We start from the raw sequence: 46,426 nt of genomic DNA, 5'->3' as shown, positions 1-46,426 counted from the left end.
TCAGCGCGGTCTGAATCGTTCAAATCTATGGGCTCACTCGGGCGTCCTGGTCGTGCCATGAACGTAGAATGATGCATCGTATGGTTTTGCCAAGAACTAAGCTAACGGAACACTAGTTAGTGTTTTCAAATCCATGCCGCCATCAACAGCTTTAATTTGAAAACACTCCATAGAGCACGTCATCGATAAAAAGATAGAAGACTTGCTCAGGGCATATCTAGCGTACTAAGCACAATGCATTCAATGGCTGCCTAAATACTCTTCAGAATTCGAACTGATTGAAGTTAGAGAGCATCTTTGATGCGGCAGGTCTGCGGCCTAGCAATGCTGGGCGCGTTTGCGCCACACGTAGACTGCACTCAAGCTGAGCAGCGCCAGCACCAACCCATAGTGGCCTGGCTCTGGGACGACTGATGTGCTCTTACTATACTCAACTTCGTATAAGATGACACTCCCTTTGAAGACTCCATCGAGGTACTTCTCCGTATAAAACCTCAGACCGCCTTCGAAGTGGGTGAAAATATTGTAGGTCTCGCCACTGGAACCCCCGAACTCTACCGTATCGACGTCATTATTGAAGAAGTCGACGATCAAGCTCGCACCCAAATTCGTATCGAAGGTAAACTCGATGTCATCTAGGCTGCGTGACGCCCCACCGATGGACTCTGCGACACCATTGCTGATTGCGTCATCCGTATAGATAAGGCTGTCGCCGTTATAGAGGTAGAAACTCAGGTCAATGAGGTCGCTCGAAGAACCGGAGCCACTGGTATCGGTGGACCACAGGATTTGCGCGCTGTCGAAGAGGGTGCCGTCCAGGTCCTGCTGGTCAAAAGTCACCTCTGTCATATAGAAAGTGATTGCGCTCAAGGGCAGGCAGGCGAACAGGATACCGATGGATGATGTAAGGAGTCGTATTTTCATTTACGTAGTATTGGCGAAGTTAAGCAATGTATTTCATCCAAGCCTTTGGCTTAGCGTGTTGGCTAATGATGAGATAGGTGTTTGAGTAAGTCAAGGCCAGGGCGGAGGGAGTCCATCGGACGACCATAGCTCCGGTCTTGACGGATGGAAGCGAAACATGATCGATAATTGGCCGTCAAAACGTTGAAGACCCGGAGACCTGCTCAAAGGGAATATTATCGGTCAATATAGGATAATGTTACGGATGTTGATTCGTATTTCTGAAATAGCTTAAGTCGCTACCGCAGCATACCATCAATGCCTCGGTTGGGATCTGGCAATGCCTCGCCGAGGATCTGCCAGTTCCTCGGTTAGGAGTTATCAGTTCCTCGGCGAGGAATCGTTAGATCCTCGGGCAGGAATTGACAGTTTCCTGAACGGACGCCAGATAGTTGCGAACGAGCAGCGACTGATTCATTCAGTTTGCCAAGACCCGACTAAACATTAAAATAACTATTTATTGATTCCTATCAATATTTACAATCTACGTTCGCCCCAGCTTTTCCCGCTCCAACTCTCTCCCCCCTAGCCGACTATCATGTCAAGAATCTTGCTGATTTACGCAACTTGGAACAAACCAACAGATAGTTTGTAATCGATGCTCCAGCTCTTCTATAATAAAATGTCCCTACAGACTAAACATAACAAGGAGAACAGCCTTCCATTTGAATATTAATAGTGCGTGCGATTCCGAAGGGTTGGTGAAAGCCTGCCACCCACCATAACCAGAACATTAAACTAGTAGATCACTATACGAAAGAATATTGGATCAATGCTGGTGAGCGATTGTTCATGAACCGCAACGCTAGATAAGTCATGTTGACCAATCCAAACTCCAGGCGCCTGGAGCCATTCCTCAAGGTTGTTGCTATATTGAAGACCACACATCCAGCCTGGATTCGCTGTCATGGAAAAATGGACCTCTTGGTCAATCGCCTCAATGCTAGCGCCACCCCAAGTAGAGGCTTCTGCGCCGAACTCATAAGCGCCCGCATCCGGACTCTCCCCTGCTGTGCGCCCAAGGCCATCTAAATCCCGCACGCCTGCGGCTTCACTCGTTGAGCCGAGGTCGATAGCAGGAGACTCCGTAGTCAGTCGAAAATCATCCGCAGCAGCATCGATAAAACCGGGCGCAGCAAACACCTCCTCCGCTCCACTTAGGGCAAGGTTATCATACGCGGCCCAACCCTCGATCCAATCGCCCCCCAAGACCCAAACCGGCGTCTCCGGCCCGTAATAAAGGTTACGATTAATCACAAGCCCCGAGGCATCGTTATTCCATTGAACGATGAAGGTATTGTATGCCCCCGACTTAGTAATGTCGTGGTAAAAGATGTTGGCGGTAATTTCGGTATCGATCACCTGGTATTGAATGTGCAGTTGACCAAATTCATCGCCGTTGGCCTGTGTGTCATTGTTATAAAACGTATTGTGCGTAATGACGCAATTTGCCGCGCTCCCCGTGGAGCCAGACTCATAGCCGCCGATGAACAGTCCGGCCATCAAGCATTCGGTCAGCAAGTTGGACCGCACGATGACATTCGAAGTCGACTTGCCGAGATGCTCGGACGCCACCTCAACGCCGATATCACACATGCTCACTTGATTGCGCTCGATGACGATATCCCGTCCGCCATCGACGTATATCCCTGCTGAGGATGGTCCGCTGTAGGACGGATTACCGACCGTCGAAATGCCACTGACTTGGTTGCCGCTGATCCATCCGTTCCGCGCTTGGTCCAATGCATCGGTCGGACCAACGCCTTCATAGCCGATGCAATCAATCCCGATGTTATCGCAGTCGAAAACTGAATTCTCTATGATTCGAAAACCATCTACGTTGCCATTAATCACCAGCGCTTCACTGGAACCAAGCGTCAGGTCTCGTACGGTATTGCCCAAGACCAAGAGGTCGCTGATCGATATGGTTTCCGTACCGAATACACCGATGCCATGTGCGTCACGCCCGGATCCATTAGCCCGAGGATTTGCGAGCGTAGCGATTTGCTCAACCGTGTTGTTAACCAGTTCAACACCTGTGCCCGATCCCTCATAAAGTATGCCAACGGGTACCTGATCGCGGTTGCTAGTCGATAAGTTTCGAAGCGTCAGTCCCTCAACGCGCACGTAGGAACAGTCCTGCAGCTCGACCAAGCCCATACGGCCCGAAACGTTCATCGCGGAGCCATCAATCACCACCGCTTCGCCGTCATAAGCACGAATGGTAATGTACGCGCCTTCGCTGCCTGATTGATTGATCAACAGACGCTCTGCGTAAGATCCCGCGCGCACGTTGACGCCATCTCCCGGCGCCACCTGGGTGAGCGCGTGTGCAAAGGTTGCCCATGGCGCATCGATGTCTCCCGCTGCTGAATCACTGCCATTGCCAGCCAGATAATATTCGGCAGCCGATGCTCCGACTGGAACCATCGCCAAGGCTACATAGCCAAGTAACGTTTCAAAGTTTATCATGCTCATGTAGGTCATCGGCATTCATCCCATCAACGACGGTGCCGTCATCATCCACGTCCAGTTGCACTTCATTGAGATCAGCAAACATGCGGCGCACATCCCCCACCCCGCCGTAGATAAACCAGCCGGTGGTAAAGATGCCAAGGATTACGGATATCCAGAGATTCACTTGCCAGAAAGTAATCCAAGTTTCCTCGCTGACGCCAACGGTTAAATTAACCGCGCTACCAATCAAAAATACGCACCACCAGCCAATCACCCAAACAATTGTGCCGATGTAGATGACTTTATCCCACCTCGAAAACTCCGGGCCCATGCCCAAATTGCGCCAAGACTTGATTGGCTTCTCAACGGAAGGATCATCCGCACGCCGATACTCTCCACGATGCAGGAGCTTGTCCATGTTATGCGCGTAGTTCTGCAAGAGCGAGAACACCACATAGCCGACAATCGCACACAGCATCGAAAAGAACATCATCTGACGCCCGTTAAAGGGAAAATCATGCGCGATACTTTGCAACGCAGAGTTAGCCGGGAACCACTCGAGCAAGACTGGTGCGACTTCTGCCCAATAGGACTGTAGCAGCAGCCCCCCCGCCGAGAAAGTTGCGCCAATAATCATCGCCGCCCATGCCCCAGCCGTCGTGCCACGCTTCCAATAGAGCCCGCCAATGATCACAGAGCCCGCCCCTCCGAGGAATATCGCCCCCGTGATATCAAAGAACATATATATGTAATCACGCAGAGGGAAGATCATGCTAAAACACCACGCAAAAAACGCCACGCCCAGCAAACCACAGCGTAAGAGTAAAATGTGCTGCTTCATGCTCAGCGGTTTCTTTCGAAATGGCAGAATCACGTCCTGGATAAATATGCTGCTCCAAGAGTGCAGGTAAGTGTTATCCGTGCTGACCGCCGCCGCCACGATCACCGCCGCAAGTAGACCGGTGACGCCAATTGGAAGGATATGCTGCAAGCCGACCGGCACCGTCATTTGATGGCGAATGGCAGGCTCGCTAAACTGACTCAGGTCGCGCGTAATCTCAACTGCTTGCTCGCTGAAAACAGGATTGTGCAACACAGCAAACACGCACAACGGCATCAGCAACATTGCCATGCCCTGCGCCATAGCCCGCCAGTTGCCCAAAATGCCCGCCATACGCGCCTCATGCGGCGAGCGGGCCGAGGCGTTGTAGGCGCTGCTCCCTTGCCAGGCTCGCGTGGTGTAAACCACCATGAAAACGCCGATCAGGTAGTAGCCGATGTTGAAATCATCCATACCACCGGCTTGGAACGGATGAATCATTGACTGATCAACTGGCCGCGTTTGAAGCCCCGCAATAATGTCGCCCCAATTAAACATCCACAGGAGGAAAATCAGGATCACCATAAACGCGATGAGGCTAAACATCGACTGCGCAAAGTCAGTCAGCAGCACTGTGATTTGACCGCCCAGAAAGACAAACAGCAGCGCAATGAGCAGCTCGATCGCCATGACGATAGGGAACACCGCCACGGGCGTCCCGAAGATCATGACCACATCCGGCAATTGACAAAAGTGGATAAAGAACCGCGCCGTAATCGCTGGAAAAACTCCGTAATTAATCAGCCCCGAGAGAAATGCAAGCAGCCCACAAAACACACGAAAGCTTCTGCTGTAGCGCATCTCGATGAACTGTGGCATCGTCATGGAGCGCGTTTGCCGGAAGCGGTAAATGACGAAGCCCGAAAGCGCAATGATCAGCCCGAGTGGCGACAGAAAATAGCTCCACCAGATCGGAACAAAACCGGCTTGGTAGGTGATTTCAAAAGCGCCCACAATCGTGATCGCGCCGAGTCCCGCGATCCCTTCCGAAAGCGTCAGCAAGTAACGACCGGCGCAGCGGTTGGCCACGAGGTAGTCCGCCACCCCACGCATGTAGCGCCGCGAGTAGAGCACGAGGCCCAAGAGAGCGAGTAGGAATACCGTGACGATTCCCCAGTCGATAATGCTCATAGAAAGACCTTAGTTGAGCGACTTAAGCCGAACCTGCTCCACCCACATGAGATCGGGGCGATCCGGAGAGCCCATACCATCCTCTTGCACCAGGCGCAAAGCAACGATGTCCATCGCGTCGAATTTCAAGTCGTTGCTTGACTGTTCGTTGTCCTCAACGGCAACCACCGGCACCCACTCTTCCGCCTGATCTGCGGGCATGACTTCGACACGAAATTCGCGCGCTTGGTGGTGGACTCCATTGTCAAATGCCCAGTCCACTGAGAGCCCATCGGCAGAGACTGGTTGTGGAAATTGAAACTCCAGAAAATGCTCACCACCTCTTTCCCAGGACGCCCAGGCGCGGCGACGCCAATCCAGTTGCTCACGGTCAGCGATTCCGTCGACCACCGGCGTCACATCGTAGTCCGGATAAATCGAACTTGGCGCCACCTTTGTTCCCTCGGGAAAGCCGTTCGTCGGCTCCGGCAGTTGATAAGTCATGCGCTCGGGAGTGTTCTGCAGTTCGAGGTATTTTTCATCCGGCGCGGGTGAGTAATCGATGTCGTAGATGGCGTCCAGGTAGATAGTCGACACCTCTGGCACGTAGCCAAAGGTCAATGCACGGTCCATGGCGATGCGTGTATTTTCATGTTCAGCCGATTCCGCGTAATCCAGCGCCAGCACCACTATTCCATGCTCGTCCATAACGGGCTTGAGCACATCGCGCCACAACACAAGACCGTAATCCCAAGCCGATGGCTTCAGCAGCATGTACTCCTTTGCCGCAAAATCATAGCTCGCCGTGCCGCTTTCAAACATGACGCCATCGACCGTATCGGCAAGGAATGGGATCGTGTGGAAGCCACGGTTGATCACGATTACGCTATCCGGCTGTTGAGAGCGCAAATCTTTTATGAGCGAAATCATCGCGTCCTTGGATTCCGGGTAAAGCTCGCTGGTGTCCACCGTATCGAGGAAGAAGCCATCGACGCCGTATTCATCGCGCATGGCGGCAGTTCTCTTCAGGAAATATTCACGCCAGGCCAATTGACGCGCATCGGCGTAGTAGGAGTTCCAGATTTTGTTTTTATCCGGCGCATCGTTGCCATCGCGGTCAAAATATCCGGAGTCCATGCCGCCAGGCCCTTCACCATCCCCCACGCGCAGGGCATCGTCTTCCCCGATGCTTATGTAGCCAATGACAATAGCGCCCCCCTCTTGCATTTGCGCAATTGACGCAGGGCTTTGCTGCTGGGTCTCGATGATCACAGCGCCTCGCGAAACGAGCTCCTCGACCTTGCCCGGGCCATAATAGCAGGCATAGGAATCGATCCGCTGGAATCGGTCACGCAAATCGGAGGCATGGGTCAGGCACGCAACCCAAAGAAAGGCCGCGAAAGGGAATATTAATCGCATGGTTATTGGGGTAAGGTTATTTAAAATCCGGCATCTCTCGAATCGGCACGAAGTAAGGTTCCTCTGCGGTAACTTCGGCGTAATCCAAAGTGTCCACATGGCCATCAAGGAACAGCGCCACTACAAGGTTATTGCCATAGCGGTCCGGGTCCGCCGGATGATCAGGAGCAATGTAGCCCCAGCAATCAGTCTTGGGCCCATCGGCAAGCACCAGTGTCTTCGAAGGATCGGCAAAGATGAACTGCGACAGCACATGATCGCCTTCACGGGATGTATCGCCAAGATGCCGCCCCATCACCACGTAATTCCAGCCATAGGAAATAGTCTGAGCCAGCGTAGTGTCGTCGGTGTCGTTAAACTCTTCATGGGCCGGACTGTGAAAGATGTCCGTATCTTCGCCAAGGTATGGGAGCAGCAATTGCCACCAATATTGGCCGGTGTTATAGTTATGCCACACCGGTATATTATTGTCGTGCTCTTGCGCATACATCTGGGTTCCGCCTCCAATGTTGCGCACATTGGAGATGCTGTTCGTGAGTAGACTTTTCTCACGAACAGCGCCTAGCACTGCGATGAGGATACTCGCCAGTATGCCGATTACCGCCACACAGACGAGTAGCTCCACCAAAGTGAACCCAGATTGCTTACGCCATTCCATATCGTAGCTGTGTAAGCAGATATTATGCTCGGTTGCGGCGACGAAGCAAGGTAATCGCGCCAGCCAGCCCCACAAAAATCATTGCATAATGAGCCGGCTCAGGAACCGAAGCAAAGGTATAGACACCGGCCCCGATGAAGTCATCCAGCGTGGTCCCGTTGCTATACATGGCGATCGCAAAAGTGTCATTCGGGAAAATTGTGGCGCCGCCTATTGTAAAGGTAGCCGAACGACTGATGGAAATTTCCTGCTCGCTGACCGTGGTATTGTAAAGCGCAATTGAGGCGCCACCATCGGTAATACCGTTGCCAGTATTGAAGTTCCCCGTGGTTTGCTCAAAGGGAAAATCATTTTGCCACCCTACCTCCGAGCCAATCAAACCCAAGCCATAAACATCGAAACCTGTTGCGGTATTGTTGTCATTATCAAGGGCAATGAATACTTGGGCATTAGCGCCATTGACGCCGACAGGGTTGTTATAAACCACGCGCAAGTAGAGGTTATTCTCGTCATTGGCTGCATACAACGTGAAGAAGTCAACAGGATCACCATCACCGGTGGTGTCAGAGGTCAAGATCGGCACACCGACCCAGTCTGAAAAATCACCATCAATGGTGATGTTTGCGTAGGTGCCTGCAACGGCCGATGCGCTAAGCGCAAGTGAGCCCAAAATGCCGCAGACCAGTTTCGTAGTGTTTATTGATTTCATAGTGATATGGATTTAATGAATGCTTTGAGGCTTGAAAAATTGCTTAAACCTAAGCGCCAGTGAAAGCGCCCACGGATGCGCGCGGCACGTAGTAGCTACCGATGACATGCTTAGCCAATGCGCGCGGAGATTCGCTCTCTTCGTCATCGAGCTGGGAAATAATGCTATCGACCGCAGTCTTCGCGATTTGACTGCGAGGTATGCCCACAGTGCTCAAGGAAGGCGTGGTGTAGGCGGTGAAGGCCAAGTCATCCATGCCGACAATGGAAATATCTCCCGGAACATTTAGCCCCATAGCATTGGCTTCATTCAGAGCGCCCATCGCCAAAACGTCCGTTGCACAAAATACTGCAGACGGGCGCTGCGAGGCGACTTGATGAAATGCCTTTTGGCCATCAGAAAAGCTGACCGAACCTTCCGCAATTAACTTTGGATCAACAGTGAGCTTACAATCTTCCAAGATACGCCGAAAGCCGTTAACCTTGGCTGTGATCCCAGTGCCGCCGATAAACCCAATCCGCTTGTGACCCAAGCTTGCCAGATCCCGCACTGCGTCGACCATTCCACTGAAAATATCCAACTCGACCACGATCTCTTTCTGAATCGGAGCCCAGGCGCGATTAGTCACGACAACCACCGGGCACCCCTGCACAGACTCTAATAGTCGAGCGCCACTGGTGCGACCATCGACGACGAGGATGATGCCATCCAGGCCGCCGCCGCCAGTCAGTTGACGCAACCGGTGGTTCTCGCCCTTACCAGTTCGGCTGAGTTCAAGATGAACCGCTTGCCCACGCTTTTCTGCCGCCTTGGCGATCTCTTGCGCGAGTTCCATGTTATAGTAGTCAAATATCGGGTCTTCCGAGAAACTATAGTAAAGACCAATCTGATTGGTTCGCTTCGAATTAAGTCGGCTCGCATGCACATTGGGAGAAAAACCACGAGCACGCGCTTCTTCCAACACGCGCTCACGCGTTTTTTCGCTAATGCGTCCGCGTCCGGAAAACGCACGGGAAACCGTCGCCGTCGAGACGCCGATTTGCTTTGAGAATTCTACAATATCGAGTGGCATTTGTAATAGTGTTTACGCAAAATATAGGAAAATTAGCGGTAGGAAGCTTCTCCCATGCCTACTTGGGCCAATTGACGAACTTCACAGAATTGTCCCGTTTCAGAGCTCTCTTTGGCCGCCAAGCAGGCATACACACTTTGTAACCCTGCCCAGATGTTCGAGATCGAGCTAGCCTCTCCACGAACAACCTTGAGGAAGTTGTCCGCCAATGCGCCATCGCCACCGTGGTGATGCAAGTCGCTATCTACGCGCACCGTGTCCTCAAACGGTTTAAAATGGTGCACCAGCTTCGCTTGATTTTCATACCAATCAAAACTCAGCGTCCCCTGGTGCCCCGAGAAAGTTGCCCCGCGACGCGCCGCTCCACGCTTGGAATAAAACACCTGCGTGTAGACCCCTTGAGCGCCGTTTTCGAACTCAATGAGCGCGCTCGATGCGTCCTCATTCATACCGGTTTCGGGCGTTCCAATTTGCTTAAAAAAACCGCAATTTGGATCGGGCTCGACATCGGCAAATTTTGCGTCTCGATAAACTCGCCCGCAGGACTTCATTGCGCCGACGCGAACGATAGGACTACGAAGACAAAAGGCTAAATAATCGAGGTCATGTGTCGCTTTTTGTAGGAATAATCCGGCTGTCACGCCGTAGTCTCGATACCAGGAGTTAAAATAAACGTCGCCATAGGGCACATAATTAACCGCCAGCACATGCTGCGGAATCCCGAGTGCGCCTTCATCCAATAGATGCTTAACACGAGCGCAAAGCGGTGATGTGCGTAGCGGAAAACTAACCACCACCTCTGTTTCCGTATTCTGATATGCAGCCTCCAATTCTAAGGCATCTTCAAGTGTCGTAGCGACGGGCTTTTCCAAAAATAAAGGCAATCCGGTGGCGGCAACATCGATCGCGTACTTCGCGTGTAAATTACAACGTGTTCCTACAGCAATCGCATCCACTCCTGCAGCCGCAAGCTCTTCAACTGAACGCACAAATTTGACTGCTTTCGCTTCTTTCTCGGGAAGCGCTTCACGCACGGCGGCTTCATCGGGGTCGATCGCAGCGACAATAGAAAGTCCGGGCTCTGCTTCACGCATACAGGTATTCACCATATGGTTCAGGCGCTTGCCTAGTCCAATTACTCCAATCTTCATGCTAGTCATAAAAACAATGCTCAAAGCCATCGTCAAGATTTTTGTGTAAATGTTTACGCATTTTCTTGCCAAATAATTCTACATCTCCTAAAAACGACGCCATACCCCCGATTCGAAACCAAAGAAAACTGCATGAATAATCAACCATCAGCGGACCTTTCAGCCATCGCCAAGCTGTTCAATATGCGGGCAGACTATGTCGTGTCCTCGCCCTACGGCAGCGGCCACATTAACGACACCTACTGCGCCGAATACGATCAAGCAGGACATCGGCTACGCTACATTCATCAGCGGATCAACAAGAGCATCTTCAAGAAACCCGAGGCGTTGATGGAAAACATCCAACGTGTCACTGACCACAATCAGTCGACCCTCTTACGCGAGGCAAATCCCGAGCGCCTACGCCGCGGCCTAACGCTCATCCCCGCACACACGGGCAAGCCTTACGCAATAGACGCCCAGGGCGAGTACTGGCGAACCTACCTATTCATCGAGCGAGCACGCACGTATGATAAGATCGAATCACCCAAGCAAGCAGCAGCAGCAGCAGCAGCCTTTGCTCAATTCCAAAAGCTCGCCGCTTCGCTCCAAGGTGAGCGACTGCACGAAACTATACCTGACTTTCACCATACACCCAAGCGGTATGCGGCACTGTGCCAGGCGCTCGAAGAAGACGCACACAATCGCGCCATCACCGTTAAGGCAGAGATCGATTTTCTACATGCACGGCAGGACGACTTCGGAATGATCGTCGACCAAATGACTGCGGGCAACATCCCCGAGCGCGTCACGCACAACGACACTAAGCTGAACAACGTCATGATTGACGACTTCTCTGGCGAGGGCGTTTGTGTAATCGACCTGGACACCGTCATGCCCGGCAGCGTGCTCTACGACTTTAGCGACATGGTCCGCACCGCGACGAATTCTGCCCTCGAGGATGAAACTGACCTGAGCAAAGTTTCCATGCAAATGCCCATGTTCGAGGCGCTCTTGCAAGGTTATCTAAGCGGCGCAGCGTGTTTCCTTAACGACTATGAAAAGGAAGGCCTCGGCCAGAGCGCCAAACTGATGGCCCTGGAATGTGGCATGCGCTTCCTGACGGATTACCTACTGGGAGACACCTACTTCAAAATTAAACGCCCGGCGCACAACCTTGATCGCTGCCGCACGCAATTCGCACTCGTGAAGTCGATTGAGCAGCAGCAGTCGGAAATCGACCGCCTCATCCAGCGCACCTTTATCGATTCAGAATTCAACTACTCGTAAAAAAGTACTCTCAAAAACAACCAACCATGACACCCCCCACCCTCCTAATTTTAGCCGCCGGCATGGGTAGCCGCTACGGCGGCCTGAAGCAACTCGACGCCATGGGCCCAATGGGCGAGACCATGCTCGACTACGCGGTGCAAGACGCGATCAGCGCAGGCTTCGCGAAAATCGTCTTTGTCATCCGCCGTGACTTCGAAACCGAGTTTCACGAACACATCAGCAGTCGCTACGATACGCACATTGACTTGCAGTTCGCCTACCAGTCTCTTGATGACTTGCCTGCCGACTTCACGCCTCCACCGGGACGCACCAAGCCCTGGGGAACCGCCCAGGCCATCTATGCTGCGCGCAATGTGATTGCCGAGCCCTTTGCGGTAATCAATGCGGATGATTTCTATGGCAAAGAATCTTATCAAATCCTCGCCAGGCAGCTCTCCGCAACAGATGCATCAGCACTTGCAATCAGTATGGTGGGCTATCAGCTCATCAAAACCCTGTCGCCTCATGGCTCAGTGAATCGCGGCGTTTGCCAGATCCGCAAAGACAAGCTGAAAGCCGTCGAGGAATACACCGACATTGCCGCCAATGCCGCAGGCGTAATCATTGGAAAAAATCTTCAAGGCACTCAAGAAGTACTACGCTCCAACACCGTCGTCTCAATGAATTGCTGGGGCTTCACGCCGACCATTTTTGCCGCAATCGAATCGCATTTCATCGCATTCCTCAAAGAACGTGGGAACGAAATGAAGTCCGAATGCTACATCCCCACGGTGGTTGATGAATTGATCCATAGCGGAGCTGCCAAGTGCCAAGTCATGCTGACCAGTAGCCCGTGGTTTGGCGTTACTTATCCTGAAGACAGAACGCGCGTAGTCGCGAGCCTAAAAGAACTATCCGAAAGCGGACAATATGCCTGAAAAAACATTATCCTCACGACGGGTGCTCGTAACCGGCGGCGCTGGCTTCATCGGCTCACATACCGTCGATCAGCTTTTAGCTCAAGAAGTCGAAGTCTTAGTCGTCGACAACCTGGCCACCGGTAAAATCGAAAACCTCGATACAGCCAAAGCCTCATCCAGCTTCCGTTTTGAGCAATTCGACGTCGCCCGCAGTGATGTATTTTGCCGCACCGTAGAAGCATTTCGACCACACGCCATCATCCACCTTGCTGCCCTAGTGAGCGTGCAGGAAAGCATTCAAAACCCGGCGCTAAATTTTGAACGAAACGTCCTGGCGACACAGTCGGTAATCGATGCTGCTCAGCGCACACAGGTGGAAAACCTGGTCTTTGCATCTTCGGCCGCAATCTATGGCGACAATCCAAATTTGCCACTAAAAGAAAACGCGGAAAAGCGCCCACTTTCGCCCTACGGTGGCGCGAAATTAGCCAGCGAAGCACTGCTGCTCGCGGCCGCCAACACCTATCACATCAAAGTCACCGCCAACCGCTACTTCAATGTTTACGGCCCACGTCAGGATCCGAAGTCGCCATATTCCGGTGTGATGTCCATCTTCCTTGATCGCTTTACCCAAGGTGCTGCGCCGACTGTGTTTGGCGACGGTCAACAGACACGCGACTTCATTAACGTGAAAGACGTCGCCCGCATGAACGTGCTCGCAGCCAGCTCCACACAGCTAGGATTCATTGCGGTCAATGTTTGCACGGGCAAAGCCACGAGTCTGCTCGACATCCTCGAAGCGCTGCGCCTGCACTTTCCCGATACGCCAGAGACTGTCTTCAAAAATGCGCGCACCGGCGACATCATCCACTCTTTAGGCTGTCCTGATCGCGCGCGCAGTCTGCTAGGCTTCTCCGCTTCAGTTCCCCTGCAAGATGGGCTTGCCCACTACCTGCAAAGCACAACCAAAACTAGCCCTTTACTGAGCTAATTGATTCACGTTCGACAAAGAACGTGTTCACCGTGTGCATGAACTGAGGCGTAGCCGCTGTGTTGCCATCCGATGCGTTCATCACGTTTTCGAGCATCTGTAAGGCGCTCGCAGCGATCTTGGAGCGCGGCACGCCAATGCTGGCCAATGGCGGCGAGGTTTGCGACGCCAGCGCGAGGTCATCCATACCAACAATGGACAGTTGATCGGGCACGGAAACGCCAAGCTTAGCAGCGCCTTGCAAAGCGCCGATCGCCAACAAGTCTGTGCAACAGACAACTGCGTCGACCTTCTTTTTCAGCAAAACACCAATCGCCCGCTGGCCGTCCTCAATCGTCTTGGGCCCTTCTGCGATGAGTGACTTATCGAGCTTGAGCCCGCATGCTTCCATGGTGCTTTGGTAGGCCTTGAACTTAGTGCTATCCGATAAGCCACGGATAAAGCCGATGCGGCGATGCCGAAGCCGTACTAGGCATTTGACAGCCTGTTCGATACCGCTTTCAAAGTCCAAATGAATGAATCCTGTGGACGGATTTTTCGGCCAGACCTGATTCGCAATGACAATCGTGGGACAGTCGGAGATGACCTTTCCCAACCCGTCCAAGCTACGCTCGCTGTCCGCTACAATGATGACACCGTCAAGGCCTTTGCCCGCAATCAGATTATTCAGTTGCAAGTCTGGCTGCGATGGGCTCCTGAGCACTAAATGCAATGAGATGCCCCGTCCTGCGCACGCTTTGGCAATCTCCTGCGCGAGCTCCATATTGTAGTAATCAAAAATGATTTCCTCACCAAACGTGTAGTAAAGCCCGATCACGCCGCTAAACTTCGAGGACAAGCGACGCGCATTGATGTTGGGCGCAAAGCCATGCTTTCGCGCTTCCTCCAGGATTCGCTCCTGAGTCTTTTTACTGATACGCCCACGCCCGGAAAAAGCGCGCGATACTGTCGCGGTCGAAACGCCTACGATCTCTGAAAATTCACGAATGTCCATCTGCAGTATTGCCCCGCTTGCTTTAGTGCAAACCAAGAACTAGCATGCAGAATCGTGGGGAATCACCGTGACAGGGTAAAGGACAAACGCTTACGCAAATGGCCCTAATTATTCAGGTCCATTGCATTATCCATTAAAAATCAAGATATACGTAGAAAAACGGCAAAGCTGCCAGTTCAACGCCAAGCTAACGCACTTCGATTTCTGTCAGCCAAAGGATATTGGGTCGAATTTCCGGGCCACGCCGCGCAGGTTGGAGAATCTCTAAACTCGCCAAGGTGGCAGGCTCAAAAACAACTGTCGTCACATCAGTTGTCTTATCGTTTTGAAAACGAGTCAACTGGCGTCGATCTCCGTCTATAGTGCGCCCCTGTATGACCCCCTCTTGAGATGTATATGTGACGCCACCCTCATTATTCCAATAGAGCTTTACTTCACTTATCTCGACGGGCTCTGGAAATTCAAAGCGGACCCAATGTGGCGAAGCTGATTCCTCCGAAGCCCAGGCAGCTTCGTTAAACGCCATGCTAGCAGGCGGCTGGGTAACGCCATCGCGCAGCGGTGAAGGGCCATAACCTGGAAAATCGCTACTTGTTTCCACAAGCACTGCGGTGTCACGCACCACACTCGCCTGCTGGCCCAGGAATTGTAGCTTCACCTCGCTATCGAATATCTCAAAGCCCATCCCTGATGCCTTCAGCTCAACTGAACCGGACTCGCGTCCAGCAGCAGGAATCGGGATGTAGATAGTTTTCTCTTCGCCCGCATTTAGCGGAAATGCCTTACGCCCCTCCCCAAAATCGCCACTCCAACGGACATCGACCAAGCTGACCTGCTGGAGCAAATTCGTCATGCGCAGAGGAATTTGAGCGATCTCCTGAATCGAAATCACCTTGTCTTGCGGCAAGGCGACATCGACAGGATTCAAGCGCTTCCAGGAAAGCGGAATCGCCAAGCTATGCGCCACGCCTTCTTTTGAAATCAGAAAGCTTAGGCGGAACGTATCCTCGTCAAAATTCGCAGGAACAGTCAGCTCAAATTCACGCATCTCGCCAGCGGCCAAAGCGACGTCTGGCTTCTTTTCGATCGATGCCCCTACGGACAATAAGCTAACTCGGTCAACTAGCAAAGCGGCGCTGCTCACGTTTTCAATTTGGATGCGTATGTCCTGCTCCAAACCACGCACTGCAGGCTGTGGCAAACTGATCAGGAGCCTCATCTCCAGCGCCTGCTGATCCTGCATCGATTTCAACTGACTAAGCAACTGTTCGGCTTGTCCCAGACCATCTTTCCAACTACGGAGGAAATCCATTTCATTCGAGATTTCACTGCTGCGGAAAATCATGAAAAAGCGCACTTGCTCAGGTTGCAGAAAGACTGGAATCTCTGCACGCCCATTAGCATTTACCGAAAGCCATCCGGCATCGCCAGCTAAGGGGTTCAGCACAATCCAATCCTCTGCTTCTCCGGCTAGCGCTAATGCGATCTGACCAGAGGCCGGCGCCTTAGCAGTGTTGCGCACGGTTATGAATTGCGCTGAATCGCGATCGCCATAGAACTGCTCAAACTCGATAGAATCATTGGACGACAGCGCCGGTCCAACCGGTTGCCAGCCAACATTCGCCAGCCGCTGAATCCAAGGCATGTAACGCTGGAACCAATGCCGATCACGCTCATACCATGCAGCGTTTTCCCAGTATGGATCATTGGCGGCATCGTGACTAAAAAGGCTTGGTTGAAATGCCCAGTATAGACTGTCCTCAAAATAGCGCTTAGCAAACTCTGCCTCAAAGTGGTCGTATTTTCCATTCATCAAAAAGCCCCAGGCTTTCTGGCCTGACATCGCGCGTCGGTAGTTCAATTCACGGTCAGACATGCGCTCGTAATGCCCTTCATGAAACCAATGTGTCTCTTCACCCGGAATGTCGATATAGGGCATAAAGAACGGAAAATTCCAGCAAGGAAAATTGCCCATCAGATACTTGCCATGTTCACTCATGTAGCCACCCAATCCCGCGATGAATTCATACGCGGCAATAGGCGTAGCGAGTCCTGGCTTCATAGCTTCGGTGGTAAACGTTGCGGGGTAGTTCGTCACCGCCATGGCCTCAGGGTTGTAGTCCATGATGAACATGGCTGAAAGCGAATCTAGGTAGATGCCATCCACCTTCTCATGTGCAACTTGCTCCCGCATGAAATAAAACTCCGCCATTGCGCGATTAACCGGCGCCCCCGACGTAGTTGGCAACTCAGGATCGGTGCTGACCTCCATACGGGCGCCTGAATTCCAAGGCACATCCGAGAAGGTCATATTGATCTCGCCATCGGGCTTTCTCGCGGCGCCTAACACACCACCCGATGCAAATTCATTCGCCTTGCCAAAGCCGCTCACTGCGAGGCGCTCCATCATGCCAATGGCGTTGTCTGGCGTCCGCTCCATCCCACTTGGCATTGGCAGCCAGTAGAGCCATGGCTCAGTGTAAACTAAGGTCAGCACACCGTTGTCGTGGCAGAAATCGACGTCCGATCCGATTGCGCCGCCCTTCTCATAGTAGGCAAAACCGAAATCCTTTGGACTCGGAATTTTTGAGATATCCGTAAAGGGCATCCAAAGACCAACCTCATCTGGGCGACGCTCAAAAAGAGATGCATTCCGCTGATAAAATTCTGAAAGCGCTTGACGAAATGCCTGCCCCTCCACTGTCGGCCGACTCCGCAATGAAACGTGGAACGCTGCCTGACCCGGGAATTTTTTGGTCAATGGCGTAAGCGCGACATGATAGTCGATCACGAGCTGATCCCGATCAGTGTTTGCCGAAATTTTAAACACGCAAGGCTCGCTTAAATCCGTTTCGAGCACGAGCGCCTGCGCGCCATTGTCAACAACACCAAATGGATACTTCGAGACACTACTGTCCATCCCGTAAGGACTGCTTCCAACATGCGCGTATTCGATATTGTCGGATTTAATCTCACGGGCAAATTGCACGTCGTCATGCCACGTCCACCCGGCAAACGGCGTCTGCACTCCAATGCTAAAACGAAGCAGCCTCTCCCCTTCACTCTTTAGCTGGGCATACAGTTCCAGATCCCCGTGCTCGGATGATTGCGCAATGACGCGCCAGGCGACTCCGTCCGCTTTGCCTTGCCACTGGATCAGTCCTTCAGCTCGGCGCACGCGATCAGGCTGCAGGTCAAAGACTTCGCCAGACTTTGCATCGCAGAGTTCAAATCGCAATTTGAGTGGCTCAGCAAAACCCGTCGCATCCCAAGTGGGTTCAGACAGCCTCGCATCATTCCAAGGCAAAGAATCGAATCGTTCGTTGAAGGAAATGCTCAACGCATCGGGCACAAACTCGATGAGCTCCTCAACTAGATATTTTTTAGGCCCGACTTGTTGGTCGGGCCCGTTGAAAGAGTAGTCACCCATCGTGTCTTTATTCACCCGTTTAAGCCCTTGCGCGGGATACCGATCCAACACTTCCCAATTACTGTTCGTCCTCTCAACGCCGAACTCCATCGATTCCCCGGTTTCGATATTATCGATGGGATACACGACTCCGCCAGGGTTGACTTCGGGCGTCAGTTGATAGAGCGGTGTCCAATTCCAGCCGTTGTCCGTGCCAGCATGCTGGTAAAGCGTCAGCCCCTCAATCATGTAGTCTGCGCCAAAAGGCGCTAAACCCGTCGCGGTATCGCCGTCGTTGTTGATCAGGACACGCAGTCGCGCGGGCTCCACGCCATCTCCCAACACTTTCACCGCCAGTCCATTCCGGCCACTTCGGTAAAGGCTACCCCGGAAACCAGTATCCGAGACAGGATTCGCTGGCTCTAACTGTGCGTAATCGATTGAAATAGCATCGGTCTCAGGATAGCGTTCAACCACGCTCCAATCAGCATCGAAATTCTCCACATAAAGCCGCATCACCTTAAACTTTGGCAGGTCGTTGATGGTGTAAGTAAGCCACCCATCGGAAACCATATGCGGCACGACCCCCACCTGCTCCCACTCCCAGCCAGTGGCATAAGCCGGATAAGCGTAAAGCGTCGCGCCTTCGATCATATAGTCAGCGCCGTATTCGCCGAAGCCACTACTGGAATCGCTGTCGATATCAAACATGACACGCGTTTGCTGAACTTCAGCAGCTGACTCTTTAATCCCTACTTGTAAAGCGCCGCTCCCGGCATGCCCAACTGATACAGTGTCGATCGCAAGCGCTGGCGCAACCACCAAAGATAAGCCAGCAATACCCTGTAATGAACGCTTTAAGGTTCGATGAAAATCCAAAGAAAAGTCTATTGATCGCATGATGTATACGCGGGGTTAAGCTGTTTCAAAATTATTGCGTAAACATTTACGCAAATGTAAAGGAAGTCAAGCCCTTTGGAATATTTTTCTAATAAATAGTGGTCTGCAATGTGTGCACGACTACGAATCAAATAAGATAAAAACTCCAAGAAAAGAGCAGCGCGAGATCCCCCGCGCCGCCCCACTACTGGACGTATTTATGGAAAATTTTCCTATGCTAATATTAGCTAGAACGAGTAGCGGAAGGACGCTCCGCTGGTAGCGCCATCGGGATACCAATCGTACTCACCCGAGACTCCAGTATAGAACTCGTTATTTCCGAAACAGACAAAACTCATGGTCCCCGTTGGGCTGCCAATCCAGCTCAGCGGCAAATAGACCTCGCCCGTCGTTCCACTCCAGATGCGACCCACTTGAAAACCGCCGGCTGCCGGGGCTGCAATCCAACTCCAGTCAAGGCCAGTGCCATTGTACTGGTAGACGTTGACACCTTCGATCAAGTAGTCGGCGCCAATCGGAAAATTCGCGATGCCAGCGAATGAACCTTGGAAACCTGTCGCAGGATTGTCGTCGGTATCAATGAAGATCTGGAAGCCCCAGCTCACGTAGATATTCGTATCGTTGGTATAGGCGAAATAGAGGGTGCCCGTGTCCGTCGTGTGCGCCACCTGAATTTGACGCCAGTTCGCTTGATTACCGGAGCCAGAAATGTGGCTCGAATCACTCACTCCAACCACGTCATCTGGATCCCCGATATAGCTGCTTAGCGAACCCCATTCAGACAATAATCCGTCTAGCGTAATTGCGCTATTCAAAATCGGATTACTGAGCGCGGCGGAAGCGTAGTAGTTCAGACCTGTGTCTTCGGTGTTTTGATTTCCGAAGGCATCCTTGGCCACGACCTTGAAGTTGTAGTTCTTGTTAGCGGTCAGGCCCGTGATGGTGTATTCATTGGCCGAGCTGTTCGCCGGATCATGCCCCCAAGCCGGGTTGGCGTCGAAGGCGACGTCCGAATAAGTGGTCGACGTGCTGGCGGCGATATCAGTGACGATGATATCGTAAGTGATCGGATAGGACTGATCGATGGCGACATCCCAACGAACGATTGCTTCAGTCACGGCACTGCCCTCTTCCACTTCCTGCACGCCAACGCGAAACGAAGTCGAAGCGGTGTTGTAGAGCACGTTACCCGTGGTGTCCCAAGTCGGCGCGTTGTTGTCATTCGACGAATCCGGCAGCAAGTTCGCGAAGTCTGTGTCGACTGTAATTAGCAAACCATCTTCGCAGAGGTAGCCGATGTAGCCAAACTCCCGGATGTCTGTATTAAACGCATCGGTCACAATCCCCGTACGGCCAGACTCATACTCCAGACTGAACATGGTAAAGCCGTCGTCACGATTCGCTTCCGCAAATACCTTGGGCGCCACATTGTAGCGGTTTTCATTGTAGTATTCCGAGATTCCACCAGGACCGTCGGTGCCTGGATCACTGTCATAGCGGAAGCTTTCAAAAAGGAAGGCGTTGATATAAGGACGGATTGAGTAGTCGATCGGATACTCGCCAGTCACAGGACTCTGCAAGCCGGCGCTGAAGTAGAATGCGCCACGATTAGCGAACACAACTTTGTCCGTATAGTTATCGCTAATATATTTCACGGTGTCCCGCATTTCATCCACAGTCCAGGGATACCAACCCGCCGCATCATACGGTCCGGCGGTGTCCAGGGTATCGAGGAAAAAGCCATCGCAACCGAAGTTAGTTGAGCGATCACGTAAGTTCGCCGTGTCCCATGCACCAGCAATTTGCGCAAGGCCTGCCGTCAACGAACGACCAGTCACGCCAGTGCCACCGATACGCATATTGTTCAGAACCCAGCGCCAGTTCGTATCCGGATTTACCATGTACCCCAGGAAGATTGGATTATAGTCCGGATTGCCATCGGGCGTAAGGCGCGCAGTTGTCGTAACGGAAATGGCGCGCCCCGTACCATCGTAGGTAACCGTTTGAGAATCCACATCGACATAAAAGCTTTGCAGCGTATTGCCGGGAGTCGGGATGAGGTCACCGGTGGCCGAGTCATACTTTACCATGCCAGAACCACCAGCCAGAGGATCCTCAATCGCGTCGTTGATAAAGTCCTCGCCAATACTGATGTAACCGATGACGTAATCGACACCGTTGTCCTTCAAGTATTTGACAACTTCCGGCGTGCAGTGTGGTTGACCAGGATTAATCACGACAACGTCAAACGACGCAAGGCCGCTCATAATCGTGCTGTCCAGCACCCAGGTGCTGGGGTCACCGGTATTGGATGAGTAGTAGTCATCACCGTAATAGATGATGAACTTCGAGTCGGACGTGACGCCGGACATCGGGCCACGGGCTTCGGCGGGCGAAGATAGGGTGATCGCGGCCGTAAAGAGTGCGATCATGCCTGCAGATGCTTTATTCATGGTGCTATTGGTGTTGAATTGGATATACGATAAGCCGCTCAACGGACGCTTCCTCAAAGTAGAGTTTTTGAAGAAACAAACATTTGCGTAAGCGTTTACACTTTATTTCGCAAGAAAAATTTTTGATCTTCCCCGTAGAGGGTTGCTGAACAACTAGATAAAAAGGGGACGGAGCACACAGCTCCGCCACCAACAAAAGAACAAATAATCGCAGAGGCAGTTAGCGATAGATTACATCATACATCAACTCCCACCAAAAACTTGGCAGCTGATCGAATGGATTCCCCGCGAAAGTTTCATCCGTAATGTAAATGTATCGCGTATTACGACTACGCGCGATATCAGAGATCTCATTGACGTAATACTCTGACGGGGTAGCGACCATCGAATGTACAATCATCGCAAAATAGTCCTCAGAAAACGTCCAACGCCAACTAGGCACGGAATCCGAATAATAATCCCACGAGTAGCCTTCGTAAGTCACGAGCACATCGACCACCGGCCACCAAAGGTAGAGATCGGTGGCGTCGTTACCCGCGTTGCCTATAACCAGGAAGCCAGGATAGTTGTTTTTGATGTAGTGATAAATCTCGCTGTAATACTGAAGAGTGCCCAATGCGCCGTCTCCCAAGGTTTCATCAAGGAAAATGCCGTCAATGTCGTACCAGGCAACATACTGATCAATATCCGCTTTCACTTGGGCAATAGGTCTGGCGCTGTAAGTTGTCGGAACATATCCAATAACCAAACCTCCCTTTAGCCTTAGGTTATCAACGGCGTTATCATAATTGACATCGTAGGATGCCCCGGGCCCACTGGCGGGATTCATCACAGTGATAATATCAGCGCCGGCATCCAATCCAACGCCAATCATATCCCAATCACTACCCGACGGGGTGGGATAAAAATACGCCGGCACAATAACCGACAGCGGCCCTGCGTGAAGGAGATTAGCCGCGGTCAGGCCCAAGATTACAATTAACATTTTGAGATTCCGAATCATGATAGACAAGAGTTATGAGTTCATAGATGCCGTGAATCAGATAGCTCACGGCGTTCAAGATGGGGTTTATCAAAAGCAGTTTAAGCGAACTCAACCGCTGCAATGCACGCACTTCGAATATGAAGCTAAAGAACGCATGCTCGAAACAGTGCGGTTTCAGGAAAACAAAATGCGTAACCGCTTACAATACTTTTCCATCGAATATAGTCTAGCTGCTAATTCGAAATGAACCAACGGACTAACCGTGCCGTATCTTCAACTCCAAGGCTCTCAGTTATACTTGATAATGGCGGGACCCATTCGCACCATTTCCGCCAAAGCTAGAAAGCCTCCTCCCCTTCAGCCAACGCCAGGCACTGATCATGAGAGCCAATTTCCCCTCCATTTGTAACATACTTAACGCTACCACCGGAAGTCTTCAACCCCTTGCGTATATTAAGGTCAGACGAATTTCTAAGCACCACGGGAATACCTCGAACGCCTTAAAAGGTAAATGAGGACAGCCAAACCAACCGGTAGGGTAGAGTTAGGTTCCGGGACGGCGACAACGCTCAGCACCAGGGCGCCGCTATCCACATTCAGGTCCAAGATCATGCTCTCCGGAACATTTATGAATGACGCATCTTCGTAGAATTCCGTTGAGAAGCTGTGTGCAGTTTCGCCGGTGGATGCGGTGATGAGCGTCATCTCATCCCCTACCTGGAGTTGCGTGCCATTGTCGGTCAATATGATTTCCAGAAGGCCGTTAAACATCCCGTATGCGGTTCCAAACACCAAGTGATCGAATGACTCCTGGGACTCGACATCGAATTGCAGGATCGCTTCGGCATTCGAATATTGGATGTAGTTTTGGTGCATCTCCGTTTTCACAATATCGGCCCCCCCCACGACAAACCTGCCAGAGTCCTCCATGACCATGTTGACGGTCTCCCCGGAATGGAACACGCCAGTCTCATTGTTGAAAAACAGGCTCCCTGAGCCCGTGCTATCGACAGAGACGCTACCGGAAAGCAGTCCATGGTTGTTGATCGTATAAACTTCGCTCCCACCAATTCCCTCAAACTGAATGGCTTTTTCGTTGTAACTGCTAGTGACCTCACCTCCGAGATTGATCGTAACAGAATTGGTGACGCCATCCGTCTCGCTTCCCCTACCGCCATTGACCATAATGGCTGCGCCGTTTTCGCTCGAGACCATGCCATCGACGGTGATCGTGATCGTGTTACCCGACTGGCCATTTCCCACTGCGTTTTGGGCGAGGATGGTGTTCGTGGTCGAACCATGAGACCGGATCCTCGCCTCATGCCCGACGTTGATAGTCAGCAGCCCGTTACTACTTCCATCAGCAGAGGAACTTGCGCCCCCGGTGCTACCGGCAAACTGATTGAATAGCCCGCCTCCACCGCCAATGACCTGGGCTACCACGCCGTTGGCGCCATCACCGTGAGAGGTGATGGAACCGTGCAAATTCAGGGTGACATCACCCCCGTAACCTAAAGCCGTTTCGGAACGTTGATCCGGGCTCAAATCAAGGCCACTGCTGGAATCCGGATTGGCGATGCCACCACCCCCACCAATGCTCTGAGCGACAACGCCATGAGCCCCTATCCCAGTGGTGTTGATCGAGCTCCCCACTGCAAAGGTAAGCTCCACTTCATTTCCATCGCGCCCTGCACTGTCAGTGCTACCATCGGTTATGGTCATGCCTACCGCGACATCACCGCCCATTTGCTTGGTGGTGGCGATGCCCCCTCCTCCACCGATACTTTGAGCAACAAACCCGAATGCATGGTCCCCGCTCGTCGATACGGTAACGACAGCATCATCCATCGTGATCGCCTGACCAATGCCAATGGAATCTTGTCCCCCAAGGCTAAGGCTTGGAGCTTTAGTATCCGTCAGGCTCCCCGAATAGTCGGCGCTAGCACCCGTGCCAGCCAGACCGCCACCGCCGCCAATCGATTGTAGCACCACGCCATGCGCGGCGGCTCCCTGGGTCTGAACCGAAAGCGCATCGGAAATAAGGGTAATGGTTCCGCCATCCCCGTCGACGCTACCTGCCTGGCCTCCCAAACTCAAACTGCCCGTGGCGGCGCTTGACCCGTCGGTAGCAATGCCGCCGCCACCACCAATGGATTGAGCCAACAGGCCATAGGCTCCAAAGCCGCTCGTGTCTGTCCCCGTCATGATGCTAGCCGTTCCGACCGTATCAATTTCAAGCGAACCGCCAGACCCGTTACCGCTGAGCGCGCCAAGTTGCAAGTCGAGGTTCGGAATAGCGGTGGTATTTGTTCCAGAAATCGTGTCTCCCTTGCCGCCTCCCGCACCGACGGACTGAGCCACCACCCCCATCGACCAATCACCTTCCGTGGTCGTGGTCGAAGGGTTCGCAATGAGATCATCCGGCTCATTCAACTTGAGGGTGACCGATCCACCGTTAATGTACTCGCCTTCTTTGGAATCGATATTGAAGCCAAAGTTCATGCCCATTTCCGGGTTCGGGAAAATACCGATGTTACCGCCGGTGGAGGCAATATCCGTGCCCTGTGAAGCGATCCCGCCACCACCGCCAATCGACTGAGCCAGGACGCCGTAACTATTGTGACCAGTAGTGGTAACCGTCGCATCCTGGGTAACATGCACCTCTCCGCCATGACCGCTGGCGCCACTACCGCGATCAACGATGAATCCGAGGTTGAGCGTCGTTGTCGTATCCAAAGAGCCATCCGCACCGACTCCGCCACCGCCACCAATCGACTGCGCCACGATGCCATGAGAAGCATATCCACTGGTTTCAACGAGCGAGTGGTTATCCACCGTAACCACACCGCCAGTTTGGGAGCTTCCGCCCAGGCCACCAACCGAGACGTTGATGCTGAAGCTAGCGTAGTCGCGATGGAGAACCACTGGTAGAAGCGCCGCATTCGAACTGGCGTTGGCGGAGCCCCCAGTGCCACCGCCACCGCTAATGGAGTGGGCCAAAATACCGTAGGCACGGACCCCTTCGGTGCTGATGCTAGCGCCCTCAAGGTTTTCTACAACCACGTCCCCCCCCATACCTCCGCTGCCTCCGGTACCACCGACTGAAACAGCCGAGCTGTAGGACAAGGCCGGAGAAAACGTGTCCAGCACATTGCCAAGATACCCGGTCGGAGCCCGAACATCGGCACTGCCGCCAGTGCCACCACCGCCGCCAATCGACTGAGCCAAAATACCGGTCGCGTCACCCCTCGTCGTCTGAATGGAGCCTTCGTTGGCAACGCCCACTCTACCGCCATCGCCACCATCACCGCCAGAAGCGCCGACCGCGACGTTTACTTCGTAGTTGTTATTACCACCTCCAACGCTCCCACCACCGGCATTGCCGCCACCGCCGCCGATGGACTGTGCCAGGATTCCCTGCGAACCTGAGCCATTGGTGCTGATATCACCCGCACTGGCAATTGCGACGGCGCCACTGTGTCCGCCATCACCACCACTACCGCCCAGAGCAAATCCAATATTCACCGTCTGGCCTCCCGTCAAATTAATGTTGCTGGATCTCGCCGTGCCGAAACCACCATTGCCGCCACCGCCACCAATCGACTGCGCCACCAAGCCAGCGGCATTCTGCCCATGCGTGGTGAAGGCCTCTTGATGATCCTCAATATTAACGGCCACGCCGCCGCCCACGCCCCCATTACCGGCCACACCGCCGTGGCTGGCTTGCAGCGTCACGCCATCGGCCTTGGCCGTCAGCGCCGCGCTATAAGCTGTGGAATCGCCACCATTTCCACCACCACCACCGATGCTCTGAACCAAGGCGCCATGAGAGCCATCACCCCAAGTCGTGATTGATCCATCATGGTTAAAAAAGGCGTCACCGCCATTGCCACCCCCGGCTCCTTCGCCACCAAGTCCAAGAGAAACAGCAACGCCGATCGGAATTTCATCGGTCGCGGCAAAGACACCTGCAAATGCCGAAGCAGAGCCCCCATGACCACCGCCACCACCAATCGATTGAACAATAGCCCCAATGGAATCGGCGCCCTCATTGACCGGTTGCCCCGAAGGAGAAGCGCTGGCTGAACTACCGGTAGTAATCATACCACTATTGTTCAGGACCACCCTGCTGCCGTGGCCACCGCCCTCTCCTGAGCCGCCGACCGCCGCCGCAAGGCTAAAAAAAACGTCGGCCGTGAAAGTCGTGGCCGCTCCGCCGGTTCCACCGCCACCGCCAATACTTTGAATGGTTAGACCAGCTGAATTGTTTCCAAGCGTGGATACTGTCGAATCCGCCGCGAGGGTGGCCGTCACCATGCCACCACTTCCCCCCGAACCACCGCTTCCACCAATGCTAAAATCTTCTGGAGAAAAGATAGGACTGACCGCGGTCGCGCCTCCGCCGTGTCCGCCTCCACCACCAACGGATTGAGAAATGATGCCGCCAGAGTGCATTTGATTCGTGCTGAGCGATCCATCGAAGTTAAGCGTGATGTCGCCGCCTTCACCGCCAGCGCCGCCACCACCACCGACAGCCACAAAGAACCCTTCCGCATTGCCGCCGTTGCCGCCACCGCCACCGATGGACTGAGCCAGGATGCCCACAGAGTTGATGTCATTGGTGGTCAGCGAACTCGTGCTCTTGGTCGTAATGTCTACCGTTCCGCCATGGCCGCCGGCTCCTCCCTTGTCACCAACGAAGAGTGAAGCTTTATTCCCCGCGCTGCCACCTCCACCACCGATAGACTGGGCCAGCATCCCGACCGAGGCCATCGAGTCGCCGCTGCCGGCTCCGGTGACAATCGTGCCTGCATTCGTCATGCTAACATCGCCGCCATCGTGACCGATATCGGAGCTCGAAGACGGGCCATTACCGATGGTCAGGCCAACCGGTGGGTTCTGGTCCCGGTTCGCTTCCTCCAAGTTGTTCAGCAATCCACCGCTGGCGCTGCTCAGGCCGACCATTCCATGTGCAGCCAAACCGGTCGTGGAAATCACGCCGCTCTCCAGATTCTCGACCGTGACCTGCTTGCCACCACCTTTATACGCATCGTTCGCACCCAGGTAACTATCATTCTGAGCCGTCCCCTCATTCGTGGACGCAACGACGCTTGCGCCTCCGATGCTTAATGCCGCAATGCCAGCTGAAGTATCGCCATAGGTGGTGATCATGCCGTGGTTCTTGACCGTCACTCCGCCACCCTTGCCGTCTCCCTTCGAGTCGTTGGGCACATCCACACTGGAGAACGGGTTGAGCAGTTGATTGCTCGCGGCGCTGACCGCCAACACGCCAATCGACAGCGTGGAGCCGTCTGATTCATTTCCTGCAGTGATTGAAGTATGCTCGCCCAAGTCGACTTTGACCTCACCACCTTCAATGGTGTCCTTACCCTTATCTGAAACCGGTGAGACCTCACTTAAAGCAAAAATGCCGACGCCCGAAGTCGTGATCGAGGCCGTTTCTTTGAGGTCGACTTTGACCTCACCACCGACAGCAGTCGTTTCGCTATCATCATTTTTCTTCTGAGCTCCGGTAGTATTCGCAAAAATCCCTACACCCGTTTGCGCATTAACCGTGATGTCTCCGCTGTGACTGATTGCGACCTTATGGAATCCGTTTACATCGGTACCGAAGCCGTCGGTTGCCGGCCCCGAAGCGGACGAAGCAGAAATGCCGGCGGTAATTACGGCATCACTGCTTTGCGTCACGGTGATATTGGCTGATTCATCCGTGTTTACAGTAACGGTCGTACCGGTGAGAGAGTTAGACTCGTTGCCGGAATCCTGCAGCCCCCAAGAAACCGCCGTAACGCCGCTCAGTTGCGCGGTGCGCAGGGCGGATGGAGATAGCGTGATGGGATTCGTTCCTGCACCTGGATTTCCCGTCCCGACGCCGCTAACCGTGATATCATTCGATACGTTTACCGTGACATCCGAGCCAATGCCATCCGCATTTCCGTTGGGTCGACCGAGAGCTAAGATGGCGGCATTGCCGATAACCGTTGCATCGTCCGGAGCCTGTATATTGGAAACACTGAGGGACCCATGACTATTTACGATCAGTGGATGCCTTTCATCGATGGCCGTTGGCGTACCCAGTTCGGTTGAGAATTGAAACAGTGACCCATAGAAAGCCGTCGCGGGGCTGTAGTTGATGCTGGGAAAAAGGTCGATCTGCAGCTCGACTGGCTCTCCAGTTCCGGCTGCTTCCAGCGTCACATAACCGGGAAGCGTAGGGTTGCTCTCCTCAAGGGGTAAGATCGCCGAGGCTCTATTAAACTCGTAAAAAGTTTCGGTAAGGAAGCCGGGGGATGCCGTCAAAGCTGGCGCATCGTCGGCATTCACCGGTGTTGAAATGAAGCTCACTGCGAGAAGCGTTCCCAAGGAAGCACCACAAAACACGGTTCCCATGCGACGCATGCCCCCAGCAAGCTTACGGGCTAGTGGCTTCAGGACACTATTCCACAAACGGATACAAAATCCGTAAAACGGTTTGAGACAGCAAGGCAGTGCAGTATCCGGACTGGCAAGAGCTTTCATAGTAGCTTGAGCATCCGAAGATGCCGCATTTAAACGATGATCTGTGGCTCAAGTCCCTCCAGTAATCCCGCCATGAGTGAATATGTCAAGGACTCTTACCCGGTTTCGCCCAATAGCAGCAACAGTCGAGCGCCCGATACGCCATGCGATATCGGAATGTTTTTTTTGCGCAGTGAATGCCTCTCGGCTTATCAAGCAATTTTCGACTCCAAGAAAAACTTCCGATCGTTTTGCCCCAAAGCAGAGTCTAGATTGACGCCTTCAACTCAACGGCTGCACGAACTCTATCAGCAATCGACCGCCCTTACTCATTGCAAAAAATAAACAGACAGGCCGACCATAAATTTTCTCCGGCAGATAATCAATGGGCTTGAACGATGCCTGATTTAGTCAAAAAATCCGGACGACCGTGGTTGCGAAAGTGGCAGCGGTGAATCAGGCGAAGACGGCTCCAGTGATGCACGATACTGCTTCTGGTATTGCCCCGGCGTCATGCCCACTAGTTTCCGAAATACCTTGGCAAAGTGAACCGGGTCCGAGAAGCCGGATTCATCCGCAGCATCGTTGATGTAAATGCCCGGCGTTCTCAACTTCTCCATCGCCAGATCAATGCGTGACCGGCGAATGTAGTCGCTTAAGTTTCTTCCCGTGTGTTGCTTGAACGCGCGGCTCAAAAAGTCAGGGTGGCACTTCAGGTGCGCGGCGATGGTTTTAATGTTAAAATTCTCCCGAATATTCTCATCCACATAGCGAATCGTCGCCTTGATGATATACGGCTGCGGCGCTTCCGTGGTATTTATGTATTGATTCAGGCTCTCGCCGTTGGTCTCGATCAGCTCCTTGTACCAAAAAGCCGAATCCTTGAGCAAGCGACGTTGCGACTCGTAGTCGACATAGACCAAACCAAACCGGTGCTTGTAGCCCTCTTGCCATTCGAAGTTGTCCATGAACGACCAGTGAAAATAACCGCGAATATCGATCCCCTCATCGAGCGCTCGCTTTAAAGAGATCAAATATTCGACAAGGAAATCGATACGGTTGTGATCATGGACTCCCCCATCGCGGTTAACCTGATCACCGATTGAAAGACCGTTTTCCGTGATGACAATGGGCAGGCCATACATCTCCTGAATCAGGCGCGGACCCCAGTAAAGAGACGCTGGCGCCTGATGCCATTCGTAGAGCGACAGTGGCTGACCGGGCGATTGCTTCGCCATAACGGGCGCTCCATCCGGCCCTGGCTTCACCGGGACGCCTTGGAAGATATTGCACCCAAAGAAATCGATCGGCTGCTTAATGATGTCGAAATCCGAATCAGGCGCCTTTGGCGCATCCTTACCATACACCAGCATGCCATCCTCCGGGTAGCCACCGAGCACCACTGGGTCCACCCACCAGCGATTGTTCCAAATCGTGCCGGGAAAAATGGCCTTCATTGCTTGTTGCGCAGCTTTGATATCTTCGAGCCGAGGTGTCGCTGGGCAGTAGATTGGCCCCGCTGGCGACCAGCCGATCTGCGCCGGCTTTTTTGCCTTCTCCCGAATCGCCATCACCGCGCGTCCGTGAGCCAGCAGCACATTGTGCCCTGCCAGGAGCACCTCTTTCAAACAGCACTTCAGGCCGGGCGCATGCTCACCAGTCAAATAACCCAAGCCAAGAAAGCACTGCGGCTCGTTAATGGTAATCCAGTTACTCACGCGATCAGACAGGCGCTCGGTCACCACGCCGGCATACCTCGCAAAATGTCCGGCGATATCCGGGTTAAGCCAGCCACCGCGCAGATGCAATGCATACGGCAGCTCCCAATGAAAGAGCGTCACCCAAGGCTCAATGCCATGCTCAAGCAAGGTATCAACGAGGCGATCATAGAACGCCAGCCCGTCATGGTTCACCGGGCCAAACCCATCGGGCGCCACCCGCGGCCACGATACTGAAAACCGATACGCCTTGATGCCCATCTTGGCCATCAGTTCCACATCGTCACGATATCGCTGATAATGATCACACGCGATGCGGCCATCGTGGTCGTTCCAAATCTTCCCCTCCTGCTGGGTAAAAGCGTCCCATATGGACGGCCCCTTCCCATCAGCATCGGGCGAGCCTTCGATTTGGTAGGAGGATGTGGCCACGCCCCAGGTAAAATTATCCGGGAAAGAAGTGGATGTTGTGCTCATCGGTAACGAGAAATTTGGGGGAATTCAGAAGATACCTTTGCGGTGTGAGGTCGGTTTTCAGAAAAGTATCTTTGTAGACTCATGGTCGGCTTGCCACAAAAAAACGGTCGATACCTGACATAGTCGACAAATGCTAAATGGATATCAACAACTCACAAAACAAGGGCTCTCTAATTGATTAAAATCCATGCGACAATCTTCTCTCGACGGCCATCAAGCGATTCTCCGCCCCTCTCCCTACTCGCTCCGACTTCCAGGCTTAGTCCATCACTGCAACAGGATTGAGTGATCTGAAATCATGAATCAGGCCATTTTCTCCGCTCTGAAATTCACCATAATTCAGATCAGCTATAGACTACCCGAAACGCAAGAAAGCGTATATAGTCTATCCATCACCAAGCGCAGTGAGGCTCCTGCCACACTGCTGCTTCTCCTTAACACCCCGTACTCCAACATCCGATACATTTACAGATGCGAAAATTGAATGCATTGTTGCTTCTCGCTTTCAGTATCAGCGGCCTCAACAGCCACGCCGCCGATACCCAAGAAATCCTGGATCTCGATTCCCCCACGGTCACCGAGTCCATCAAACCCAGTTCCTCCCAAGTCACGGTTGAGGAAAGCACGAACGCCAGCGAACCCGGTGTGGTCATGACTGTCACACCCGGCAGTGAAAATTATCCCGGCATAGAGTTTCAGCCCACCACTGGCGCCTCCTGGGATTTATCAAACTACGGCCATGTCGCCGTGACCGTCACCAACATTGGTAAAGAGTCGATGTCGGTAAGCCTGCGCGTTGACAACGCCTATGAGCCCGGCTCCTCGCCATGGAACACCGAGAATACTTACCTGAAAGAAGGCCAAACCAAAACGGTCAAAGTCATTTTCGGCTACTCCAATGGCAACAAGCCCAGCTACAAGCTGGACCCGGCCAAAATCACCCGTATCCTCGTCTTCACCGGCAAAGTTAAGGACGAGCGCAAGCTGCTGATCCAATCGCTGGTGGCTGGTGGACCGTCCGGTGAGAAGCCGCCAGTCGACCCGAGCAAAATCAAAGTCGACCCGCAGAATGGCTACATCCTGGGGCAAGGCATTCCTCTCGATGTGGACAAGCAAGTAAAGGTTCACGGCGATGCCCACGTGCGCCCATCCCCCGAGGATAAAAACGCGCTGCAAATCGCCTTCAGCGATAAAGGCCAATATGTGAAGGTATCACCGCCGCAAGGCAAGTGGCGCCTGATCGACGGCAACCAAGTCGTCTTCAAAGTTCGCAATATGGGTCGCTCCAGCATTTCCCCGACGATCAAACTGGATAGCGAAAAAGGCCCCACGAGCGGCAGCCAGCCCAAGAGCCCCATCGCACCCGGAGAAACCGGCGAGATCATCGTCTCCTTCATTCCGGAAACTCCATGGCGCGGCATCACCGGGTCCAGCAAGACAAACTGGGATGGAGAGAAAGGCGCCGGCACTCGTTTTGCCAGCGACAAGGTAAAGAACTTCATCGTCTCCGCCGATGCCCAAGGCGGCAAGCAAGTGATTGAAATCATTTCTGCCAAGCTCGATGCCCCAAGCATCCAGCTCCCCGAATGGGTTGGCCAGCGTCCGCCTGTGGAGGGTGATTGGAAACTGACCTTCGAGGAAGAGTTCAAAGGCGACACCATTGACCTGACAAAGTGGAATATCTACACCGAAAACTATTGGGACAAGCGCACGCACTTTTCCAAAGACAATGTAATCATCGAAGACGGCACAGCCATTTTGCGCTACGAGAAAAAGCGCGGTCACCACAACGACGACCCCGATGGTAAAGTCACCGACTATGCATCCGGCTTTCTTGATACCTACGGAAAATGGGTTCAGCGATATGGCTACTTTGAAGCACGCATGAAGCTCCCAACCGCGCCCGGCGTATGGCCTGCACTTTGGCTCATGCCCGATCGCGGCATCGACGAAGGTCCTCAATGGAAACGCGCCGACACCGGTCGCGGCGGCATGGAGTTTGACATCATGGAATATCTCAGCGGTTGGGGCCCCTACCGCTACAACATCGCCTTCCACTGGGACGGCTATGGCAAAGACCACAAGCAAACCGGCACCGAGCAGATCTATGTCGCGCACGACGAGGATGGTTACATCACCACCGGCCTGCTTTGGCTGCCCGGCTACGCCGCGATTTACAACAACGGACGTCTGGTCGCCGAATGGGAAACGCCGCGCATTTCCGATGTCCCGGCCGACATCATGTTCACCCATGTATCCGGTGGCTGGGCAAATGTCCCGCTGCAGGACGAGCCCTTGCCCGATGATTTCGTGATCGATTACGTCCGCGCCTGGCAACGCGCCGACTTGGCATCAGACGTCGACGGCGTTAAGTCCACCCAGCCGACTCCAGCGGCTCCGACCACTAAGGACTAGCCTCAGCGCACAGAGCCGAAATTGCCAAATTTCAGACGAAATGCGCAACGATTCTCCTCCCAAAACAAAGAACTCAATCAATCCAAATACAGTTTTTGACATAAGTGCCCCCCAACCGTGGTCGGCAATATGCAATTCTGAAAGCAGAGATGAACTAGCTCCCTCTACGGGAAACATGCTATTATGTTAACACGCCAATGCCTATTGTATCGAGCAATGCACTGTAGGTGCGAGATACAATAAGCATTGCCCACCCCAAACCATAAATTGGCGTCGAATACGATGTTTGTTAACCATTAAGATCCATGAAATTACAATCCCTCCTAACATCTATTGTCCTGGCTAGCGTTTGCCCCCTTGGAGCCGTAACGATTCCTTACACGAACGACTTCAGCGGAAGCGGCGATAACACCGCATTTCCTGCCGAAAACACAGATGCCGAATGGACGGTTTCTTCCGGCTCATACCAGTGGAACTACTCCAACACTGTGGGCGGTGGCTCTCCGTCTACTGCCTCTCTGCCTGTCACGAACGCAGACACGTCGTTCACGATGGAAACTCAGTTCACGCTTACCAGCCTTGGCAACCTGCAAGGCACCGCCCAAACGCTCGGCTTCGGCGTCTTCGGCGCGGACAGCGCGTTCAGCGGCTCCGGCGCCAGCGGTGGCAATGCCTACTACCTCGCGGACTACAGCTATGCCAACGGCAATAGCGGATCCAGCGAGGGCACACTGCGCATCCTCCGTCTCGGCGACTCTGGCTCAAGCTTGAGCGTAACTTCCACTGGTCTGGCCGATGATAACAGCGGCAGCAGCATCCTGGCAGTCAACCTAGACACCACCTACACCTTGCGCCTCGAAGCAACCATCGCCGGCAGCACGCTCAACATGACCCTGAGCTTGTATGACGCCACAGGCACGTCGCAAATCGGCACATCGGCAATTGTCAGCGACACATCCCCGCTTACGGGCGAAAACTTTGGTTACCGTAACCGCTCTCCGCTGGCAGGTGGATCAACCACGATCGACTTCGACAACTTCGAAATGTCGAACATCCCCGAGCCTGGCACTTACGCTCTAATTATCGGCTCTGCTCTCGGCGCTCTGGCATTTGCTCGCCGCCGCCGCCGCGTTTAGAACTGAAAAACTTTAATTCGCACACAGGGCCAGTTCGCTTTCGGACTGGCCCTTTCTTTGTCTTATCAAGGCAACGAAACGAGATCGACTGAACACATAAACGATCCAACGTCAGATTCAGCACCTATAGAATCAGCACGATCAGAAATCTACAAAGGCCCGGACAGATATAGACTATCAGCCTGCTCATATCCTCAAGCTAGCCGAAGGTTCCAGGGGCAAGTTTCTGATCATCCACCCCTTCTACGATAACAACATCCAAGCAGCCGGTATCGGAGATATGCATAATACGAATCAGCATTCGACTAACCGCATTGGCCCGCATCGATTACTATAATGAATTGAGGATCAACCAGCGTTCTCATCATTTCGCAATGAGCCAGTCAATGACGCCTCAGTTAGCACAGACATACATGCCATGATTCAAGCTTCAATCCCATTTCGGCGCGCCGCGCAATTCCGACGAGGCATCAATCTGAGCCATTGGTTTTCTCAAGTCTATACAGACCGAGGTTACACCTTCGAACATTTTGATACGCACCTTGATCGCGACGATATAGAGCTCATCAGTATGCTGGGGTTTGACCATGTGCGCTTGCCGATCGCCTGTGAGCCGATTCTCGGAATGGGATCTCCAGACAAACTCCCCCACCAGTATCTGCGGCGTATTGGCAAAGCAATATCAGCATGCCATGATGCTGGCTTGGCGGTCATGGTGGACATCCATCCTGAGACTCCTTTCAAAAACGCCCTGGCAAGTTCTGATGAAGCCGTCGACACATTCATTACTTTTTGGCGATCCTTCGCATCGTATCTAAGCTCATTTGACCCGGAAAAAACATTGCTCGAAATTTTGAATGAGCCCTGCTTGTGGAACCCGTCTCGCTGGTCGCAGATCCAACAGCGATGCGCCGAGGCGATTCGAGAGCATGCCCCCGACCATACTCAGGTTGTAACCGGCGACCAATGGTCTCAATTACCGCAATTGCTAGAAATTGAGTTACCGGCTGATTCCAACCAAATCATCAATTTCCACATGTATGAGCCCTCATCCTTCACCCATCAGGGAGCCGGATGGGGGAATCCCTGGATGGAGCACACGATTGGCCTGACCTATCCTGCCAAAACCTCTAATGCGCCAGAATTACTCCATGGGCAGAGTGACGAGGACGCCATAAGGCAATTGCAGGAATACATTGATGTAGGCTGGAACGCACAAAAATACCGGGAATACCTCGCACCTGCCGTAGAGCTTGGAAAGCAACTAGGCGTTCCAGTAATTTGCAATGAGTTTGGCGTCTATAAAAAATACTGTGATCGCAAGTCACGAATAGCATGGATTCACGATGTGATAAATAGCTTCGAGCACTTGGGCATTGGCTGGGCAATGTGGGATTACTCCGGGGACTTTTCCATCATTGACACTGATGGCGACACCCGAACGCCAGACTACGAACTACTTCGAATGATGGGACTGGAAGTCGACCATCAGGTGTAGGCAGTGTCAAAATACTAAAATTCAGCGAAGCGGTTCATAAATCAATCCCGGCAAACGCGCAAATATCCATGCCGTTGCGCATCAGGATATGTTCTTGGCTCTTTGGCTCTTAGTTGCCCATAGAATCCTGCAATAGAGCCAGTCGACCACCATCGATGATGTAAGTCGCGCCGCTGGCAAACGCCGCGTAATCACTAGCAAGAAATGCACACCAGCCCCCGATTTCCTCGGGCGTTCCCAGTTTGCCAACAGGATGCATTGCAATCGTCTTAGCCCGCGCTTCAACTGCATTGGGGAAGGTTTCAAACCATTTATCATTGCCAGCGCTATCGATAAAACCCGGCGCAATGCCAACGGTTCGAATCCGTGGCCCCCATTCAATGGCCAAGCTACGCACCAGACCAGTCAACGCTGTTTTGGTGACATTGTATGGGAAGCACCCCGGCATCGATGCAAATGCATGGTTTGACGTCATGATCTGAATAACGCCGCCATTCTGCTCCAAATAAGGACGGCAGTAGTTGGCGAGTCGCCAATGACTGGCGAGATTCAAATCCATATTATGCTGCCACTCGCCTTCAGTGCAGCCCGCCGCGCCTTTAAACACATTGTTTCCCGCATTGGAAATGAGGATGTCAATTCCGCCAAATTCTTCAGCCATCACCAAGGGCAATTCCTGTAGCTCCAAACCACTTAGTACGTCCACCTGACGGTAGGCTACCGAAACGCCTTCATCTTTGCCATTGGACAGAAATTCTTGAGCTCCTTTCGAAGCAAGCTCTGACCGACCACAACCAAAAACATTTGCGCCGGCTTGAGCCAGCACTCTGGCAATTCCAGCGCCAATGCCGCTCGTCACGCCCGTCACAAGAGCATGTTTGCCCGTTAAATCTATAGTCAAAGGCATAGCTTACTAAACATAGAAATTTTCGCGTTCCTGGAATCCACGAATGCCAGGATGTTTCTCCAATTCCTCTTCGATCAAATCAACGCCAAGCCCCGGGCGTTCGCTTAAGTGCAAGTGCCCGTCGCGCACATCCAGCGGGTGTGAAATGACCTGATCGCGCCATGGCACATCGTTATACATAAACTCACATCGAAAGAAATTAGGGATGCTGGCGCAGACGTGAGCGCTGGCCAGCGTGCTCAACGGACCATTCGGATTGTGTGGCGCGATCGGCACGCCGTAAGCTTCGGCCATCGTTGCAATACGCTTCATTTCGGACGGGCCGCCACAGCGAGTAATGTCCGGCATAATCACATCACACAAGTGTTGCTCAAGCACTGGACGAAAACCGTGGCGCGTGTAGTGGCGCTCACCGACGCACATCGGCACCGAAGAATGTAAGCGCTGGCGAATTGCCTTGAGGGTATTGACATTTTCAGGCCCAGCCGGTTCCTCATACCACGTCACGCCAAGTGGCGCGAGCCGCTCTGCCATGCTCAGCGCAGTCTGGGTATTCATCAACGCATGAGTTTCAATCATCATATCGAACTCCGGTCCAACTGCCTCGCGGACTGCCTTCGTCACCTCGAACGCCAAATTCTGTTGTGCATGCGAGAGCTCGAGATTCGTCGAGAGATCTTCGCCATAGAAATAATTCGTGTGAGCAAACGGGTCGAATTTCAGCCCCTTAAAGCCGGATTGCTTTACCTTCCTGGCCTGCTCCGCATAGTCAGCCGCGTTGTGCCCGCCCTTCGCGAACCAGTAGTTAGCGTATAATCGGAGCGACTTCTGGTAAGCGCCTCCCAAGAGCTCATAACAGGGCACACTCAAGAGTTTGCCCTTCAGGTCCAGCAAAGCCATGTCGATGCCGCTGATGGCGCACATGCTGGCGCCAAAAGGCCCAATCCAATTCAAGTCACGATAGAGCTTGCTCCAGATAAAGTCCACCCGACGTGGGTCCATGCCGATTACACGCTCTCCAACATGCTTCGCGGCAGCTTCGACAATCGGTGATCCAGGCCAATTCGTTGCTTCACCAACACCAGTATGACCGGTGTCAGTATAAACCTTGAGCATCGTCCAGTTGTATTTTACACCCTCGACGAGCCAGACTTTTACTTCAGTAATTTTCATGTGAGATAATTGAAAATAGAAATTGGTCCAAGGCGCTGACTTAGAATATGCCAAATCGATCCCAGGCTTCCTGTGCCCCCATGCCACCCTTGATCGCATTAAAGACGGCCTTTTCGCCCCGCGCCTTTTCGAGCGCCTGCGCAAAAACGTCCTTCTCAATTTCTTTTGGCACGATGCACACGCCGTCCAAATCACCCAAAACGACATCACCCGGATTAACTTCGACTGCGCCCAAGCGAATGCGGCAGCGGAAATCGAGGACTTTGCCCCGCGGACGCTGATCCTGCGCATAGCGACCGTAGGAGAAACAAGGGAAATTAAGGCTCAGAATGCCTCGCGTATCGCGCGACCAGCCATCGACCACCGCGCCTGCGGCGCCACGATTCATTGCTGCTGTGCTCATCAATTCGCCCCACAGCGCATAGTTTGGAGATGATCCAGAGCAGATGTATACCTCGTCCTGTTGCAAGTCGTCTAGCGCGCTCAGCATCAAACCAAATGGCTTGTTGAGCAGCTCATTCTTTCGACCTGGGCCCTCCCCGCCTTCATCATCGGCTTCAAGCACCGGCATAGCGCGCCCCACAACTACCATGTCATCACGCAACGGCTGAATCCGGGGCGACAAGAATTGGTCACAACGCCCCATTAAATCCATCACGTCACCAACTACCGCAGTGTAAAGTTCCTGACGAACAAGCTGGAAGAGTTCCGTATCGTTTTTCCAAATCATCTTCTGAAGTTTTTTCCATCATTTGACTGGCTTGACACTCCGACAAGCCCGCATAGTCGTCATTAATGACCGATAGTCGGACAGTCGATAAGGGCGCGAAGCATATTTCCGCCACACTGATCAAAGGCCTGGATGCCCTGAATTTGATATCAGGGCGCGAAACCGGCATGACCACGCCTGAGCTAATCGAAGCCCTGAGCTTGCCGCGCTCAAACGTGCTTCGCCTTATCAACAGTTTGCAATTGTACGGGCTTATTGCTCAGGATGACCGCAACTGGAAAACTACGGAGAACTTTCATTCCTGGGTCTTGCGTGAGCGCTGTCATCATTACATTACGCGCTACCGTCCAGTACTCAAGGACGTCGCGGCTGCAACTGGCGAACTGGTGCTACTAGGTCTGCATGAGGGTAATGGCATAGTCCATATTGACTACATCGAATCAGACCACGTGATTCGCGTCGCTCCTGCCCCGCAAACAAGGCATAACATTCGGGTCAATGCTCTGGGTAAGCTCGCGCTAAGCCGCCGACCAGACTTGGAGCAGCAACTAGACAACGAGCAACTGAAGGAAGAACTTGCCAACATTCGGAAAACCGGGATTGCCTGGAACCGCGAAGAATCGGTTCAAGGCATGATCGCCATAGCGCACCCCGGATTCAACAACACCCAAACCGAGCCAATGATTGCTGTCGCTTGGCCGATATTTCGATTCTCTGAAGAAAATGCCAGCGAGGCGATCAAAGCAATCCGTTCAGCACTATCAAAATACGCTTAATTTGGCCGGTAAATCTTCAGGCAGTGTTTTCAAATAAAAACTGTTGATGGAACGAGTAAAAATGAATGCAGCACAAGGCGGCTTGAACGAAGCGCACTGCAAGTGCGTGAGTGAAAAGCTAACGCTGCGACCTTTCATTTTTACTCGTTCAGGCCCCGGATGGCTTTTTCCCATCAGCTTCGTTATCTTTCGGTCGAAAGGCTTCCAGCCTATTCAACCTCAGATGCCTCGCTGATTGGAAAAAATCCATGCCGCCATCAAAAGCTTTAATACGAAAACACTACCTAAGGTGTGTTCGAAAATGAAAAAAGCTATTTCAAAAGGTGGAGCCCGGTAGGGACACCGGGCTCCACCTGTCCGAACAGAACCTAGGGATGAAAATGTAGCAACACCCAATTGCTCAGCGAGGATCATGCAAAAAGCCCGTCACAATGGACGGGCTTTGAAAAAGATATTTGGCTGAGCTTAAACGGCCATGGGATGCAGCCCTGGCAATTTATCCAAGTGCTCCAAGGTATCCTTGAGCTCACGACGCCATTGGCTAACCTTGCTCTTAGAAAGCTCGACACGATCACGAACGCTCTTTTCCACCTGGTAGTAACGTGTCGCTAGCTCTTCCTGCGCTTCGTGCAGGCGATCAAGGGTCAGTTGCACGCCGTGGGTCACTTGCTCACGCAGTTGTGGGCTAAGCTGGTAAGGCTCAAGACCATTTTGAATGCGCCGACGGGCTTCGGTCAGCTCGGCCAGCAGGATCTTCGCATCGGAAACCGTGCGCAAGTTGGAAGTCATACCGACCTTGGAAAGCGCCCAAATGGTCCACTTGGTAGGATCCCACTGCCAGGGCTTCACGCCGTTGCGGTAGTCGTGCTGGAACTCGTGGTGGTAATTGTGGTAGCCCTCACCGAAAGTGAAGATGGCCATGAGCCAGCTGTCACGTGCGCTGTGCTTCGTGGAATAAGGCTGATTGCCAACGCAGTGGCAGGCGGAGTTGATGAAGAACGTCGCATGCTGAACCACCACCACGCGGAGCACGCCAGCGTAGAGGAATGCAGCCATCGCGCCCTGACCACCGTTGTAGAGGTAGCCAATTGCGGCTGGCAAAACGAAGCTCATGAACATGGCGATGAGGTGCACATACTTGTGCTGCCAAACGAGCATCGGGTCTTTGCGCAGGTCGTTGATGTTGTCCTGAGGCGGTTCTGGCTTCAGCTTGAAAAGCAACCAACCCATGTGAGCGTAGAAGAAGCCGTTGTTGATGTTGTAAGGGTCGTCGTCGTGGTCGACATGCTTGTGGTGGCGGCGGTGGTCGCTGCACCAGTCGAAGACCGAATTCTCAAAAGCGGCGGCGCCAAAGAGCGTCACAAAAAGACGCACTGGCCACTTTGCCTTGAAGGAAATATGGGAAAAAAGTCGGTGATAGCCGAGGGTGATGCTGATGCCCGTCGCACAGCAATAAAAGAAAAAGAGGCCGAATTGAAACCAATCCATACCGTGGGTAAACAGATACCACGGGACAACAGTGAGCGAAGTAAACAGCGTGCCGAATAGGAAAACGAAGGTAATCCATTCCACGCGATCAAACGGTATATACTTGAACATAAAAGCCTTAGAATCAGAAATGTTTAGACGCGCCCATGCGTTGAGCAGGTCGCGGAGTTGAATATAGAGTCATGCATTCAGGGCATTGCGTGCCCATTAGTGCGATCACTATGGGAAAAATTTGTTCCATGGCAACAGCGATTAATGAGAATCATGCGCATGGCTTATCAACTGAATCCAATTCGGCTTAAGTCAGTCGATTAAAAATAATCGTCGCATTGTGTCCGCCAAACCCGAGGTTGTTGCTCATGGCGACATCGACTTGCTGACCTTCACGGGCCACGTTGGGCACGTAGTCGAGGTCACAATCCGGGTCGGGGGTTTCGTAATTGATCGTCGGCGGGATGATGCCCGTCTCGATGACCTTGGCGATGATTGCGGCTTCGATGCCGCCCGCTGCGCCGAGGAGGTGGCCAGTCATGCCCTTGGTGCTGCTGACTGGCAGCTTGTAAGCATGCTCACCGAAGACCTTCTTGATGGCCAGGGTTTCAAATTTGTCGTTATAGGGCGTGGAGGTGCCGTGGGCGTTGATGTAGCCGACTTGCTCGGGCTCCATATTCGCCATTTTAAGCGCACGGTTGAGCGCCATGGCGAGCCCCTCTCCTTCTACGTCGGGGCTGGTGATGTGGTAGGCGTCACAAGTCGCCGAATAGCCCGACAGCTCACAATAAATCTTGGCGCCACGGGCCTTCGCATGCTCCTCAGACTCGAGAACGAGCACGCCAGCGCCCTCCCCCATCACGAAGCCATCGCGGCCCATATCGAAGGGGCGGGATGCCTTTTCGGGAGTCTCGTTGTAGCTGGTGCTCATTGCCTTCATCTGGCAGAAGCCCGCATAGCCAACGTGTGTAATGGCGGCCTCACTGCCACCTGCGATCATTACGTCGGCATCGCCGCGCATGATCATGTGGGCGGCTTCGCCCAAGGCATGGGTTGCCGTGGAGCACGCACTCACAACAGCGAAATTCGGTCCCTTGGCCTTGATTTCAATGGCCATAACCCCGGACGCCATATTGGCGATCAGGGAGGGGATCATGAACGGAGACACGCGGCGGGGTCCCGATTCCTTAAGCTTCCAAGCTTGCTCCTGAACGGTTTCCAAACCACCGATACCCGAGCCAATGAGCACACCGACCTTGTAAGGGTCTTCCTGCTCCATATCGAGCTTGGCGTCAGCGACTGCCTGCTTGCCCGCGCCGATGGCGTAGTGGACATAGCGGTCGTTGCGACGGGCGTCTTTGGGATCGTTGAAATACGGCGCCGCTTCAAAACCCTTCACCTCCGCGCCAATGTGGCAGGTGTAGACTGAGGCGTCAAACGCGCTCACTTTATCAATGCCGCTCTTGCCAGCAATGATGCTGGACCAGAACTCATCTTTCGTGTTGCCGAGGGCATGGACTACGCCGATGCCAGTGACAACAACCTTCGGCTTGGAGCTTGGGTCACTCATGTAGGTATATAATGAAGGGGCGGCGCTTAACTTAAACGCCGCCCCTTTTCAGAAAAATTAGCTGGCGGACTTTTCCTTGATGTAGCTGACAACGTCTCCGACGGTTTGCAGCTTCTCAGAATCCGACTCAGGAATTTCGCCCTGAATCTCATCCTTGAATTCTTCTTCAAAAGCCATGACAAGCTCGACCAAGTCAAGCGAGTCGGCGCCGAGATCATCCAGGAAGGATGCTTCGGGGGTTACCTGCTCTTCGTTTACGTTGAGCTGGTTAACAATGATTTCTTTTACGCGTTCTTCGATGCTTTTGTCCGACATGTTTCGGGAGGTGTATGGATTAAAAGGGAAAGTTGTTTACATCGCCATGCCGCCGTCAACCGAAAAAGTTTGTCCGGTGACATAACCGGCTTCTTCGCTGGCGAGATAAGTGACCATGTTTGAGATATCAGCCACTTGACCAAAACGCTTGAGCGGGATGATCTTAGTGGCTTCGGTTTTGATGGTGTCATTGAGATCAGCCGTCATGTCTGTCTCAATAAAGCCAGGCGCTACGACGTTGCAAGTGATGCTGCGTGAAGCAACTTCGCGGGCGGTGGACTTGGTAAAGCCGATCATGCCCGCCTTGGCGGCGCCGTAGTTGGTTTGGCCGGGGTTGCCAATAATGCCAACCACGGATGAAATGTTAATGATGCGGCCCCAGCGCTTACGGGTCATCGGGCGCAGCAGCCCCTTGGTCCAGTAGAAGCAGGAGGACAGGTTGGTGTTGATGACGTCCAGCCAGTCTTCATCGGTCATGCGCAGGAGCAGCATGTCCTTGGTGATGCCGGCGTTGTTCACGAGGATGTCGATGTTCTCGTGTTCCTTGAGGAGCTTTTCGCAGGCAGCAGAAACAGCGGCGGAGTCGCCAACGTCTACCGCGAGCGCTTCCGCCTTGCCGCCGTTGGCGCGAATGGCTTCCGCTGCGGCGCCGCAAGAGCTTTCGCTACGGCTAACACAGATGACGTGGACGCCTTCGGCCGCGAGGCTTTCGGCGATGGCTCGGCCGATTCCTCGGCCTGCGCCCGTCACCAGAGCAATCTTGTTGTCGAAGGTGAGTTTCATGTAAGGGGCCAAGGGATGCGGCGGGAGGCATGTGCTGGCAAGAAAAATCGGATTTTATTCACAACAAAAGAACTGCGATCCTTCGCGCCTGAGATCGCATTTCAACATCGACAAAGGAACTTCTACAAAAATCCGTAAGCCAATGACATAATGGATCTTACCCCATCAAGAGAGACACAGTCAAAGCCATTGCCCCAATCGCAAAGCCAGGCCACACAACCAAAACGATTCGCGAAAACTAAAGCAATTTTCGTTTGAATTGTCTGCCCAGGCGGGAGTGAAAATGAATTCAGCGCAAAGCGGGACGATTGAACTTCATGTTATCTCTAGTGTGGTGTCAGCTAAGTTCTATACAGACTATGCTCGGTTGCTCAAGGTTGGGGTTCCGCCTTTAGGCGGTCATGCCAGTAAGGTGGGCAGCATGGCCGCCTAAAGGCGGAACTCCAACCCAGAGACAATTCATTTGCGTCCCAAGGCTTCAACCGTGCGTTTTTGCGCGCCGGGGGGGGGGTAAATCCGCCTGAATTGTTTATCAAAGAACACTGCCCTACCCGCCCGCTCGCCGGGACGAGGCGCAGGTGGGGCGCAGGCGGCTCAGGGGCCGCCGGCTGGAGCGACGGATAAACTCCGTTGCTCACACGTCGACGCGGCGCTGACCAGGCTGGCATAGAGCGTCGTGCAGAGAGTGGGTCGGACAAAAAGCTGGGCGTCGCGGACTGGTTGCTGTCACCAAGTCAGCCTGCGAATGAGCCCGTTTACCCGTCACGCAATGCACGCGGCCCGAATGGCCCCGCATGGCGTCGACTGGGATACCTCACCAACGTGCCGTTGGATCCAGAGTTTGCCGCATTGCGGCAAAGGCGAAATTGAGGGGAGTGTGGTGCATGGAATGGGGGGGTGGGTAAGGTTTGTAGGGTGAGTAAGGTGGGTAAGGTTTTGGGGAGGTGCATTGGCCGTAGCATAGGCGTCCCGCCTGTGCCCTACTCCATCTAACCGAAACAACACAGGCGGGACGCCTGTGCTACGGCCAATGCGGGACGCCTGGGCTACGGCGAGGCGGGCGCCCGGTTGTTCGAATGCATGGAGCCCGACTTGAGTGATCAATAAGACACTAATCAATTCGTGCGTTGCGACAAACAAAAAGTGAACGCACGAGCATTTTGTTAGTGAGTAGCTCTCACTAATAATCCGCGCTGGTCATCAACGACTTATGCACGCAAATGAAGGTTCCGACAAACAGCAGAGCATGCAAACCGCAGGGTATCCGCCCCCCGCTCTGGCAAAAGCCACGAAACCAACTCCAACGAAGCAAACTTGAGTTTGAGAAGCCCTCTTAAGACTTCTGACAAGGCCCCATCGAACTGCGCAGGATGAACTCCGAGCTCAAGCTTTGCTGCCTGATTGGCGACTCAAAATGCTTGATGCGATTTTCGAGTAATTTGAAGGCGGCCTTGGCCATTGCTGCTCGATCTACTCTCAATGTCGAAATTTCAAGCGGCTCTGCCGAGCTAATATCGTCGCTCCCCAAAATGGACAAATCACGAGGGATAGTTAGCCCTAAACGCCTCGCCTCCGTATGAATTGAAATCGCTGTTTGGTCATTGAAAGCCACGACCGCGGTAGGCCGCTTCCCTCGACTAACCCATTTCTCAAATGCCTCTGGCCCAGCGAGATCAGCCTGCACCTCAAGGACTGAGAGCTCACGGTCATACTCCATGCCCAACTCGTCAAGTATCTCCATCAACGATAGCAATTTACCAACAGGCTCCTTGGCGGAGGAGTTGGGCCCAGCATAGGCCACCCTGCGGTGCCCCACATCTCGCAAATAGCCGACTGCCTTGCGCAAGCTGGTGGCGTAGTCCACGCCTAAGCTGTCAAACTCATCCTCATATCCGCGATAGAGAAATACCAACGGAAATTTCCAGGACTTAATCTTGCGGTAGGTATCCAGGTTTTCGAATTGCTGAACCGGATTAACAATCAACCCGTCCACCTCGCCTGCTGACAGCTTTAGCAGGAGATTTCGCTCCCGTTCGCCACAATGATGCGTCAAGGCAAGCAGTGAGGAGTAGTCATCATCCGATGCGACTAAATCCAGATTCTCGTAAAGCTCAGAATAATTCGCGTTGGCCAAGTCTGGCAAGAGCATGCCGATGCGCTTGGTGTAGCCACGCTTAAAGTTACGCGCTGACGGATTGGCGACATAGCCAATTTCGCGAGCGGCCTTGAGAATACGCTCCCGGGTAGGATCGCTAATCCCGCCTTGCCCGTTAATGGCCCGCGAAACAGCCCCTTGCGAAAAACCCGTCAACTTGGCAAGTTGCAAGATGGTTGGGCGACCAGTTGAGCTAAGGGGCGATTGCTTCTTGGGCATACCGAATACGTTTCATGGAGAGGATTAAAAATAATCCAACCATAGGCGTCCCCCATTACTCAAGCTTCGTTTTCCGCTGGGAATCCACGGGATCAGTCTCAAGCCAGCGTCCTAATGTGTGTTCTGATTATTCAGTCCACTCTCAGGGCAACCATGTGACAGGCATCCAAATTCAAACGGATGCCGCCAGTGGAGGATTGCTGTATTGCCTCACCAGTCGCCGCATTCGTGACA

The 46,426-nt window shown here is 53.2% G+C and carries 32 protein-coding genes (1 of these 32 cut by a window edge); 9 read left to right on the top strand and 23 right to left on the bottom strand.

What is annotated here, in order from left to right; genetic code table 11:
• Positions 1-318 precede the first annotated feature (318 nt).
• The 8 genes from RBB63_RS09025 to RBB63_RS08990 all read right to left on the bottom strand — a co-directional run bounded on the left by RBB63_RS09025 (position 319) and on the right by RBB63_RS08990 (position 10,449).
• Positions 319-924 (bottom strand): PEP-CTERM sorting domain-containing protein, encoded by a 606-nt coding sequence (locus RBB63_RS09025; RefSeq protein WP_309383313.1) that lies wholly within the window; start codon positions 922-924, stop codon positions 319-321.
• Between the two features lie 777 nt (positions 925-1,701).
• A complete protein-coding gene (locus RBB63_RS09020) occupies positions 1,702-3,435 on the bottom strand; it encodes a choice-of-anchor Q domain-containing protein (protein WP_309383311.1) in 1,734 nt (577 codons plus the stop codon).
• Entirely contained in the window at positions 3,422-5,431 is a 2,010-nt protein-coding gene (locus tag RBB63_RS09015) for a sodium:solute symporter family protein (RefSeq protein WP_309383309.1), read from the bottom strand. Before RBB63_RS09015 ends, RBB63_RS09020 begins: the two co-directional genes overlap by 14 nt.
• 9 nt (positions 5,432-5,440) lie before the next feature.
• The gene (locus RBB63_RS09010; RefSeq protein ID WP_309383307.1) at positions 5,441-6,829 is read right to left on the bottom strand and encodes an endo alpha-1,4 polygalactosaminidase; all 1,389 of its coding nucleotides are present in this window, start codon (positions 6,827-6,829) and stop codon (positions 5,441-5,443) included.
• Positions 6,830-6,845: 16 nt separating this feature from the next.
• Positions 6,846-7,487, bottom strand: a complete 642-nt coding sequence (locus RBB63_RS09005) for a type II secretion system protein (RefSeq protein ID WP_309383305.1) — start codon at positions 7,485-7,487, stop codon at positions 6,846-6,848.
• Positions 7,488-7,509: 22 nt separating this feature from the next.
• Positions 7,510-8,196, bottom strand: a complete 687-nt coding sequence (locus RBB63_RS09000; protein ID WP_309383303.1) for a PEP-CTERM sorting domain-containing protein — start codon at positions 8,194-8,196, stop codon at positions 7,510-7,512.
• A 49-nt stretch (positions 8,197-8,245) separates the two neighbouring features.
• Positions 8,246-9,268, bottom strand: a complete 1,023-nt coding sequence (locus RBB63_RS08995; protein ID WP_309383301.1) for a LacI family DNA-binding transcriptional regulator — start codon at positions 9,266-9,268, stop codon at positions 8,246-8,248.
• Positions 9,269-9,300: 32 nt separating this feature from the next.
• The gene (locus tag RBB63_RS08990; protein WP_309383299.1) at positions 9,301-10,449 is read right to left on the bottom strand and encodes a Gfo/Idh/MocA family protein; all 1,149 of its coding nucleotides are present in this window, start codon (positions 10,447-10,449) and stop codon (positions 9,301-9,303) included.
• 102 nt (positions 10,450-10,551) lie between these two features.
• On the opposite strand from RBB63_RS08990, the gene RBB63_RS08985 reads away from it, so the two are divergent.
• Genes RBB63_RS08985 through RBB63_RS08975 form a run of 3 tightly spaced genes read left to right on the top strand, consistent with a single transcriptional unit; the run spans position 10,552 to position 13,581 of the window.
• Positions 10,552-11,688, top strand: coding sequence for a phosphotransferase enzyme family protein (locus RBB63_RS08985; RefSeq protein ID WP_309383296.1), 1,137 nt, complete (start codon positions 10,552-10,554; stop codon positions 11,686-11,688).
• Positions 11,689-11,714: 26 nt separating this feature from the next.
• A complete protein-coding gene (locus tag RBB63_RS08980; RefSeq protein WP_309383294.1) occupies positions 11,715-12,608 on the top strand; it encodes a sugar phosphate nucleotidyltransferase in 894 nt (297 codons plus the stop codon).
• Positions 12,601-13,581, top strand: a complete 981-nt coding sequence (locus tag RBB63_RS08975; protein ID WP_309383292.1) for an NAD-dependent epimerase/dehydratase family protein — start codon at positions 12,601-12,603, stop codon at positions 13,579-13,581. Before RBB63_RS08980 ends, RBB63_RS08975 begins: the two co-directional genes overlap by 8 nt.
• Here RBB63_RS08975 and RBB63_RS08970 read toward each other — a convergent pair.
• The 4 genes from RBB63_RS08970 to RBB63_RS08955 form a co-directional block, all read right to left on the bottom strand.
• Positions 13,562-14,575, bottom strand: a complete 1,014-nt coding sequence (locus RBB63_RS08970) for a LacI family DNA-binding transcriptional regulator (protein ID WP_309383291.1) — start codon at positions 14,573-14,575, stop codon at positions 13,562-13,564. The genes RBB63_RS08975 and RBB63_RS08970 overlap by 20 nt on opposite strands.
• A 187-nt stretch (positions 14,576-14,762) precedes the next feature.
• A complete protein-coding gene (locus RBB63_RS08965) occupies positions 14,763-18,695 on the bottom strand; it encodes a discoidin domain-containing protein (protein WP_309383289.1) in 3,933 nt (1,310 codons plus the stop codon).
• A 416-nt stretch (positions 18,696-19,111) separates the two neighbouring features.
• On the bottom strand, positions 19,112-21,337 hold the full coding sequence (locus tag RBB63_RS08960) for a fibronectin type III domain-containing protein (RefSeq protein WP_309383287.1): 2,226 nt from the start codon (positions 21,335-21,337) through the stop codon (positions 19,112-19,114).
• 220 nt (positions 21,338-21,557) lie between these two features.
• On the bottom strand, positions 21,558-22,322 hold the full coding sequence (locus tag RBB63_RS08955; RefSeq protein WP_309383285.1) for a spherulation-specific family 4 protein: 765 nt from the start codon (positions 22,320-22,322) through the stop codon (positions 21,558-21,560).
• Positions 22,323-22,338: 16 nt separating this feature from the next.
• Here RBB63_RS08955 and RBB63_RS08950 point away from each other — a divergent pair, with 16 nt between their 5' ends.
• Positions 22,339-22,569: a hypothetical protein gene (locus tag RBB63_RS08950; RefSeq protein ID WP_309383283.1), complete on the top strand. Its 231-nt coding sequence runs from the start codon at positions 22,339-22,341 to the stop codon at positions 22,567-22,569.
• A 224-nt stretch (positions 22,570-22,793) separates the two neighbouring features.
• Here RBB63_RS08950 and RBB63_RS08945 read toward each other — a convergent pair whose 3' ends face one another.
• Positions 22,794-28,688 carry a beta strand repeat-containing protein gene (locus RBB63_RS08945; RefSeq protein ID WP_309383281.1) on the bottom strand — a complete coding sequence of 1,965 codons (5,895 nt, stop codon included), beginning with the start codon at positions 28,686-28,688 and terminating at the stop codon, positions 22,794-22,796.
• Between the two features lie 560 nt (positions 28,689-29,248).
• A complete protein-coding gene (locus tag RBB63_RS08940; RefSeq protein ID WP_309383278.1) occupies positions 29,249-31,036 on the bottom strand; it encodes a GH1 family beta-glucosidase in 1,788 nt (595 codons plus the stop codon).
• A gap of 471 nt (positions 31,037-31,507) precedes the next feature.
• Between RBB63_RS08940 and RBB63_RS08935 the strand changes: the two genes are divergently transcribed.
• From RBB63_RS08935 to RBB63_RS08925, 3 genes are all read left to right on the top strand, one after another.
• Positions 31,508-33,451: a family 16 glycosylhydrolase gene (locus RBB63_RS08935; protein ID WP_309383277.1), complete on the top strand. Its 1,944-nt coding sequence runs from the start codon at positions 31,508-31,510 to the stop codon at positions 33,449-33,451.
• A 305-nt stretch (positions 33,452-33,756) separates the two neighbouring features.
• Complete coding sequence (locus tag RBB63_RS08930) at positions 33,757-34,587, top strand: PEP-CTERM sorting domain-containing protein (RefSeq protein ID WP_309383273.1); 831 nt, start codon at positions 33,757-33,759, stop codon at positions 34,585-34,587.
• Between the two features lie 418 nt (positions 34,588-35,005).
• Positions 35,006-36,085, top strand: coding sequence for a glycoside hydrolase family 5 protein (locus tag RBB63_RS08925; RefSeq protein ID WP_309383271.1), 1,080 nt, complete (start codon positions 35,006-35,008; stop codon positions 36,083-36,085).
• Positions 36,086-36,194: 109 nt separating this feature from the next.
• On the opposite strand, the gene RBB63_RS08920 is transcribed toward RBB63_RS08925, so the two are convergent.
• Genes RBB63_RS08920 through RBB63_RS08910 form a run of 3 tightly spaced genes read right to left on the bottom strand, consistent with a single transcriptional unit; the run spans position 36,195 to position 38,895 of the window.
• Positions 36,195-36,992, bottom strand: a complete 798-nt coding sequence (locus RBB63_RS08920) for an SDR family NAD(P)-dependent oxidoreductase (protein ID WP_309383267.1) — start codon at positions 36,990-36,992, stop codon at positions 36,195-36,197.
• A gap of 6 nt (positions 36,993-36,998) precedes the next feature.
• Positions 36,999-38,165: a mandelate racemase/muconate lactonizing enzyme family protein gene (locus tag RBB63_RS08915; RefSeq protein ID WP_309383262.1), complete on the bottom strand. Its 1,167-nt coding sequence runs from the start codon at positions 38,163-38,165 to the stop codon at positions 36,999-37,001.
• A 40-nt stretch (positions 38,166-38,205) separates the two neighbouring features.
• On the bottom strand, positions 38,206-38,895 hold the full coding sequence (locus RBB63_RS08910) for an RraA family protein (RefSeq protein ID WP_309383257.1): 690 nt from the start codon (positions 38,893-38,895) through the stop codon (positions 38,206-38,208).
• Positions 38,896-38,960: 65 nt separating this feature from the next.
• Between RBB63_RS08910 and RBB63_RS08905 the strand changes: the two genes are divergently transcribed.
• On the top strand, positions 38,961-39,671 hold the full coding sequence (locus RBB63_RS08905) for an IclR family transcriptional regulator (RefSeq protein WP_309383255.1): 711 nt from the start codon (positions 38,961-38,963) through the stop codon (positions 39,669-39,671).
• Positions 39,672-40,136: 465 nt separating this feature from the next.
• Here RBB63_RS08905 and RBB63_RS08900 read toward each other — a convergent pair whose 3' ends face one another.
• The 4 genes from RBB63_RS08900 to fabG all read right to left on the bottom strand — a co-directional run bounded on the left by RBB63_RS08900 (position 40,137) and on the right by fabG (position 43,818).
• A complete protein-coding gene (locus tag RBB63_RS08900; RefSeq protein WP_309383253.1) occupies positions 40,137-41,270 on the bottom strand; it encodes an acyl-CoA desaturase in 1,134 nt (377 codons plus the stop codon).
• 187 nt (positions 41,271-41,457) lie between these two features.
• Positions 41,458-42,720 carry a beta-ketoacyl-ACP synthase II gene (gene fabF, locus RBB63_RS08895; protein ID WP_309383251.1) on the bottom strand — a complete coding sequence of 421 codons (1,263 nt, stop codon included), beginning with the start codon at positions 42,718-42,720 and terminating at the stop codon, positions 41,458-41,460.
• 57 nt (positions 42,721-42,777) lie between these two features.
• The gene (locus tag RBB63_RS08890; protein WP_309383249.1) at positions 42,778-43,035 is read right to left on the bottom strand and encodes an acyl carrier protein; all 258 of its coding nucleotides are present in this window, start codon (positions 43,033-43,035) and stop codon (positions 42,778-42,780) included.
• 36 nt (positions 43,036-43,071) lie between these two features.
• The gene (gene fabG / locus RBB63_RS08885; RefSeq protein ID WP_309383247.1) at positions 43,072-43,818 is read right to left on the bottom strand and encodes a 3-oxoacyl-ACP reductase FabG; all 747 of its coding nucleotides are present in this window, start codon (positions 43,816-43,818) and stop codon (positions 43,072-43,074) included.
• A 630-nt stretch (positions 43,819-44,448) separates the two neighbouring features.
• Between fabG and RBB63_RS08880 the strand changes: the two genes are divergently transcribed.
• The gene (locus RBB63_RS08880) at positions 44,449-44,688 is read left to right on the top strand and encodes a hypothetical protein (RefSeq protein ID WP_309383245.1); all 240 of its coding nucleotides are present in this window, start codon (positions 44,449-44,451) and stop codon (positions 44,686-44,688) included.
• A gap of 463 nt (positions 44,689-45,151) precedes the next feature.
• Here RBB63_RS08880 and RBB63_RS08875 read toward each other — a convergent pair whose 3' ends face one another.
• Positions 45,152-46,192, bottom strand: coding sequence for a LacI family DNA-binding transcriptional regulator (locus RBB63_RS08875; RefSeq protein WP_309383243.1), 1,041 nt, complete (start codon positions 46,190-46,192; stop codon positions 45,152-45,154).
• Positions 46,193-46,323: 131 nt separating this feature from the next.
• On the bottom strand, positions 46,324-46,426 hold the end of the coding sequence (locus tag RBB63_RS08870; RefSeq protein WP_309383241.1) for a hypothetical protein. The gene runs 2,165 nt beyond the window's last position; 103 of the gene's 2,268 nt are visible here — the last part of the coding sequence; its start codon lies off the right edge, out of view — the gene reads right to left on this strand; the stop codon is at positions 46,324-46,326.

It is taken from the genome of Cerasicoccus frondis (assembly GCA_031296915.1).
In the GTDB taxonomy this organism is placed as follows: Bacteria; Verrucomicrobiota; Verrucomicrobiia; order Opitutales; family Cerasicoccaceae; genus Cerasicoccus; species Cerasicoccus frondis.
This window is presented reverse-complemented; position numbering and strand designations above follow the sequence as displayed.

What these genes read in the sequence shown, in the direction of transcription:
- RBB63_RS09025 (WP_309383313.1), bottom strand. Translation starts at nt 924, where the DNA reads ATGAAAATACGACTCCTTACATCATCCATCGGTATCCTGTTCGCCTGC.
- RBB63_RS09020 (WP_309383311.1), bottom strand. Translation starts at nt 3,435, where the DNA reads ATGATAAACTTTGAAACGTTACTTGGCTATGTAGCCTTGGCGATGGTT.
- RBB63_RS09015 (WP_309383309.1), bottom strand. Translation starts at nt 5,431, where the DNA reads ATGAGCATTATCGACTGGGGAATCGTCACGGTATTCCTACTCGCTCTC.
- RBB63_RS09010 (WP_309383307.1), bottom strand. Translation starts at nt 6,829, where the DNA reads ATGCGATTAATATTCCCTTTCGCGGCCTTTCTTTGGGTTGCGTGCCTG.
- RBB63_RS09005 (WP_309383305.1), bottom strand. Translation starts at nt 7,487, where the DNA reads ATGGAATGGCGTAAGCAATCTGGGTTCACTTTGGTGGAGCTACTCGTC.
- RBB63_RS09000 (WP_309383303.1), bottom strand. Translation starts at nt 8,196, where the DNA reads ATGAAATCAATAAACACTACGAAACTGGTCTGCGGCATTTTGGGCTCA.
- RBB63_RS08995 (WP_309383301.1), bottom strand. Translation starts at nt 9,268, where the DNA reads ATGCCACTCGATATTGTAGAATTCTCAAAGCAAATCGGCGTCTCGACG.
- RBB63_RS08990 (WP_309383299.1), bottom strand. Translation starts at nt 10,449, where the DNA reads ATGGCTTTGAGCATTGTTTTTATGACTAGCATGAAGATTGGAGTAATT.
- RBB63_RS08985 (WP_309383296.1), top strand. Translation starts at nt 10,552, where the DNA reads ATGAATAATCAACCATCAGCGGACCTTTCAGCCATCGCCAAGCTGTTC.
- RBB63_RS08980 (WP_309383294.1), top strand. Translation starts at nt 11,715, where the DNA reads ATGACACCCCCCACCCTCCTAATTTTAGCCGCCGGCATGGGTAGCCGC.
- RBB63_RS08975 (WP_309383292.1), top strand. Translation starts at nt 12,601, where the DNA reads ATGCCTGAAAAAACATTATCCTCACGACGGGTGCTCGTAACCGGCGGC.
- RBB63_RS08970 (WP_309383291.1), bottom strand. Translation starts at nt 14,575, where the DNA reads ATGGACATTCGTGAATTTTCAGAGATCGTAGGCGTTTCGACCGCGACA.
- RBB63_RS08965 (WP_309383289.1), bottom strand. Translation starts at nt 18,695, where the DNA reads ATGTTTGATATCGACAGCGATTCCAGTAGTGGCTTCGGCGAATACGGC.
- RBB63_RS08960 (WP_309383287.1), bottom strand. Translation starts at nt 21,337, where the DNA reads ATGAATAAAGCATCTGCAGGCATGATCGCACTCTTTACGGCCGCGATC.
- RBB63_RS08955 (WP_309383285.1), bottom strand. Translation starts at nt 22,322, where the DNA reads ATGTTAATTGTAATCTTGGGCCTGACCGCGGCTAATCTCCTTCACGCA.
- RBB63_RS08950 (WP_309383283.1), top strand. Translation starts at nt 22,339, where the DNA reads ATGATAGACAAGAGTTATGAGTTCATAGATGCCGTGAATCAGATAGCT.
- RBB63_RS08940 (WP_309383278.1), bottom strand. Translation starts at nt 31,036, where the DNA reads ATGAGCACAACATCCACTTCTTTCCCGGATAATTTTACCTGGGGCGTG.
- RBB63_RS08935 (WP_309383277.1), top strand. Translation starts at nt 31,508, where the DNA reads ATGCGAAAATTGAATGCATTGTTGCTTCTCGCTTTCAGTATCAGCGGC.
- RBB63_RS08930 (WP_309383273.1), top strand. Translation starts at nt 33,757, where the DNA reads ATGAAATTACAATCCCTCCTAACATCTATTGTCCTGGCTAGCGTTTGC.
- RBB63_RS08925 (WP_309383271.1), top strand. Translation starts at nt 35,006, where the DNA reads ATGATTCAAGCTTCAATCCCATTTCGGCGCGCCGCGCAATTCCGACGA.
- RBB63_RS08920 (WP_309383267.1), bottom strand. Translation starts at nt 36,992, where the DNA reads ATGCCTTTGACTATAGATTTAACGGGCAAACATGCTCTTGTGACGGGC.
- RBB63_RS08915 (WP_309383262.1), bottom strand. Translation starts at nt 38,165, where the DNA reads ATGAAAATTACTGAAGTAAAAGTCTGGCTCGTCGAGGGTGTAAAATAC.
- RBB63_RS08910 (WP_309383257.1), bottom strand. Translation starts at nt 38,895, where the DNA reads ATGATTTGGAAAAACGATACGGAACTCTTCCAGCTTGTTCGTCAGGAA.
- RBB63_RS08905 (WP_309383255.1), top strand. Translation starts at nt 38,961, where the DNA reads ATGACCGATAGTCGGACAGTCGATAAGGGCGCGAAGCATATTTCCGCC.
- RBB63_RS08900 (WP_309383253.1), bottom strand. Translation starts at nt 41,270, where the DNA reads ATGTTCAAGTATATACCGTTTGATCGCGTGGAATGGATTACCTTCGTT.
- fabF (WP_309383251.1), bottom strand. Translation starts at nt 42,720, where the DNA reads ATGAGTGACCCAAGCTCCAAGCCGAAGGTTGTTGTCACTGGCATCGGC.
- RBB63_RS08890 (WP_309383249.1), bottom strand. Translation starts at nt 43,035, where the DNA reads ATGTCGGACAAAAGCATCGAAGAACGCGTAAAAGAAATCATTGTTAAC.
- fabG (WP_309383247.1), bottom strand. Translation starts at nt 43,818, where the DNA reads ATGAAACTCACCTTCGACAACAAGATTGCTCTGGTGACGGGCGCAGGC.
- RBB63_RS08875 (WP_309383243.1), bottom strand. Translation starts at nt 46,192, where the DNA reads ATGCCCAAGAAGCAATCGCCCCTTAGCTCAACTGGTCGCCCAACCATC.